At 65.1% G+C, this 56,425-nt stretch carries 54 protein-coding genes and 1 riboswitch (2 of these 55 running past the window's edge); of the genes, 18 read left to right on the plus strand and 36 right to left on the minus strand.

All coding sequences use genetic code 11. From position 1 onward, the window contains the following. Together F4U95_RS10130 and F4U95_RS10135 are read left to right on the plus strand one after the other, a co-directional pair. Nucleotides 1-196 carry the 3' portion of a type II toxin-antitoxin system Phd/YefM family antitoxin gene (locus F4U95_RS10130; protein WP_093013651.1) on the plus strand. It extends 53 nt beyond the left edge of the window, so the window shows 196 of its 249 coding nt (coding positions 54-249); its start codon lies beyond the left edge, outside the window; the stop codon is at nt 194-196. Beyond that, complete coding sequence (locus tag F4U95_RS10135; RefSeq protein WP_150425577.1) at nt 193-582, plus strand: type II toxin-antitoxin system VapC family toxin; 390 nt, start codon at nt 193-195, stop codon at nt 580-582. The genes F4U95_RS10130 and F4U95_RS10135 overlap by 4 nt, the downstream gene beginning before the upstream one ends. On the opposite strand, the gene nadA is transcribed toward F4U95_RS10135, so the two are convergent. From nadA to F4U95_RS10150, 3 genes are read right to left on the minus strand one after another with little or no spacing between them, the layout of a single operon-like run. Then, a complete protein-coding gene (gene nadA, locus F4U95_RS10140; RefSeq protein WP_150425578.1) occupies nt 579-1,568 on the minus strand; it encodes a quinolinate synthase NadA in 990 nt (329 codons plus the stop codon). The two genes, F4U95_RS10135 and nadA, sit on opposite strands and share 4 nt — an antisense overlap. A gap of 45 nt (nt 1,569-1,613) precedes the next feature. Beyond that, entirely contained in the window at nt 1,614-2,333 is a 720-nt protein-coding gene (locus tag F4U95_RS10145) for a DUF4230 domain-containing protein (protein WP_425505054.1), read from the minus strand. After that, entirely contained in the window at nt 2,330-3,208 is an 879-nt protein-coding gene (locus F4U95_RS10150) for an MBL fold metallo-hydrolase (protein WP_150425580.1), read from the minus strand. The genes F4U95_RS10145 and F4U95_RS10150 overlap by 4 nt, the downstream gene beginning before the upstream one ends. A 334-nt stretch (nt 3,209-3,542) precedes the next feature. Between F4U95_RS10150 and F4U95_RS10155 the strand changes: the two genes are divergently transcribed. Next, entirely contained in the window at nt 3,543-4,433 is an 891-nt protein-coding gene (locus F4U95_RS10155; RefSeq protein WP_150425581.1) for a tyrosine recombinase XerC, read from the plus strand. A gap of 62 nt (nt 4,434-4,495) precedes the next feature. Continuing rightward, nucleotides 4,496-4,795 carry a hypothetical protein gene (locus F4U95_RS10160; protein WP_246171552.1) on the plus strand — a complete coding sequence of 100 codons (300 nt, stop codon included), beginning with the start codon at nt 4,496-4,498 and terminating at the stop codon, nt 4,793-4,795. Here F4U95_RS10160 and F4U95_RS10165 read toward each other — a convergent pair. The 4 genes from F4U95_RS10165 to rsmI form a co-directional block, all read right to left on the minus strand. After that, nucleotides 4,792-5,391, minus strand: coding sequence for a DedA family protein (locus tag F4U95_RS10165; protein WP_120250819.1), 600 nt, complete (start codon nt 5,389-5,391; stop codon nt 4,792-4,794). The two genes, F4U95_RS10160 and F4U95_RS10165, sit on opposite strands and share 4 nt — an antisense overlap. Before the next feature lie 141 nt (nt 5,392-5,532). Beyond that, entirely contained in the window at nt 5,533-6,507 is a 975-nt protein-coding gene (gene gshB / locus F4U95_RS10170) for a glutathione synthase (protein WP_150425582.1), read from the minus strand. A gap of 121 nt (nt 6,508-6,628) precedes the next feature. After that, nucleotides 6,629-6,982 carry a YraN family protein gene (locus tag F4U95_RS10175; protein ID WP_150425583.1) on the minus strand — a complete coding sequence of 118 codons (354 nt, stop codon included), beginning with the start codon at nt 6,980-6,982 and terminating at the stop codon, nt 6,629-6,631. Then, nucleotides 6,979-7,836, minus strand: coding sequence for a 16S rRNA (cytidine(1402)-2'-O)-methyltransferase (gene rsmI, locus F4U95_RS10180; protein ID WP_120250822.1), 858 nt, complete (start codon nt 7,834-7,836; stop codon nt 6,979-6,981). Before rsmI ends, F4U95_RS10175 begins: the two co-directional genes overlap by 4 nt. Before the next feature lie 11 nt (nt 7,837-7,847). Here rsmI and F4U95_RS10185 point away from each other — a divergent pair, with 11 nt between their 5' ends. After that, nucleotides 7,848-9,053 carry a penicillin-binding protein activator gene (locus F4U95_RS10185; RefSeq protein ID WP_425505052.1) on the plus strand — a complete coding sequence of 402 codons (1,206 nt, stop codon included), beginning with the start codon at nt 7,848-7,850 and terminating at the stop codon, nt 9,051-9,053. Nucleotides 9,054-9,082: 29 nt separating this feature from the next. On the opposite strand, the gene F4U95_RS10190 is transcribed toward F4U95_RS10185, so the two are convergent. Both F4U95_RS10190 and F4U95_RS10195 read right to left on the minus strand, forming a co-directional pair. Beyond that, a complete protein-coding gene (locus F4U95_RS10190; protein WP_150425585.1) occupies nt 9,083-9,859 on the minus strand; it encodes an ABC transporter ATP-binding protein in 777 nt (258 codons plus the stop codon). Beyond that, the gene (locus F4U95_RS10195; protein WP_120250825.1) at nt 9,853-10,851 is read right to left on the minus strand and encodes a FecCD family ABC transporter permease; all 999 of its coding nucleotides are present in this window, start codon (nt 10,849-10,851) and stop codon (nt 9,853-9,855) included. Before F4U95_RS10195 ends, F4U95_RS10190 begins: the two co-directional genes overlap by 7 nt. A 38-nt stretch (nt 10,852-10,889) precedes the next feature. Between F4U95_RS10195 and F4U95_RS10200 the strand changes: the two genes are divergently transcribed. After that, nucleotides 10,890-11,693 (plus strand): ABC transporter substrate-binding protein, encoded by an 804-nt coding sequence (locus F4U95_RS10200; RefSeq protein WP_150425648.1) that lies wholly within the window; start codon nt 10,890-10,892, stop codon nt 11,691-11,693. A 16-nt stretch (nt 11,694-11,709) separates the two neighbouring features. Here the strand turns inward: F4U95_RS10200 and F4U95_RS10205 are convergent, their stop codons facing one another. The 7 genes from F4U95_RS10205 to F4U95_RS10235 form a co-directional block, all read right to left on the minus strand. Continuing rightward, nucleotides 11,710-13,569 carry a TonB-dependent receptor plug domain-containing protein gene (locus tag F4U95_RS10205; RefSeq protein ID WP_150425586.1) on the minus strand — a complete coding sequence of 620 codons (1,860 nt, stop codon included), beginning with the start codon at nt 13,567-13,569 and terminating at the stop codon, nt 11,710-11,712. 170 nt (nt 13,570-13,739) lie between these two features. Continuing rightward, nucleotides 13,740-13,953, minus strand: a riboswitch (cobalamin riboswitch). Between the two features lie 62 nt (nt 13,954-14,015). Then, nucleotides 14,016-14,819 carry a formate dehydrogenase accessory sulfurtransferase FdhD gene (fdhD, locus tag F4U95_RS10210; protein WP_150425587.1) on the minus strand — a complete coding sequence of 268 codons (804 nt, stop codon included), beginning with the start codon at nt 14,817-14,819 and terminating at the stop codon, nt 14,016-14,018. A gap of 31 nt (nt 14,820-14,850) precedes the next feature. After that, on the minus strand, nt 14,851-15,156 hold the full coding sequence (locus F4U95_RS10215; protein WP_211363973.1) for a formate dehydrogenase subunit delta: 306 nt from the start codon (nt 15,154-15,156) through the stop codon (nt 14,851-14,853). Between the two features lie 8 nt (nt 15,157-15,164). Further along, nucleotides 15,165-18,011, minus strand: coding sequence for a formate dehydrogenase subunit alpha (gene fdhF / locus F4U95_RS10220; protein WP_150425588.1), 2,847 nt, complete (start codon nt 18,009-18,011; stop codon nt 15,165-15,167). Next, nucleotides 18,008-19,627, minus strand: a complete 1,620-nt coding sequence (locus F4U95_RS10225; RefSeq protein WP_150425589.1) for a formate dehydrogenase beta subunit — start codon at nt 19,625-19,627, stop codon at nt 18,008-18,010. The genes fdhF and F4U95_RS10225 overlap by 4 nt, the downstream gene beginning before the upstream one ends. After that, complete coding sequence (locus F4U95_RS10230) at nt 19,624-20,076, minus strand: NAD(P)H-dependent oxidoreductase subunit E (RefSeq protein WP_150425650.1); 453 nt, start codon at nt 20,074-20,076, stop codon at nt 19,624-19,626. Before F4U95_RS10230 ends, F4U95_RS10225 begins: the two co-directional genes overlap by 4 nt. Before the next feature lie 95 nt (nt 20,077-20,171). Next, entirely contained in the window at nt 20,172-21,074 is a 903-nt protein-coding gene (locus tag F4U95_RS10235; protein WP_150425590.1) for a LysR family transcriptional regulator, read from the minus strand. 47 nt (nt 21,075-21,121) lie between these two features. On the opposite strand from F4U95_RS10235, the gene mobA reads away from it, so the two are divergent. Then, nucleotides 21,122-21,661 (plus strand): molybdenum cofactor guanylyltransferase, encoded by a 540-nt coding sequence (gene mobA, locus F4U95_RS10240; protein WP_246171553.1) that lies wholly within the window; start codon nt 21,122-21,124, stop codon nt 21,659-21,661. A gap of 21 nt (nt 21,662-21,682) precedes the next feature. Here mobA and cobA read toward each other — a convergent pair whose 3' ends face one another. From cobA to F4U95_RS10280, 8 genes are all read right to left on the minus strand, one after another. Next, on the minus strand, nt 21,683-22,465 hold the full coding sequence (gene cobA, locus F4U95_RS10245; RefSeq protein WP_150425592.1) for a uroporphyrinogen-III C-methyltransferase: 783 nt from the start codon (nt 22,463-22,465) through the stop codon (nt 21,683-21,685). After that, nucleotides 22,452-25,061 carry a nitrate reductase gene (locus F4U95_RS10250; protein ID WP_150425593.1) on the minus strand — a complete coding sequence of 870 codons (2,610 nt, stop codon included), beginning with the start codon at nt 25,059-25,061 and terminating at the stop codon, nt 22,452-22,454. Before F4U95_RS10250 ends, cobA begins: the two co-directional genes overlap by 14 nt. Nucleotides 25,062-25,200: 139 nt before the next feature. After that, complete coding sequence (nirD, locus tag F4U95_RS10255; protein ID WP_150425594.1) at nt 25,201-25,536, minus strand: nitrite reductase small subunit NirD; 336 nt, start codon at nt 25,534-25,536, stop codon at nt 25,201-25,203. 5 nt (nt 25,537-25,541) lie between these two features. Further along, nucleotides 25,542-28,067, minus strand: a complete 2,526-nt coding sequence (gene nirB / locus F4U95_RS10260; RefSeq protein ID WP_150425595.1) for a nitrite reductase large subunit NirB — start codon at nt 28,065-28,067, stop codon at nt 25,542-25,544. A gap of 206 nt (nt 28,068-28,273) precedes the next feature. Then, nucleotides 28,274-29,482: a hypothetical protein gene (locus F4U95_RS10265; protein ID WP_150425596.1), complete on the minus strand. Its 1,209-nt coding sequence runs from the start codon at nt 29,480-29,482 to the stop codon at nt 28,274-28,276. A gap of 189 nt (nt 29,483-29,671) precedes the next feature. Beyond that, on the minus strand, nt 29,672-30,919 hold the full coding sequence (locus F4U95_RS10270) for a nitrate/nitrite transporter (protein ID WP_150425597.1): 1,248 nt from the start codon (nt 30,917-30,919) through the stop codon (nt 29,672-29,674). Nucleotides 30,920-31,261: 342 nt separating this feature from the next. Beyond that, nucleotides 31,262-32,476, minus strand: coding sequence for a CmpA/NrtA family ABC transporter substrate-binding protein (locus tag F4U95_RS10275; protein ID WP_150425598.1), 1,215 nt, complete (start codon nt 32,474-32,476; stop codon nt 31,262-31,264). Next, a complete protein-coding gene (locus F4U95_RS10280; protein ID WP_120250839.1) occupies nt 32,473-33,054 on the minus strand; it encodes an ANTAR domain-containing response regulator in 582 nt (193 codons plus the stop codon). Before F4U95_RS10280 ends, F4U95_RS10275 begins: the two co-directional genes overlap by 4 nt. Nucleotides 33,055-33,485: 431 nt before the next feature. Between F4U95_RS10280 and F4U95_RS10285 the strand changes: the two genes are divergently transcribed. Next, nucleotides 33,486-35,063: an ABC-F family ATP-binding cassette domain-containing protein gene (locus F4U95_RS10285; protein WP_150425599.1), complete on the plus strand. Its 1,578-nt coding sequence runs from the start codon at nt 33,486-33,488 to the stop codon at nt 35,061-35,063. On the opposite strand, the gene F4U95_RS10290 is transcribed toward F4U95_RS10285, so the two are convergent. Genes F4U95_RS10290 through F4U95_RS10300 form a run of 3 tightly spaced genes read right to left on the minus strand, consistent with a single transcriptional unit; the run spans nt 35,060 to nt 39,273 of the window. After that, the gene (locus tag F4U95_RS10290; RefSeq protein ID WP_150425600.1) at nt 35,060-36,589 is read right to left on the minus strand and encodes a DHA2 family efflux MFS transporter permease subunit; all 1,530 of its coding nucleotides are present in this window, start codon (nt 36,587-36,589) and stop codon (nt 35,060-35,062) included. The two genes, F4U95_RS10285 and F4U95_RS10290, sit on opposite strands and share 4 nt — an antisense overlap. Nucleotides 36,590-36,602: 13 nt before the next feature. Beyond that, a complete protein-coding gene (locus F4U95_RS10295; RefSeq protein WP_150425601.1) occupies nt 36,603-37,766 on the minus strand; it encodes an EmrA/EmrK family multidrug efflux transporter periplasmic adaptor subunit in 1,164 nt (387 codons plus the stop codon). Further along, nucleotides 37,759-39,273: an efflux transporter outer membrane subunit gene (locus F4U95_RS10300; RefSeq protein WP_150425602.1), complete on the minus strand. Its 1,515-nt coding sequence runs from the start codon at nt 39,271-39,273 to the stop codon at nt 37,759-37,761. The genes F4U95_RS10295 and F4U95_RS10300 overlap by 8 nt, the downstream gene beginning before the upstream one ends. A gap of 89 nt (nt 39,274-39,362) precedes the next feature. Between F4U95_RS10300 and F4U95_RS10305 the strand changes: the two genes are divergently transcribed. Continuing rightward, the gene (locus F4U95_RS10305; protein WP_150411908.1) at nt 39,363-40,007 is read left to right on the plus strand and encodes a TetR/AcrR family transcriptional regulator; all 645 of its coding nucleotides are present in this window, start codon (nt 39,363-39,365) and stop codon (nt 40,005-40,007) included. An 88-nt stretch (nt 40,008-40,095) separates the two neighbouring features. Further along, on the plus strand, nt 40,096-40,716 hold the full coding sequence (locus F4U95_RS10310; RefSeq protein WP_150425603.1) for a response regulator transcription factor: 621 nt from the start codon (nt 40,096-40,098) through the stop codon (nt 40,714-40,716). Here the strand turns inward: F4U95_RS10310 and F4U95_RS10315 are convergent. Genes F4U95_RS10315 through argH form a run of 4 tightly spaced genes read right to left on the minus strand, consistent with a single transcriptional unit; the run spans nt 40,713 to nt 44,368 of the window. After that, nucleotides 40,713-41,462, minus strand: a complete 750-nt coding sequence (locus F4U95_RS10315; protein ID WP_150425604.1) for a precorrin-2 dehydrogenase/sirohydrochlorin ferrochelatase family protein — start codon at nt 41,460-41,462, stop codon at nt 40,713-40,715. The genes F4U95_RS10310 and F4U95_RS10315 overlap by 4 nt on opposite strands. After that, entirely contained in the window at nt 41,462-42,727 is a 1,266-nt protein-coding gene (gene lysA / locus F4U95_RS10320; RefSeq protein WP_150425605.1) for a diaminopimelate decarboxylase, read from the minus strand. Before lysA ends, F4U95_RS10315 begins: the two co-directional genes overlap by 1 nt. A gap of 16 nt (nt 42,728-42,743) precedes the next feature. Continuing rightward, nucleotides 42,744-43,001 carry a hypothetical protein gene (locus F4U95_RS10325; RefSeq protein ID WP_120250848.1) on the minus strand — a complete coding sequence of 86 codons (258 nt, stop codon included), beginning with the start codon at nt 42,999-43,001 and terminating at the stop codon, nt 42,744-42,746. Next, nucleotides 42,998-44,368, minus strand: coding sequence for an argininosuccinate lyase (gene argH / locus F4U95_RS10330; RefSeq protein WP_120250849.1), 1,371 nt, complete (start codon nt 44,366-44,368; stop codon nt 42,998-43,000). Before argH ends, F4U95_RS10325 begins: the two co-directional genes overlap by 4 nt. Nucleotides 44,369-44,411: 43 nt before the next feature. Between argH and F4U95_RS10335 the strand changes: the two genes are divergently transcribed. From F4U95_RS10335 to F4U95_RS10370, 8 genes are all read left to right on the plus strand, one after another. Continuing rightward, a complete protein-coding gene (locus F4U95_RS10335; RefSeq protein WP_150425606.1) occupies nt 44,412-45,005 on the plus strand; it encodes a TlpA family protein disulfide reductase in 594 nt (197 codons plus the stop codon). Between the two features lie 251 nt (nt 45,006-45,256). Beyond that, nucleotides 45,257-47,893: a TonB-dependent receptor plug domain-containing protein gene (locus F4U95_RS10340; protein ID WP_150425607.1), complete on the plus strand. Its 2,637-nt coding sequence runs from the start codon at nt 45,257-45,259 to the stop codon at nt 47,891-47,893. Nucleotides 47,894-47,958: 65 nt separating this feature from the next. Then, entirely contained in the window at nt 47,959-48,456 is a 498-nt protein-coding gene (locus F4U95_RS10345) for a RidA family protein (protein WP_150425608.1), read from the plus strand. A 117-nt stretch (nt 48,457-48,573) separates the two neighbouring features. After that, nucleotides 48,574-50,160 (plus strand): flavin monoamine oxidase family protein, encoded by a 1,587-nt coding sequence (locus F4U95_RS10350; RefSeq protein ID WP_150425609.1) that lies wholly within the window; start codon nt 48,574-48,576, stop codon nt 50,158-50,160. After that, nucleotides 50,160-50,558 carry a c-type cytochrome gene (locus tag F4U95_RS10355; protein ID WP_120250853.1) on the plus strand — a complete coding sequence of 133 codons (399 nt, stop codon included), beginning with the start codon at nt 50,160-50,162 and terminating at the stop codon, nt 50,556-50,558. The genes F4U95_RS10350 and F4U95_RS10355 overlap by 1 nt, the downstream gene beginning before the upstream one ends. After that, nucleotides 50,555-51,685 carry an aminotransferase class I/II-fold pyridoxal phosphate-dependent enzyme gene (locus F4U95_RS10360; RefSeq protein ID WP_150425610.1) on the plus strand — a complete coding sequence of 377 codons (1,131 nt, stop codon included), beginning with the start codon at nt 50,555-50,557 and terminating at the stop codon, nt 51,683-51,685. Before F4U95_RS10355 ends, F4U95_RS10360 begins: the two co-directional genes overlap by 4 nt. Beyond that, a complete protein-coding gene (locus F4U95_RS10365; protein WP_150425611.1) occupies nt 51,682-52,941 on the plus strand; it encodes an aminotransferase class V-fold PLP-dependent enzyme in 1,260 nt (419 codons plus the stop codon). The genes F4U95_RS10360 and F4U95_RS10365 overlap by 4 nt, the downstream gene beginning before the upstream one ends. A gap of 18 nt (nt 52,942-52,959) precedes the next feature. Beyond that, nucleotides 52,960-53,391, plus strand: coding sequence for a RidA family protein (locus tag F4U95_RS10370; RefSeq protein WP_150425612.1), 432 nt, complete (start codon nt 52,960-52,962; stop codon nt 53,389-53,391). A gap of 157 nt (nt 53,392-53,548) precedes the next feature. Here the strand turns inward: F4U95_RS10370 and F4U95_RS24905 are convergent, their stop codons facing one another. The 5 genes from F4U95_RS24905 to F4U95_RS10395 all read right to left on the minus strand — a co-directional run. Beyond that, on the minus strand, nt 53,549-54,043 hold the full coding sequence (locus F4U95_RS24905) for a hypothetical protein (RefSeq protein ID WP_150425613.1): 495 nt from the start codon (nt 54,041-54,043) through the stop codon (nt 53,549-53,551). Between the two features lie 42 nt (nt 54,044-54,085). Continuing rightward, a complete protein-coding gene (locus tag F4U95_RS10380) occupies nt 54,086-54,280 on the minus strand; it encodes a Trm112 family protein (RefSeq protein ID WP_150425614.1) in 195 nt (64 codons plus the stop codon). Further along, nucleotides 54,277-54,891, minus strand: coding sequence for an LON peptidase substrate-binding domain-containing protein (locus tag F4U95_RS10385; protein WP_150425651.1), 615 nt, complete (start codon nt 54,889-54,891; stop codon nt 54,277-54,279). Before F4U95_RS10385 ends, F4U95_RS10380 begins: the two co-directional genes overlap by 4 nt. 5 nt (nt 54,892-54,896) lie before the next feature. Further along, nucleotides 54,897-55,808 (minus strand): tetratricopeptide repeat protein, encoded by a 912-nt coding sequence (locus F4U95_RS10390; protein WP_150425615.1) that lies wholly within the window; start codon nt 55,806-55,808, stop codon nt 54,897-54,899. A 98-nt stretch (nt 55,809-55,906) separates the two neighbouring features. Further along, nucleotides 55,907-56,425, minus strand: the 3' portion of a protein-coding gene (locus F4U95_RS10395; protein WP_246171554.1) for a MipA/OmpV family protein. It continues 306 nt past the right edge of the window; the window shows 519 of its 825 coding nt (coding positions 307-825); its start codon lies off the right edge, out of view; the stop codon is at nt 55,907-55,909.

Here is a 56,425-nt window from a genome sequence, read left to right on the forward strand (position 1 = left end):
GAACCGTGCGCATGCAGGCGAGGAAATCATTCTGGCAAAGGCTGGCAAACCTTATGCAAAGCTGGTGCCCATCGTCGAAGAACGACCGCAACGGCGGCCGGGACGTTTCGAGGGACAGTTTGTGGTCGATGATAGCGCATTTTTCGATCCCCTTCCGGAGGAAGAGCTTCGTCTTTGGGAAGGACGTGACGATTGAGATGCCTGCTGGATACGCATGGCCTCATCTGGTGGTGGGCACGCTATCCAAAATTACTGGGCACCAGCGCCTATGCTGCTCTCAATGATCCGCTGAACGATATTTTTGTCAGCGCGGCAACAGGGTGGGAGGTTGCTACGAAGAACCGCACTCATGGCATCGATCTTCCCGTTAAAGTCGAAGACTTCGAGGCTGCCGTGGCCGATGAGGGCTTCATAACGTTGGACGTGACCATGAGTCATGCCGTCCATGCGGGGAATTATGACCTACCCCACCGCGACCCGTTCGACCGCCTGCTTGCCGCGCAAGCAGAACTGGAAGGCCTGACACTACTCACCTGCGACAAGGCCTTCCGCGACTTTCCCTGTAAAGTCCTCTGGGATTAGGGCCGCGTGCCCACATCGCCCTGCCCCACCGTGCCGCTGGCCATTTCCAGCATCCGGTCGAGACTCTTCTTCGCCTGCAACCGCAGCGTCTCGTCCATCTCGATGCGCGGCTGCAAGTCGCGGAGCGACAGATACAGCTTCTCCATCGTGTTGAGCGCCATATAGGGGCAGATGTTGCAGTTGCAGTTGCCGTCCGCACCGGGCGCCCCGATGAAATTCTTGTCCGGCACGGACTTCTGCATCTGGTGGATGATATGCGGTTCGGTCGCCACGATCAGCGTGTCGCCGGGCATCGTCTTGGCAAAGTCCAGGATGCCGCTGGTCGACCCGACATAATCGGCATGATCGACGATATAGGGCGGACATTCGGGGTGCGCGGCGATCGGCGCGTCGGGGTGGACGGCCTTCAGCTTCAGCAACTCCGTCTCGCTGAACGCCTCATGCACGATGCACACGCCCGGCCACAACAGCATGTCGCGGCCCAGTTTGCGCTTGAGGTACCCGCCCAGATGCTTGTCGGGGCCGAAGATGATCTTCTGATCCTTGGGGATCTGCGCCAAAATCTTTTCAGCGGACGAGGATGTCACGATGATGTCGGACAGCGCCTTCACCTCGGCCGAACAGTTGATGTAGCTGAGCGCAATATGATCGGGATGCGCCTCGCGAAACGCCTTGAACTGGGCCGGCGGGCAGCTGTCTTCCAGACTGCAACCGGCGTCCATGTCCGGCAGCACGACGATCTTCTCCGGCGACAATATCTTGGCCGTTTCCGCCATGAAGCGCACGCCGCAGAAGGCGATGACATCCGCATCCGTCTCCGCCGCCTTGCGCGACAGTTCCAGGCTATCGCCGACGAAATCGGACAGATCCTGAATTTCGGGTGATTGATAATAATGGCCAAGGATCACGGCATTGCGCTCCTTGCGCAGCCGTTCGATTTCAGCGCGCAGGTCGGTGCCCTGCGGAATCCCGGTGAAAGCGTTCATACCCTGTAACTCCTGCGTCCCTGCAAAGCGGGCTTACCGCGCGCCCTAGCGGGCCTGTCTCCGGTTTGCCAGTACCTCGTTGATCGGCGTGGTGACGTCCCACCGCTCGCGACTATCCGCCTTGCGCTCCGACGGGAAGGTCACGATCACCCGCGCATCGCCAAAACCCATCGCGGCCAGCGGCGCACCCATCAGCTTGGCCGTCGCATTGCGTCCATATTCGCGCGCCTGTGCCATGCGTTCGGGCGACCGGGCGGAGGCTTCCGCCCGCGCCTGCGCATGGGCGGACGCCTTGCGGCTCAATGCCTCGCCCGCCTCGCGCGTGACGAACATGCCGCTGATGCGCACCAAAGTCCGGCGCGCTTCGTCCACATTGGCCTTGTCCGGCTTCACGTCCGGCGCGTTCACAATCAGTGTCCGGCTCTTTGCGTCCCATTCCAAGTCACGCGCCGTCAGGCCCGACAGGTCGATGAAATAATCGACCGAATAGGGCATCTTCACCACCTGATCGGATTTCAGCCAGCCAAAGCCGCGCACGTCCTGCGCCGTACTCTGGACCACGCCGTTCAGCCGCGACACGCGCAGGTCGCTGGTACCGGCGATCTTCTCGGCGATGATCTTCGTCACCGTCGACCCGTCATCCTCGACCGTAACGACATAGTCGCGATTATAGCGCTGCCAGCCGACCAACATCGCCGCCCCCACGAACAGGATCAGCAATGCAACGCCGGTCGGCCCGGCATAGCGTTTCAATGCGCCTCTCAACGCATCTGCCATCGACCGTCCCCGGTGGGTTCGGCCAGTCCCCGACCGCCCAGGTCGATCAGATGCGCCAGCACCGATCGTCCGGCGGCGCCATGCAGGCGCGGATCGACGCCCTTGTACATCTCCGCCACCATGTCCGGGATGGCGCTGTCGCCATTGCGTTCGAGGAAGCGCAATATCTGCCCCTCCCGCTGCTTGCGATGCCCCATCATCCCGCGCACCAACCGCTGCGGATTCTCGATCGGCTCGCCATGGGCGGGGTAGTAGACGACATCATCGCGGCCCAGCAGCAATTGCATGGACCGCATATAATCGGTCATGTCGCCATCGGGCGGCGAAATGACGCTGGTGGACCAGCCCATCACATGATCGCCGCTGAACAGCGCCTTTTCTTCCAGTAGGGCAAAGCATAGATGATTGGACGTATGGCCCGGCGTCGCCACCGCCGCCAACGTCCATCCCGGACCACTCACCTCATCGCCATCGGCCAGCACTTGGGTTGGCCGATAATCGGCGTCGAACGCCGCATCGGCGCGCGGCCCGTCATCGTCCAGCGTCAGTGGCGCGCAGCCGATCACCGGCGCGCCGGTCAGGTCGCTCAGCGGCCGCGCGGCGGGGCTATGGTCGCGATGGGTATGGGTGCATAATATCGTCACCACCGGCCGCCCCGCAATCGCGGCGGTCAGCGCCGCCAGATGATCGGCATCGTCCGGCCCCGGATCGATCACCGCCACCGCCTGCGCGCCGACTATATAGGTCTGCGTGCCCGTATAGGTGAAAGGCGACGGATTGGGCGCCAGCACGCGATGAACCAGAGGGCTGAGCGCCATCATGACGCCGGTCGGCAGGTCGGCCGGATCGAAGGGAGGTGCCATGCCCACCCATGTGCCCATTTACGCGCGGATTTCAAGGGTGACGGATATGTCGACAGGCCCTCTCACCGTCACCCAAGCGAAAGCTGGGGTCGCAGGCGACGAGGCGCTAGGCGGCCTGAGATCCCAGCCTTCGCCGGGATGACGGTGAAAAACATAGACCTTCCGTTAGCCATCCCGCCCACCTGTCCTACTCCGCCGCCCTCTGATATGCTCGCTTCATGCCGATCCCGCACGCCTCTTCACCATCGCTTGCCTCGCAACAATATGTCCAACGCCTGTTCCAAAATGTCGCACTTAGCGGGAAATGTGCGAAGTTAAGCGGGGCTTTTCCAACATGAGCGCCGCCCTCCCTGAACGCTGGCGCCAGCATCTCGCGCTTGATCGGCGCCGTTCCACCCACACCGTGCGCGCCTATGTCGCCACGGCCGAACGGCTGATCGCCTTCCTTGCGGAGCATAGGGGCGAGGCTATCACCCCGGCGCTACTCGCCAGCCTCGATCAGGCCGACCTGCGCGCCTTCCTGTCCAGCCGCCGCGCCGACGGCATCGGCAACCTGTCCGCCGCGCGCGAACTGTCCGCCGTGCGCGGTTTCCTGAATTTCGTCGGCGGCGACGATGCCCGCGTGCCGCATCTCAAAGGTCCGCGGGTCAAGCGCGGCCTGCCCCGCCCCGTCTCCCCCGACGAAGCGATCGCGCTGGCGCAGGATATCGCCGAAACCGCCCGCGACGGCTGGATCGGCGCGCGCGACTGGGCGGTGCTGTTGCTGCTCTATGGCGCGGGCCTGCGCATCGGGGAGGCGATGGGCCTGAATGGCGACATCCTGCCGCTCGCCGACACGCTGCGCGTCACCGGCAAGCGGAACAAGACCCGCATTGTCCCGCTGCTGCCGCAGGTGCGCGACGCGATCACCGCCTATCTCGATCTCTGCCCTTACCCGCCGGCCCGAGACGAGCCTTTGTTCCGGGGTGCGCGCGGCGGGCCACTGTCCCCCGCGCTGATCCGCCGCGCAGTGCAGGGCGCGCGCGGGCGCCTCGGCCTGTCGGACCGCACCACGCCGCATGCGCTACGCCATAGTTTCGCGACCCATCTGCTCGGCCGCGGCGCGGACCTGCGCTCCCTTCAGGAACTGCTCGGCCATGCCAGCCTGTCCTCGACGCAAATCTACACGCAGGTCGATGCCGCCCATCTGCTCGACATCTATCGCAACGCCCACCCGCGCGCCTGACATCGCCTTATATCGGCCGCAATCGCAGGACAGCTTGCACGCTCCTTGGCCCTGAGGGGACTATGATGATGCTGCGTCTGATATTGGCCCTGCAAAGCGTCGGCGCCGCCGACATTCCCGCCGATTTCGACCTGAACAAGGTGAAGCCCTCACCTGACGCCAACGCCATCGTCGTCACCGCGCGCCGCCAGAGCCAGCGGGTCGATAACGAGCCTGTCCCATTGAATAGCGAACCGCCACTCGGCCGCGCGGAAATGGGGCTGTTCGGCAAGGTGAAGGGCAATGTCCGCGCCGAAAGCCAAAGCTTCAGCAACGGCACCACCTCTCAACGGGTGATGGTGGGGGTGAAGATCCCCTTCTAGCCTTTGGGCCGCCAGGTCGCGAGCCGCCACAGATAGAGCAGCACCGCCCCGACGACGCAAGCGGTCGCCGCCGGCCCGACATAATGGTCGATATTGCGGAAATTCTGCCCCAGCACATAGCCGGCATAGGCCAGGATGACGTTCCAGATCAGCGCCCCGCCGGTGGTCCACAACAGGAAACGGACATGCCCCATGCGGAACAGCCCGGCCGGCAGCGATATCATCGTGCGGAACGCCGGCATGAAGCGAAACACGAAGACGACGATCTGGCCATATTTGCCGAACAGCCGGTCCAGCGCCTCGACATCGCGCCATTCCAGCGTCGCCCAGCGGCCATAGCGATCGACCAATGGCTTCAACCGGGCAAAGCCCAGCATATGGCCGACCAGATACCAGAAATAATTGCCGATGGTGGTGCCGATGGTGCCGGCCAGCAGCAGCCATTCCATCGCCATCCGCCCCTGGCCGACGCGAATGCCACCAATGCCCATGATCAGTTCGGACGGGATCGGCGGAAAGACATTTTCCAGGATCATCAGAAAGAAGATCCCCCAATATCCACCCGCGTCGATCAGGCGGAGCACCCAGTCGGTCATATCCCTAAACCCGTTCGTGCTGAGTAGAGGCTGAGCCTGTCGAAGCCTCGTATCGAAGCGTCACGCAAAAAATCCTTCGATACGCCATTTCGACAGGCTCAATGGCTACTCAGGACGAACGGTTGAACGGGGTTCATGGCCTCACGCCGCCGCCCGCGCTGCCAATCGCGCGTCGATCGCATCCCAGATCAGCCCGCCCGTATCCGTGCCGTCGAACGCGTCGATCGACACGATGCCGGTCGGCGAGGTCACGTTGATTTCGGTCAGCCATTCACCGCCGATCACGTCGATCCCCACGAACAACAGGCCGCGCGCCTTGAGCTCCGGGCCAAGCGCCGCGCAGATTTCGCGCTCCTTATCGGTCAATTCGGTCTTCGCCGCCGATCCGCCCACGGCCAGATTCGACCGGATCTCACCCTTGCCCGGAATGCGGTTGACCGCGCCCGCGACCTCTCCGTCGATCAGCACGATCCGCTTGTCGCCTTCCGCGACGCCGGGGATGAAGGCCTGCACCATGAAGGGTTCGACCCATGACGCGTTGAACAGTTCCACCAGCGACGACAGGTTCGCGCCGTTGCTGCCGACATGGAACACCGCCACGCCGCCATTGCCGTACAAAGGCTTCACCACGATCTCACCATGCTCGGCCAGAAACGTCTTCACCTGAGCCAGGTCGCGGGTGATCATCGTGGGGGGCATGAAGCGGGCATAATCCAGCACGAACAGCTTTTCGGGCGCGTTGCGGACGCTGGCGGGATCGTTCACCACCAAAGTCTCATCCTGCACCCGCTCCAGCAAATGGGTGGCGGTGATGTAGCTGAGATCGAAGGGCGGGTCTTGCCGCATCCACACGACATCGACGTCGCGGCCCAGATCCAGCAGTTCCGGCTCGCCGAACGCGAAATGGTCGCCCTGCACCTTCTGCACCTTTACCGGCCGCGCCTGCGCCAGCACCCGGCCGTCGCGGAAGGTCAGGTCCGGCGCCAGATAATGATAGAGCCTGTGCCCCCGCGCCTGCGCCGCCAGCATGATATGGAAGGTCGAATCGCCCCCGATCTTGATCCCCTCCATGGGGTCCATCTGCATCGCGACGGTCAGGGGGTTGAGTTGGGTCATCTAAAAGCCTTCCGCTAACAACGGCCGTTCGCTTCGAGCGTAGTCGAGAAGTGGCCAGAACTGCGCTTCCGGTTTCTCGACTTCGCTCGAAACGAACGGGATTGATTGATGGGGCATATGTTCACCCCCCATGCCAGACATTGGCCAGATGGCGCGGCGCGCGGCCCGGCGCAAGGAGGATGACGTCGATTCGCATATCATCGCCCGGTTTCGCCAGATCATGCCACAATATTTCCGCCGCCGCCGCGACCCGCGCCAACCTGCGTTCGTCGATCGCCAGGTCCAGTTCCGCCGCACTCCCCCGAGCCTTCACCTCGACGAAGGCGATCATGCTGCCCCGTCGCGCGACCAGATCCACCTCGCCCGCCGGGGTCCGCATGCGGCGGCCCACAATCTGCCAGCCCCTCAGGCGCAGCCACCAAGCGGCGATGCGTTCGGCCTGTCGCCCGCGCTTCTCCGCCTGCTGTTTGCTCATTCCTCGGCTTCCGCGGCCTTCAATTCCGTCGCCCGGTCGTAGAGCGTCCGCCGGTCCAGCCCCAGCTTCTTGGCCACCTCACCCGCCGCCTTCGATACCGGCAACCGCGTCAGCGCCTCCAGCAAGGCCGCATCTGCATCCTCCGCGCTCGCCGGCGGCGCTTCTCCGGGCGGGCCGACGGTCACGACGATTTCCCCCTTGGGCGGCGCATCGGCGTAACGGGCGGACAGTTCGGTCAACGTCCCCGTCGCCGTCTCTTCGAACGTCTTGCTGATTTCCCGGCTGACCGCCGCATCCCGGTCGCCCAGATGCGCGGCCATCGACGCCAGACTGTCCGACAGGCGCGGCCCGCTTTCGTAAAAGACCAAGGTGGCCCGCAGCGCCGCCACCTCGTCCAGCGCGTCGCCCCGTGCCTTCGCCTTGCTCGGCAAAAACCCCATGAACAGGAAACGATCGGTCGGCAGCCCCGACAGCGTCAGCGCCGCGATCGCCGCGCTGGGGCCGGGCAGGGTCGTGATCCTGCGCCCCGCCGCCCGCGCGTCGCGCACCAGCTTATACCCCGGATCGGAAATCAGCGGCGTCCCCGCATCCGACAGCAAGGCGACCGATTCGTGGCCCATCCGCTCCACCAGTCGCTGCCGCACATTTTCCGCGCTATGATCATGATAGGGGACCATCGGCCGGTCCGACCCGGCATGGCGCAGCAGACGCGCGCTCACCCGTGTATCTTCCACGGCGACCACATCGGCCAGCCGCAGGACTTCCGCCCCGCGCGGCGTAAGGTCACCAAGGTTGCCGATTGGCCCCGCCACGATATAAAGCCCGGGTTCAAGCCCTGAAGGTTCAGTTTCCATAAGGACGCCAGATGACAGAGACGGATGCCCCCCGGCAAGCAAACATGTTCGCCGCCGCAAAAAGGGGCGCACGGATCGCCTTCATGGGGGCGGCGCTGTTTCTGGCCGCCTGTCAGTCGATCGTGCCCAAGGGGCCGGGGCCAGTCGCGCCCACTGGCCCCACCCAGCCGACCGGCCCCGAAGTGGTGCAGGGCCTGCCGACCGACACCGCGCGTCATCGCGTCGCGCTGCTGGTGCCGATGACCGGCACCAATGCGGGCGTGGGCCAGTCGATCGCCAACGCCACCACGCTGGCGCTGCTGGATACCAAGACCGACCGGGTACGCATCACCACCTATGACACCGCGCTGGGCGCCGCAGCCGCCGTCAACAAGGCGCTGGCCGACGGCAACCGCCTGATCCTTGGCCCCCTGCTGGCGGAGGATGCCCGCATCATCGGGCCGATCGCCGCGCGCGCCAATGTGCCGGTCGTCAGCTTCTCCAACGACGCCAGCATCGCGGGCAGCGGCGTCTATGTGCTGGGCTACAACACCGCCCAGTCGATCGACCGCGTCGTCGATTATGCCAAGGACAAGGGCCTGACCCGCTTCGGCGCGCTGGTGCCCCGTGGCGTTTATGGCGAACGGGCCGGCAACGCCATGCTGCGCGCGGTCGAGCAGGCCGGCGGCACCGTCGTGTCGATGCAGACCTTCGACCGATCGCCCGCCTCCATCACTGCCGCGGTGAAGAAGCTCCAGGCATCATCCAGCTATGACGCGCTGCTCATCGCCGACAGCGGCCGGGTCGCGTTGCAGGTCGCGCCGATCGTGCGCAAGAATGGCGGCGCCACCGCGCGCCTGCTGGGCACGGAACTCTGGAACACCGACACCGCGCTGGCCGCAAGCCCTGTGCTGCGTGGCGCTTGGTTCGCCAGCGTGTCCGACACGCTCTATCGCCAGCTCGCCAACAAATATCGCGCCCGCTACGGCAGCGCGCCTTTCCGCCTGTCGTCGCTCGGCTATGATTCGGTGCTGCTGACCGTCCGCATCGCGCAGGATTGGAAGCCCGGTTCCCCCTTCCCGGCGGCGCGTCTGCGCGATGCCGGCGGCTTTTCCGGCATCGATGGCGCCTTCCGCTTCAACCGCGCGGGCGTTGCCGAACGCGCGCTGGAGGTCGGCGAAGTCGGCGCCGGCGCCATCACAGTGATCGACCCCGCACCGCGCGGCTTCGGCGAGTAAAGACGATCCTCCCCCGCAAGGGGGAGGATTTAGCGGACCCGCCCCATCGGCAGGATCAGCGGCACATCCCCGTCCCGCTCGATCCGGGCGGTCACGCCATAGACGCGCGCCAATATGTCGGGCGTCAGCACATCCATCGGCGTGCCGTCCGCGACCAGCGCACCATCCTCCATCAGCAGCAGCCGGTCGCAATAGCGCGCCGCCATGCTGAGGTCGTGCAGCACCGTCACCACCAATGCCCCGCCCCGCGCCTCGGTCCGCAGCAGGTCCATCACGTCGATCTGATGTCCGGGGTCGAGCGCGGCCAGCGGCTCGTCCGCGATCAGCGCCCGCGCGCCCACGGCCAATGCCCGCGCCAGCAGCACCCGCGCCCGCTCACCCCCTGACAATTCGGTCGCGACCCGGCCCTTCAAATGTAGCACATCGGCCCGCGCCATCGCCGCCTCGATCACCGCCTCGTCATCTGCCGACAGGCGCGACAGCGGGCCCAGATGCGGCAACCGCCCCAGCGCCACCAGCCGCTCGACACCCAGCGGCCAGTGCAGCGTCTGACCCTGCGGCAGATAAGCGACCGATTTCGCCACGCTCTGCCGATCCAGCCTGGCCACGTCGCGCCCATCGATCAACACTTGCCCGGCTTCCGGCTTCACCAGCCCCAGCAGCGCGCGGATCAATGTAGACTTGCCTGCGCCATTGGGGCCGATCACGCCGACCAACGTCCCCGGCACCATCGTCACGCCGACATTCCGAACCGCCGCATGGCGCCCCAGCCGAACCGACAGCCCTTCCGCAACGATCGTCACCATAGCCGCCGCTCCCGCATCAGATGGACAAGAAAGACCGGTACGCCCAGCAACGCCGTCACCACGCCCAGCTTCAGTTCGTTGGTCGACGGGATCAGCCGCACGCCGATATCCGCCAGCGTCAGCAGCGCCGCCCCGCCCAGCAGCGAGGGCAGCAGCACAGCCGATGGCGACCGGTCGGTCAGCGGCCGGACCAGATGCGGCACGATCAGGCCGATAAAGCCGATCGAACCGGACACCGCCACAGCGCCGCCCACGCCGATCGCCACGCCCAGCATCATGCGCAGCCGCGCCGCCGACAGGTTGACGCCCAGCGCCTGCGCGCCTTCCTCCCCCAATGTCAGCGCGTCCAGCGTCCGCCCGTCGGCCAGCAGCAATGCCGCGCCGACGATGACGCAGGGCAGCGCGATCCAGACATGGTCATAGCTGCGATTTTCCAGGCTCCCCAACAGCCAGCTCATGATTTCCATCGCGGCGAAGGGGTTGGGCGACAGGTTGAGCGCCAGGCTGATCCCCGCCCCCGCCAGCGTCGATACGGCGATGCCGGCCAGGATCAGCGTCAGCGGGCTTTCCGCCGATCCCGACAGCAGGAACAGCGTCAGGATCGCGATCGCCCCGCCAAGGATGGCCAGCAACGGCAATGCCAGCGGATGCAGTTCGGACAGGCCGAAATAGAGCGCACAGACCGCGCCCAGAGCCGCCGAATTGGATGCGCCCAGCACGGATGGTTCGGCCAGCGGATTGCGCAGATAGCCCTGCAACGCCGCGCCCGCCACGCCCAGCATCGCGCCGACCAGCAGGCCCAGCAGCATGCGCGGCAGGCGCAGGTCCAATATGATGGTGCGGGCGATCATGTCGCCGCCACCGGTCAGTACAGCCCAGATGCGCGTCGGGCTGATCGTCACCGCGCCCAGAAATATGGAGGCGAAGGCCGCGCCGACGACGATCAGCGCCAGGCCGGGGATCAACAGGGGATGATAGCGGCCTGCGCTCATGGCTTGCCTCCTTGCCTGTGCTTGTTAAGGCGGTGGGGATGATCGGCCGAATGATCCTTGCGGCGACCGCCCTGTTCGCGCTCAGCGGCGCGGCTGCGCCTCCACGTCGGATCGTATCGCTCAATGTCTGCGCCGACCAATATCTGCTCGCACTGGCCGATCGGGGTCAGATCGCCGCGCTCAGCAGCAACGCCCGCGACCCCACCTTGTCGGCGGCGGCGGAGAAGGCGCGCGGGTTTCGCATCCTGCGCCGCCCGTTGGAAGAAGTGCTGGCGATCCAGCCCGACCTGATTTTGGGCTATCCGATCGGCGAAGACCGGGTGGCCGGCGCCCCGCCGGGCGACTGGCGCACGCTGGGCCTCGCCAGCGCGGAAAGCTATGGCGCGATCCTCGACCAGATCCGTCAGGTCGCGCGCGCCATCGGCCATGCCGACCGGGGCGAAGCGCTGATCGCCGGCATGAACCGCGATCTTGCCACCCTGCCCCATATTGGCCGGGATAAGGTCGCGGCCTATTATCAGCGGCGCGGCTATATGACCGGCACCGGCACGTTGATCGACGATCTCATGCATCGCGTTGGCCTCACCAATCTCGCCAGCCGGCTCGGCAAGCCGATGCTGGCGCAGATATCGCTGGAGGAAATGGTCGCCGCTCGCCCCGACTGGCTGATCGTGGAAAGCGCGACCGACCGGGTGGTCGATCAGGGCACGGAAATGCTGCACCATCCCGCGCTGCGCACCATCCCGCGCATCAGCCTGCCGCAAAGCTGGACCGTGTGCGGCGGCCCGGCCTATGTGCAGGCGGCAAGGGCCATCACGGCGCGCCTGAACGCGCCGCGCTGACCCCAGCCAAAAGCCCTCAGAAGCGGACACGCACGCCGCCATAGGCAGCGCGGCCATAGGTGCCGTAACCATAGGCCGTCTGGTAATTCTCATCGGTCAGATTGTCGACGCGACCATAGACTTCCAGATGCTCGCCCACGGGGAAGGAGGCCCTGATGCCGGCCAGCGCATAGCCATCCAGACGGCGCGTGTTCGCCGCATTGTCGAAACTGTCGCCGACCATCGTGACGGTCGCGCCGGTCGACAGGCCGAAGGGCCAGACATAGTCGGCCGACACGCTCACCGCATTGGCGGCGCGGCGGGCCAGACGATTACCATAGGTGGCCGATCCGACCGACCGGTCGCGCGCATCTACATAGGAGTAGCTGCCCGTCACGGTCAGCGCGTCCACCGGCTTCAAGGCGATCGATGCTTCCACGCCCTTGGCGCGGGTGCGGTCCAGATTGGCGTAGCCACCAAAGGGCGGAAGCGAGACGTCATAATTGATCTGGTTGCGGGTATCGCGCTGGAACGCCGTGACCGACAACACCGCGCGGCCACCATCCAGCCGCTGGTCGAAGCCGACATCATAGCTTTTCGACCGTTCCGGGGTCAGCGCCCTGTTGCCGCTAAACGTGTCGTACAACTGATAGAGCGACGGCGCCTTGAACCCCTCGCCATAGCTCAGCCGTACATTTGTCGCGCCGCCATTGGGCGAATAATTGGCGTTGGCGCCAAAGGTGGTCGCGCCGCCGAACTGGCTATGATCGTCATGACGCAGGCCGCCGGTGACGGCCAGGCCCGTGAAGGGCTTCACGATCGCCAGCGCATAGACGCTGTCGATGTTGATCTTCGCGCTCGTCGTGCTGAAGGCGTCGTAATAATCATAGTCCGGCCGCTCATGCTCGTAACCGAAGACCAGCTTGGCCTGATCGACCGGGGCATAGACGCCTTCATATTCGAAGCGCAGGTTGGTGCCGCTATAGCCATAATCGACATCCGCGCCGCGCGCCGAATAATAGTCGCGATCGTTGCGCATCCAGGTGACGGCCGCCCGATTGGTCAGCTTGCCGTCCAGCAGCGCAAGGTTGATGCCGGCATAGCCGACATATTGGTCGGTAATGGCGACTTCGGGCGTATCGGCCAATATATAGGCCGGCGCCGGGAAGCCATCTACGTCCAGATCGGCATGGATATAATAGCCGCGCAGGTCGAGGCTCAGGCTGTCCGAAAAGGCCAGCTTCAATCGTGCATTGGCGGCGATATTCTCGCTGCCGTCGCGCTCTGTGCCGTTGGCGGCCGACGAAATGCCATCGGTGCGGAAATAGGCAGCGCCCACGCCGCCCGACGCGATACCGGCGGTACCGGATATGTCGGCCTTCGCACTGAACGTGTCGCTATAGCCATATTCGGCCGAAGCGTTGGCGCCGAAGCCTTCGGCCGGCACGCCGGTCATGATATTGACCACGCCGCCGATCGCCTGGCTGCCATGCACCACCGAGTTGGAACCGCGCAGCACCTCGATCCGGCGGATATTGCCGGTCAGCAGCGGGCCGAAATCATAGCCGTCGCCAATGCCGCTGGGGTCGTTCACCTTCACCCCGTCGATCAGCACCAGCGTCTGCGTCGTTTCCGCACCGCGCAGCGACACGCCGGTCTGCGCGCCGACGGTGCCGTTGCGGTTGAAACGCACGCCCGGCGTCGTCGCCAGCAGGTCCACCACGTCGATCGCCTGCCGCGTTTTGATCGTGTCCGCGTCGATGACCGTGATCGCCTGACCGACCTCATCGCGCGACTGTTCGATGCCCGCGGCGGTCACGACGATATCGTCGTCCGCCTGCGCAAAGGCCGGATTGGCAGCAACCAGAGCCACCAGCGAAAGTCCATATTTCAACATTGTCATTGCCCCTAAAGCGTCGGTGCGACGTCGGCAGGGGCGTCCGCCCGAAAGCGGTCGGGCCTTTGGGGGGATGACGCCATATCCCGTCCGCAGCCCGATGCGGCCCCGGCCGCATGGCGTCGCTCGACGGAAAACCACCGTGCCCCGACCATCCCCTGGACCAAAGCAAGAGCGACCAAGCGCCGGCCGGTCTCCTGGCTCGCGGGTCACGGCACGATGCACGCCTTCCCGGATTGCTCCAGTGGCTGCCCTTTTTTGGGGGCCAGTGCATCGCGCTATCCGCTCACAGTTGCAGGGACAGCCGTGGATTAAGGCGCTTGTGACGCCCGCACCACATTCCCGATTAACCCGTTTCCGGGCACCGGCGCGATCATGTTGCAGGAAAGACATGCCTCCCCCACACCGCGCGCCATAAGGGAAAGCCGGGACGCTGCCAAGCGGTCCTATGTTTGGCGGATGTCGCTGTGGCCCCGCAGCAACAGGGCGTCGGACCGCGCCAACACGACCAGCGACAATCCCGCCGCCTCGGCCCGCTCCGCCGCCAGCCGGGTTGGGGCAGATATGGTGACCAGTAGGGGGCAATCGGCCAGCACCGCCTTCTCCACCAGTTCATAGGAACAGCGCGACGACAGCAGCGCAAAGCCGCCGTCCCAGTCCGCCTCCATCCGCGCCATCGCACCGATCAGCTTATCGAACGCATTATGCCGCCCGACATCCTCCCGCGCCAGCCGGATCGCGCCGTCCGCCCCGACCCAGGCCGCCGCATGGGCCGCACCGGTCGCGGCGTTGAGTGGCTGATGATCGCGCAAATCCTCTAGTGCGCGAAAGATGGCATCCCGATCCGCCCGCGACGTCGTCGTCACGCGCGGCAAAGGCCGGATCGCCTGCTCCAGATTCTCGATCCCGCACATGCCGCAGGAGGAATCGGACGCGCGATGCCGCACCCGATCCAGCAATCCATCGGTGCGATGCGGCGGCAATGTCGCGCGGGCGACGATCCCCGCGCCTGTATCATGCACATCCACGTCCAGCAGTGCATCGTCCCGGCTCACCAGCCGCTCGGCCAGGCTGAACCCCTGCACCAGATCGCCGATATCGCTCGGCGTCGCCATCAACACCGCATAGCCCGCGCCATTATATTCGATCGCTACCGGCACTTCTTGCGCCAATGGCCGCTCGACCGCCCGCGTTGCGCCGTCGGGGGTCAGGCGATCGAATGTCAGGGGGCTGGCGGCGGCATCATCCATGATCACGGCCTAGCGGTGGACGGGCCGCCGCTCAACCGGCGTCGCAATGGCCGGCCTCATCCACGGCATTGAACTGCGCCGCATCGACATCGGGCGCCGGCCGGCCCTGCGCCATTCGGGCCACCGCGGCGGCTACCGTCGGCGAAAGCCGTTCGGGCTGATCCTGCGCGATGGCGACGATCTGCGCCTTCATCCGCGGATCCCAGAAGCGGGTCAGATGTTCGGCCAGCGCTTCCGTCGCCTTCGCTTCGCCCATCATTGCCATGTTGCGGGCGATCTGGTGCGCCATATAGACCAGCCTGTCCGTGGTGGACATGACATGCGTATCGTCGCTCATATGCCCGCCTATTCCGCCGCTTCCAGCGGGGCGATGCGGCGGCTGGTCCGGGCCTGCTCCGCATAATCCTGCTGCCAGTCGCTCGGCCCGTTGGACGCCATCACCTGCACCGCCGTCACCTTATATTCGGGGCAATTGGTGGCCCAGTCCGAATAGTCGGTGGTGATGACATTGGCCTGCGTCTCGGGATGATGGAAGGTCGTATAGACCACCCCCGGCGCGACCCGCTCGGTAATCAGCGCGCGCAAGGTCGTCTCCCCCGCCCGGCTGCGCAGCGTCACCCAGTCGCCATCCTTCAGGCCGCGATTGTCGGCGTCGCTCGGATGGATCTCCAGCCGGTCCTCGGGATGCCAGGCGGTATTGGCCGTACGCCGGGTCTGCGCCCCGACATTATAGTGGGACAATATGCGCCCGGTCGTCAGCAACAGCGGGAAGCGCGGCCCGGTCTTCTCGTCGGTCGGCACATAGTCGGTGACGACGAATTTGCCCTTCCCCCGCACGAAGCCGTCGATATGCATGGTCGGCGTTCCGTCCGGCGCGGCGTCATTGGCCGGCCATTGCAGCGATCCTTCCGCCTCCAGCCGGTCATAATGCACGCCGGCAAAGGTTGGGGTGAGCGCCGCAATCTCATCCATGATCTGCGCGGGATGGTCGTAGGTCCAAGCCAGCCCCATGGCATTCGCCACCAATTGCACGATCTCCCAATCGGCGTAGCCATTGAGCGGCGCCATCACCTTGCGCACGCGCTGGATGCGCCGTTCGGCATTGGTGAAGGTGCCGTCCTTCTCCAGAAAGGTCGATCCGGGCAGGAAGATATGCGCATAATTGGCGGTTTCGTTCAGGAACAGATCCTGCACCACCACGCACTCCATCGCCGCCAGCCCCGCCGCGACATGATGGGTATTGGGGTCGGACTGGAGAATATCCTCGCCCTGCACGAACAGGCCCTTGAACGTGCCGTCGGTCGCCGCGTCCAGCATGTTGGGAATGCGCAACCCCGGCTCGGCGTCCAGCGTCACGCCCCATGTTCGTTCGAACAGGCTGCGCGTCGCATCGTCCGACACATGGCGATAGCCGCTGAACTCATGCGGGAAGCTGCCCATGTCGCACGCCCCCTGCACATTATTCTGCCCCCGCAGCGGGTTCACGCCCACGCCTTCACGCCCGACATTGCCGGTCGCCATGGCGAGATTGGCGATGGCCATAACGGTCGAACTGCCCTGCGAATGTTCGGTGACGCCCAGCCCATAATAGATCGCGCCATTGCCTCCGGTCGCATAGAGCCGCGCGGCCGCCCGAACATCCTGCGCCTTCACGCCGGTCAGCGGTTCGATCGCTTCGGGCGAACGCGCCGCCTCCGACACGAACTCCGCCCAGTCCATGAACTCGTCCCAATCGCACCGCTCGCGGATGAAGGCTTCGTCATAGAGTTTCTCGGTCACGACCACATGGGCGATCGCGGTCAGCATCGCGACATTGGTGCCGGGCCGTAAGGGGAGATGATGCTCCGCCGAGATATGGGGCGATTGCACCAGATCGGTACGGCGCGGATCGATGACGATCAGCTTCGCGCCCTGCCGCAACCGCTTCTTCATGCGCGACGCAAACACCGGATGCCCATCGGTCGGATTGGCGCCGATGACCAGAATCACGTCGGCCTGCATGACGCTATCGAAATCCTGCGTCCCTGCCGACGTGCCGAAAGTCTGGCTCAACCCATAGCCGGTCGGCGAATGGCACACCCGCGCGCAGGTATCGACATTATTGTTGCCGAACCCCTGGCGGATCAATTTTTGAACCAGAAAGGTTTCTTCGTTGGTGCAACGGCTCGACGTGATGCCGCCGATGCTGCGCGTGCCATATTTGCCCTGGATGCGGCGAAACTCGCTCGCGGTATAGGCGATCGCCTCCTCCCAAGACACTTCGCGCCACGGCTCGCTCACCGACGCGCGGATCATGGGGTTGAGAATCCGGTCCTGATGCTGGGCATAGCCCCAGGCGAAGCGGCCTTTGACGCAGCTATGGCCGCGATTGGCCTTGCCGTCCTTCCACGGCACCATCCGCACCAGCTCTTCCCCCCGCATTTCCGCGCGGAAGGTGCAACCCACGCCGCAATAGGCGCAGGTGGTGACGACGGCGCGATCGGGCGTGCCGATCTCCACTACCGCCTTCTCGATCAGCGACGCGGTCGGGCAAGCCTGCACGCACGCTCCGCAGGACACACATTCCGACCCCAGAAAATCCTCGCCCTGCGATGGCGACACCTTGGAGTCGAACCCCTTGCCCTCAATGGTCAGCGCGAACGTGCCCTGCACCTCTTCGCATGCCCGCACGCAGCGCGAACAGACGATGCATTTGCTGGGATCGAAATCGAAATAGGGGTTCGACTGATCCTTCGCCTGCCCCATATTGGTCGCGCCATCATAGCCATAGCGCACGTCGCGCAGGCCCACCGCCCCGGCCTGATCCTGCAATTCGCAATCGCCATTCGCGCCGCAGGTCAGGCAATCGAGCGGATGATCGGAAATATAGAGTTCCATCACCCCGCGCCGCAGCTGCTTCAGCCGGTCGGTCTGGGTGCGCACCACCATGCCTTCGGCAACCGGGGTGGTGCAGGATGCGGGATAACCGTTGCGCCCCTCCACCTCGACCAGGCACAGCCGGCACGATCCGAAACTCTCGACATTGTCGGTCGCGCATAATTTGGGGATGGAGCCGCCCAGCAGCGATGCGGCGCGCATGATGCTGGTGCCTTCGGGCAGGGTTACGCTCTGCCCGTCGATGGTCAGGGTGACGCTGTTGCCGGTCGCGATCGCGGGCGGCGTGCCATGGTCGGTTTCGCGGGCGTAGGTCATTCCGCGGCCTCCTTGATGGGCGCAGGCGCGCCGAAATCCTCGGGAAAATAATCGAGCGCGCTCAGCACCGGATAGGGGGTGAAGCCCCCCAGCGCACAGAGCGAGCCATATTTCATCGTATCGGCCAAATCGCGCAGCAACGTGGTCTGGGCTTCGATCGAAACATCGATCCGGGATGGGTCGCGCGAATAAAGCGCTCGATTCAGATACCCCTCCCCCGTTCGTGCTGAGCCTGTCGAAGGGCGCGCACGTGCTTCGACAGGCTCAGCACGAACGGAACTCGCGCTTTCTCGCGCGCCAATGATCCGGTCCATAATCTCTACCCCGCGCGTCGATCCGATCCGGCAGGGCGTGCATTTGCCGCAGCTTTCCGCCGCGCAAAATTCCATCGCGAAGCGCGCCATATGCGCCATGTCGACACTGTCGTCGAACACGGTGATGCCCGCATGACCGATCAGCCCGCCTGCCTGCGCGAATGCCTCATAATCGAACGGCAGATGAAACATGCTCGGCGGGAAATAGGCGCCCAACGGCCCGCCCACCTGCACTGCCCGCACCGGTCGTCTATTCGCCGTCCCGCCGCCGATATCGTTCACCAGCTCGCCCAGCGTGATGCCGAAACCGATCTCGTACAGCCCGCCATGTCGCACATTGCCCGCCAGTTGCACCGGCATTGTCCCGCGCGACCGGCCGAACCCGACCGCCGCATAAGCCTCCGCCCCCTCAGACAATATGAACGGCACGGCGGCCAGCGACAGCACATTATTGATGACGGTCGGCTGACCGAACAGCCCCTTGAGCGCCGGCAGGGGCGGCTTGGCCCGCACCTGTCCGCGCTTGCCCTCGATCGAATCGAGCAGCGCCGTCTCCTCCCCGCAGACATAAGCGCCCGCCCCCTCGCGCACCTCCAGCACGAAGGGCGCTACGATGTGCGCCGACGCCTCGATCGCCGCGCGCATGGTCGCGATGCCGTAGGGATATTCGGAGCGGATATAGATATAACCACGGCCCGCGCCCACGGCATGCGCCGCGATCGCCATGCCCTCGATCAGGCAATAGGGATCGCCCTCCATCAACATCCGGTCGGCGAAGGTGCCGCTGTCGCCCTCGTCGGCGTTGCAGACGATATATTTGTCGCCCGCCGGCGCGTCCAAAACGGTCTGCCACTTGATGCCCGTAGGGAATCCCGCCCCGCCGCGCCCGCGCAGACCCGACGCCTTGACCGCATCGACGACCTTTTGCGGCGCCTGCGTCCGCGCCACGTCCAGACCGATCCAGCCACCCAATGCCGCATAATCATCCAGGCTCAGCGGATCGATCACCCCGCACCGCGCGAAGGTGAACCGCTGTTGCCCGGCAAAGAAGGGCAAATCCTCCACCTTGCCGAGCCGCGCCGCATGGCTGCCATCCAGCACCGCCGCCACATCGTCCGGCCCGACCGGCCCGAAGCCGATCCGTCCGTCCTCCGTTTCTACTTCGACCAGCGGCTCGATACTGAACAGCCCGCGCGATCCGGTGCGCACCACTGCGCACCCGGCATCGGCAAAGGCGCGCGCCACCTCGTCCGCGCCCAGCGCCACCGACGCCATGTCCCGGCTGATGAAAACCCGCCTCATGCCGCCACCTCCAGCGCGATCCGCTCCAGCGCGGCGGCATCGATTCGCGCCACTGGCCGCCCATCGACCAGCGCATTGGGACCGACCGCACACAGGCCCAGGCAATAGACCGGCTCCAGCGCCACCTGCCCGTCCGCCCGCACCGCACCCATCGCCACGCCCAGCCGCTGTGCCGCCGCCTGCTCGATCGCCGCGCCACCCCGCGCCTGACAGCTTTCCGCCCGGCACAGCTTCACGACATGGCGGCCCGGCGGCGTCCGGCGAAAATCATGGTAGAAGGTGATGACACCATGCACATCCGCGCGACTGAGGTTTAGCGCCTTGGCGATCGCGGGCACCCACGCATCGTCGATATAGCCACCCTCTTCCTGCATCGCGTGCAGCAGCGGCAATAATCCGTCGCGCGTCGTGCCATGGCGCGCGGTCCAGGCGCCGATAAACTCTTCCATCATACCCTGCCTTTTGGCTCATTTTGCGCATGATCCTGCGCGCGAGCCATCAGCGGGTCAAATCGAAGTCCGATATGTTTGATAGAGAATGACTATCATATAATCCGAAAGCCGGACGGCAGCCGCAGTTCGCGCGCCACGCCCAGCACGGCCTGCGCCAACGGCCCCATCGGCGCGCTGTCCGACACGATCACGCCGACCCGGCTTCCTTCGTCCGTTGCCGGCATGGCATGCGTCCGTGCCCAGGCCAGCCCGTCGAGCAGATTGGCATGGCTGTTCGGGATGATCGAACAAAGCCGCCCCTGCTGCACCAGCCCCAGCAGTGCGACATAACTGTCCGCGGTGACCAACGGCCGCAGCGCCAGCCCTCGCTCCGACAGGCGCGCATCCAGAATGCGTCGGTTCTGCATCCCCTGATGCAACAGGCAAAGCGGCAACCGCGCCAGATCGGCCCAATCCAGCGGGTCGGGGATCGCCACGCCATCCACCGCGCTCACCAGCATCGTGCGCTCGACATAGAGCGGCACCGACAGCGCATGGGCAGGCGGTTCGAAATCCAGATAGGTCAGGCCCGCATCCAGCTCGAATGCCGCCAGTTCCCGCTCTATCTGCCGCGACGTCAGCGCCCGGATCGACATGTTGAGGCCCGGATGCCGTGCCAGCATCGCCGCGACCAGACAGCCGATCGCCGGCATCGCCGCCGGGATCGCGCCCAATCGCAATTCCCCCTTCAACGGCCCGCGCGCCGTCTCCGCCGCCTGCCCCAGCGCCTCGGCCGCCGCGACCAATTGCCGCGCCCAGGGCAGGATCGCCTCCCCCTCCGCCGTCAGCCCGCCATATTTGCGGTCGCGCAGGATCAACCTTTTGCCCAGCTGCGCCTCCAGCGTGGCGATGCCGGCGGACAGCGTCGGCTGCGACACGTTGCAATGCGCCGCCGCCCGCGCAAAATGGCCCTCGCGCTCCAGCGCCAGAAAATATTCGACAAGGCGGGTCTGCATTCTCCCACCTTATGCCTTATAGAGCATGGCTATCAAGGGAGGCGTGGTTGCACGAAGGACCGATTTTGGGGGCGGTACTGGCCGGCGGTCGGGCCAGCCGCTTTGGCAGCGACAAGGCGATGGCCCTTTTCGACGGGGTCACGCTGCTCGATCATGCGCGGGCCGGGCTGACGCCCCATGTTGCGCAGGTCGTGATTTGCGGCCGCAACGGCGGGCTGGCTGATCGCCCCGCTCCCGACATGGGGCCGTTGGGCGGCCTCAACGCCGCGCTCCACCATGCGATCGGCCACGGTTTCGTCGGCGTCCTCACCACCGGATGCGACATGCCGCTTTATCCAGCAGCCCTGCCCGCCGCGCTGATCGGCGATGACGCCGCCATCCTGCACGGCCAGCCATTGCTCGGCTGGTGGCCCGCCACGCTGGCGCTCGAACTGGACGCGCATCTGGGCGAAGAGAATAGCCGCTCCATCTACGGCTGGCTGGCCCGCATCGGCGCGCGCGTGGTGGAGGTGCCGGGCCTGATCCTGCCCAACATCAACCGGCCGGAGGATCTGGCGAACATCGCCGCCCGTCCCCGTTCGGGCTGAACTTGTCGAAGCCGTTATTTATCAGGCCTCGATCATCGCACCCACCGCTACGTCCGCCAATGCAGGCGTCCCCGCCACCGCCTCCCCGATCAGCAGCAGGGTCGGATCTTCATCGCTGATCGTCTGCACCAGAAAGGCCAGCGCCGACAGCTTCCCCCGGATCAGCCGCTCGCTGGGCAGCGAAACATTGACCGCCACCATCACCGGCGTCTCTGGATCGCGCCCCGCCGCAATCAGCCATCGCGCAATCTCCCCCGCCGCCGCGCGTCCCATATAGATGCCGAGCGTCCCGCCCGGCCGCGCGATCGCCTCCCAATCCAGCGTCAGCGGCTCGCCTGCCTTTAGATGCGCCGTCACCAAAGTCAGCCCGCGCGCCACACCGCGCAACGTCAGCGAGGCGCCACCGCTCGCCGCCGCCGCGCTGGCGGTGGTGATGCCGGGGCAGATGCGAAAGCGCACGCCCTTACTCGCCAGATGCGCCGTCTCCTCGGCAGACCGGCCGAATATCGACGGATCGCCCCCCTTCAACCGCACGATGCGCTTGCCCGCCTTCGCCGCCGCCAGCAGCAGGTCGTTGATGCTATCCTGCGCTTTCGAATGCCGTCCCGATCGCTTGCCCACGCTGACTCGCTCGACGCCCTCTGCGATCATATCCAGCACGCCCGGCCCGACCAGCGCGTCGTAAAAGACGATGTCCGCCGCCCCGATCAGCTTCTCCGCCTTGCGCGTCAGCAGGTCGGGATCGCCCGGCCCTGCGCCCACCAGCCAGACTTCACCGGGTGCAATCAGATCATTCGGCTGCATGGAGCGTCTCCTGCGATATTTGCATAAGGATGTTGGCGATTGCCGGCCGGCACGATCCGCAATTGGTGCCGGCGCCTAGCGCCTTGCCGATGGCCGGCACATCGACCAGTTGCTGGTCGCGGATCGCCGCGACGATCTGGTTGAGGCCGATGTCGAAACAGACGCAGATGGTCGCGCCCTTGTCCGGCTGGCTACCCGGCCCCCGCGCGGCCAGCACGGTCGCGCCCACGCCCTCCGCCGACAACTGGCCGATCAGCCAGTCGCGCGACGGCAGCAAACCGGTACGCGTGACGATCAATATCCCCGCCAGCCTGCCCTCCTGGATGATCGCCACCCGCCGCGTGCCGCGCGTCCGGTCGATCGCCTCGACCCGGTCGCCCTTGGGCAGGCAGGCGTCCAGCCGCGCCGCATCGCCATTGCCCGCCACCTCATAGAGCGCGCCGCCTGGCACCGTCACCTTGGTCGCCCACAGGCAGGGCAGCCGCACCGCATCCTGCCCGCGCAGGATCAGAAAGCCCTTCCATTCGGTCGCAACCCGTTCGATGCTGGCCGGGGTGGATTTGAACCCCGGCTGGCCCGAATGGGGATCCACCAGTGGACGGGGCAGCAGGCCGGTGCGCCCGCCGCTCGATATCTGGTCGGTCCAGTGGATCGGGGTAAAAATCTCGCCCGGCCGTTGCCCTTCGCTATAGGCGACGCGAAAGATGCTGTGCCCCTGCGCCGTCTGGACGCGGGCCAGATCGCGGTCGGCGATACCCAGCGCCTGCGCATCGCGCGGATGGATTTCCACCAACGGCTCCTCGCGATGCCGCGCCAGCTTGGGGGCGAGGCCCGTGCGCGTCATCGTATGCCACTGGTCGCGATAGCGCCCGGTATTGAGCGTCAGCGGCCAGTCCTTGAGCGGCGCCTGCACGTCCATCTGGCGGGTCAGCACGAGCCGCGCCTTGCCATCGGGCGTCGAAAAGCCGCCGGCAAAAGGCGCATCGCCACCCCAGCGAAACGGCGCCATCGCCTCATAGGCCTCATTACCGATCGCGGCCTGCGCCCGCAGGTTCAATACCCGCGCCCCGTCATTCTGGTACGCGGTCAGGCGTGCATGCTCGCGCCAGATATCGGCCGGCCGCTCATAGGCGAAGGCGTTGCGCCAGCCCATCCGCCGCGCAACCTGCGTCACGATCCACCAGTCCGGCTTCGCCTCTCCGGGCAGTGCCATGAAGGGGCGCTGCCGGCTGATCGTACGATCGGAGTTGGTGACGGTCCCATCCTTCTCGCCCCAGCCGGCGGCGGGCAGGCGAACATGGGCATGGGTGCTGCTGTCGGTATCGGCGATGATGTCCGACACGACCAGGAAGGGGATCGACTCCAGCGCCTCGCGCACCCGGCCCGCATCGGGGAGCGACACCGCGGGATTGGTCGCCATCACCCACAGCGCTTTGATCCGCCCTTCGTTGATCGCGCGAAACAGGTCGACCGCCTTCAACCCCGGCTTGGTCGCCATCGTCGGCGCGGCCCAGAAACGGCCGACGCGCGCGACATTGTCCGGCGCGAAATCCATATGCGCCGCCAACGTGGAGGCCAGGCCGCCCACCTCCCGCCCGCCCATGGCGTTGGGCTGGCCCGTGATCGAAAAAGGCGCTGCGCCCGGCTTGCCGAAACGGCCGGTGGCAAGATGGACGTTGATGATTGCATTGACCTGATCGGTGCCGCGGATCGACTGGTTGATGCCCTGGCTGAACATCGTAATGGTGCGCGGGGTCGCGGCGAACAGCTCGAAAAACTGCTTCAGCAGCGCCGGCTCGATGTCGCAGGTCGCGGCCGTGGTCCACAGATCATGACCGGTGCGGATATGCTCCCAGAACCCTTCGGGCGCGGTCACATGATCGGCCATGAAGGCAGGATCGGCGATTCCCTGCGCCTCACACCAGGCCAGAAGCCCGTTCATCAATGCGACGTCAGTGCCCGGTTTTACGGCCAGATGCAGGTCGGCGCCTTCGCAGGTTTCGGTGCGGCGGGGATCGATGACGACCAGCTTCGTACCGCGCGCCGCCCGCGCCGCCTGTATGCGCTGGTAAACGATCGGGTGGCACCAGGCGGTGTTGGAGCCGACCAGTACGATCAGGTCCGCCCGATCCAGATCCCCATAGCTGGCGGGCACCACATCCTCACCAAATGCCCGGTTATGACCCGCCACCGCGCTCGACATGCACAGGCGACTGTTGGTGTCGATATTCGCCGACCCGATAAAGCCCTTCATCAGTTTGTTGGCGACATAATAATCCTCGGTCAGCAACTGGCCGGAGACGTAGAAGGCCACGCTGTCCGGGCCGTAACGGTCGATCGTCTCGCGAAACCGCCTCGCGACCAGATCCAGCGCCTTGTCCCAACTGGCGCGCTTGCTGCCGATCATCGGATGCAGCAGCCGCCCCGTCAGCCCGACCGTCTCGCCCAGATGCGTGCCCTTGGAACAGAGGCGCCCGCCATTGGCCGGATGCGCCTCGTCCCCCTTGATCACGACCGAGCGCGGCCCGGTCGGCGTGGCCGCTATGCCGCAACCAACACCGCAATAAGCACAGGTGGTGCGGATAGAGCTAGTCATAGCCCCTCCCTTTCAAGGGAGGGGTTGGGGTGGGTGCGAGCGAAGCGGGCCTGCAACATCACCGGTGCAAGCGCCGCTGACGCGGCACACCCACCCCCGTCCCCTCCCTTGAAAGGGAGGGGAGAAAGAAATCGCTCCCTCACGCCGCCACCTGCATCACGGCCGGCCGGGCGATCAAAATCCGCTCGCCCTCCATCCGCACCGCGATGGTCGGGGTACAGCCCTCATCATTACCCTGCGCTTCACCCGTCCTGAGCGCGATATTCCAATTATGCAGCGGACAGGCGACGCTATGGCCATGGACGATGCCCTGGCTCAGCGGTCCCTTCTTGTGCGGACATTCGTTGACCAGCGCGAAGACATGATCGTCGCCGGTGCGGAACACCGCGATTTCCTTTTCCCCCTCGATTTGTACCGTGCGGGCGCCGCGCTGGGGAATGTCGGCCAACGTGCCGATGTCGATCCATGTCGTCATAAGATTCACTCCGCAGCGATGGCAATGGGGGCGAGCGGCTGGTGCAGTTCGGCATGCTGGCCAGCGGCGCGCTCGGCCCACGGGTCGTCCTGAGAGAAGCTTTGCGCATAAAGGAAGCGCGCCCTCAGCGCCTCGCGCCCCGCCTCATCCTCCACGATCCGCTGCTTGATATAGTCGACGCCGATCCGCTCGATCCAAGGCGCGGTGCGCTCCAGATAGCGGGCTTCCTCGCGATAGAGCTGGGTGAAGGCGGCGCAATAATCCATCGCCTCCTGCTCGGTCGCGACCTTGCACAGGAAATCGGTGGCGCGGACATGGATACCGCCATTGCCGCCGACATGCAGTTCATAGCCGGAATCGACGCACACCACGCCAAAATCCTTGATCGTCGCCTCCGCGCAATTGCGGGGGCAGCCCGACACGGCGATCTTGAACTTGTGGGGCATCCACGATCCCCAGGTCATCCGCTCGATCTTGACGCCAAGGCCGGTCGAATCCTGCGTGCCGAAACGGCACCATTCGCTACCCACGCAGGTCTTCACCGTGCGCAGCGACTTGCCATAGGCATGACCCGACACCATGCCCGCGGCATTGAGGTCGGCCCAGACGGCGGGCAGGTCTTCCTTCTTGATGCCAAAGATATCGAGACGCTGCCCGCCCGTCACCTTCACCATCGGCGCGTTGAACTTCTCGACCACGTCGGCGATGGCGCGCAATTCGCGCGGGTTGGTCAGGCCACCCCACATGCGCGGCACGACCGAATAGGTGCCGTCCTTCTGGATATTGGCGTGCATCCGTTCGTTGACGAAACGGCTCTGCTGATCGTCCTGATAGTCTCCCGGCAGCGCGCAGAGCAGATAATAATTGAGCGCTGGGCGGCAGGAGGAGCAACCGTCCGGCGTCGACCAGTGCAGCAACTGCATGACCTCGGGGATGGAACGCATATTCTGCGCCACGATTTCCCGCCGCACATCATCATGGGTGAAGCTGGTGCATTTGCATAGCGTCTTCGGCCCGGATTTGACGTCGTCGCCCAGCACCACCGCCAACAGATTTTCGACAATGCCGGTGCAACTGCCGCAGCTGGCGGATGCCTTGCAGGTGGAACGGACGGCATCCAGGCTGCCATTGCCCGCCTCGATACAGGCGACGACCTGACCCTTGCTGACGCCGTTGCAGCCGCAAATCTCGGCATCGTCCGAGAGCGCCGCAACGGCCGCCTTAGGGTCCAGCGCGCCCCCTCCTTGGGCGAAGGCTTGTCCGAAGATCAGCAGATCGCGCATGTCCGCGACATTTTCCTCGCGCTTCAGCAGGTCGAAATACCAGCCGCCATCGACGGTATCGCCATAGAGCACCGCCCCAACGACGCGATCGTCCTTCACGACGACCCGCTTATAGACCCCGCGCGAAGCGTCACGCAGGACGATATCCTCGCACCCTTCGCCACCCGAAAAATCACCGGCGGAAAAGACGTCCAGCCCCGCGACCTTCAGCTTGGTCGACGTCACCGACCCTTTATACCCGCTATGCTGGTCGGTCAGCCCATCGGCCAGGCTGCGGCACATATCCCACAGCGGCGCGACCAGGCCATAGACATTGCCGTCATGCTCGACGCACTCACCGACCGCCAGCACATCGGCGTCGCTCGTCACCATATGGTCGTCGACCCTGATACCGCGATTGACCTCCAGCCCCGCTTCGCGCGCCAGCGCCGTCGCGGGACGGATGCCCACAGCCATCACGACGAGGCTGGCCGGAATCTCGGTGCCGTCCTTCAGGCGGACACCTTCGACCTTGCCGTCACCATAGATGCTTTCGGTATTGGCGCCGGTCAGGATGGTCTGACCCCGGCCCTCCAGTGCGCTCTTCAGCAGCCAGCCCGCCGCCTCGTCCAGTTGCCGCTCCATCAGCGTGTCCATCAGGTGGATGACCGTCACCTTCATGCCGCGCAGGGTCAGCCCATGCGCCGCCTCCAGCCCCAGCAGACCGCCACCGATCACCACCGCAGCGCCGCCGCCCAAAGCCTTACCAGCTTCGGCCGCCGCCAGCATCGTGTCGACATCCTTCATGTCGCGAAAGCTGATGACGCCCTGCAGATCCTTGCCCGGCACCGGAATGATGAACGGGTCGGAACCGGTCGCGATCAACAGCTTGTCATAATGGACGCTGCGGCCGCTCTGCGCCGTCACCCTCTTGGCCGCCCGGTCGATCGCCGTCACCGGATCGCCCGCGATCAGCTCGATGCCGTTGTCGTCATACCAGGCGCGGTCGTTGATGACGATCTGCTCGAACGTCTTCTCGCCCGCCAGCACCGGGGACAACATGATCCGGTTATAATTCACATAAGGCTCGGCCCCGAAGATGGTGACGCGATAGCGCCCCCCATCCCGCGCCAGCAGTTCCTCGACCGCGCGGCACCCGGCCATACCGTTGCCCACGACCACCAGATGCTCCCGCACATCGTCGGCCGGCACGCGGATATCGTCCCCGCTATCCACCGCCGGCTCGATTGTTCCGATCTGAAATTCCATCCCCGACACTCCAGAAACCAAAAAAGCCGCCATCCTCACCCCCGGTGAGAACCGAGAGTCAGGATGGCGGCTTTGCCATCATATAGTGCCTTGCCGGTTCTACCCTGAACCGCCGCGGCATGTGTGTGGGGACATCCTTGTCCCTTGCAGTGCAGCATATGGGGAATCGCCTGCATGCTCAAGCGATTCCTCTCATGCTTTTTCAATCAGATGGACCAGTCCGCCTGCACCCAGATCTTGTCCGTATCACTCGCCATCGCCTTCGCATCATAATGGGCGTAGCGCAGCGACAGCGCGGTCTTCCCTGCCTTCGCGGATGCCAGAAGGTCGAGCTCGTCGCCATAATGCTGGTCCAGCCGATCGCTCTCGAACCGATGCCATGTCGCCGCCAGCGTCACGCCGGTCAGCGGCCCCATCTGCTTCCAGCCATAGCCGCCCCCGACATAGAGATCGCGGATGCCATTGGCCGGCGTGGTGAGGAATTTGTCCGCCCAGCCCTGAAATTTGAAATTGGTGCCGAGTGGCGTCTGGAAGCTGGTGAAAGCGGCACCGCTACTGGCGCCCAGCACCTCATAGCCACCGTTCAGCTTCCATCCGCGCACATCCAGCGTCGCGTCCGCCAGCCAGTAATCCGCGCCATAATCATTGGGATTGCGATGATAATCGGACTGGCGGGCATAGCTGAGCTGATAGCTGATCTTCGCTACCGTCGACAAAGGGCGCGCTCCCGCCAGCCGCACCCCATAGGTCTGGCTCGACAGGCGAAACGCCTGCACCGCCGCCTCATCCTGATCCACCAGATAGGCAAAGCCGGTCAGCGTGCCGACGGGCGTCACATAGGACAGGTTCGCCAGGATAGTGTCCCCGCTCACCGCTTGCTGGCGCGCGCCCTTGCCCTGAAAACCCCAGATCGTCCGTGCGCTCCACGCATAGGCAACATCCAGCTTCAGTCCCTTGGCCGGCGTCAGTTCCGCCCGCACCGCGTCGAACGTCTGCGCGTTGTCGCGAAAGGCGACATTGCCCACGAACCGCTCGTCATCCAGCACGATTTTCTGCCGCCCGCCGGTCAGCGTCAGCGCCTTGGTCCTATATTGCAGCTGGGCGATGTAGAGCGCGATATTCTGCGGATCGGCGATGATCGGCCGCGTGGCCGCGCCATTCAGCCCGTCATAATAGTGATCGATGATGGCCAGCGTCCCCTGTCCCACGATTGTTGCCGACAGGGCGCCGCTGCCGGCCGTCAGCCCGGCGCGAGCGCGCACGGTCAGCGCGTCGGCCTTCTCCTGCGCCAACCCATCCTGATCGACATGCTCATAGCGCAACCGCGCTTCGGCAATCGGCTTCAGGCTGATGGTCTGGGCATAAGCCGGCCCTGCGACGGCCAGCACGGCCGCCGATGCGAATAGTATCTTCATGAAAAATCGTCCCCCCTCGGACGAATTGGAGCATCGAGCTCAGAATAAAAATCCGTTCGCCCTGAGCCTGTCGAAGGGCTGCTCTTTCTTCATGCCGTCATGGAAAGATGGGACTTGGAAAGGCTCAGCCCAAACGCCATGGATATGGATTGGGGCGACGGTCCATGCCGCCGCCCTCCTCTCCAACCCTCAGATGCGCGCGCCGCTGGTCCAGGTCGCCCTCCATTTGGCCTTCACTGCTGTCAGGCCCGCCAGCGCGACCAGCGCAAGACCCGCGAAGATCAGGAAGCCCGGCGCAAAGCTGCCGGTCATCTGCTTGGCCAGCCCCAGCGAACTGGCGAGGTAGAAGCCGCCAATACCACCGGCCATGCCGACCAGCCCCGTCATCACGCCGATTTCCGCCTGAAACCGCTGCGGCACCAACTGGAACACCGAGCCGTTGCCCGTCCCCAGCGCCAGCATCGCCAGCACGAAGAAGCCCAGCGCCCCAACCAGCGTCGTCGCATAGGCCACGCCCGCCAGCGCCAGCGCCGCCACGACCAGCACCATGGTCAGCGTCTTCGCGCCACCGATCTTGTCGGCCAGCGCGCCACCCATCGGCCGCACCAGCGACCCGGCAAACACGCAGCCGGCGGTGCAATAGCCCGCGATGATCGGGGTCAGGCCGAACTGGTCGGTGAAATAGATGGGCAGGCTGGCGGCCAGACCCACGAACCCGCCGAAGGTGACGGCATATAGCCCCATCAGCCACCAGGCATCGCCCTGCTTTAACGGCTGAAAATAATCCATCATCTTCTTGGGCGCGGGTGCGTTGGGCGCATCCTTGGCCATGATCATATAGATGACGAACACGATGCTCAGCGGAATACAGGCCAGACCCAGCACCGCATTCCAGCCGAACAGCTTGGCCAGCATCGGCGCGAACAGCGACGCCAATACCGTGCCGCTATTGCCCATGCCGGCCAGCCCCATCGCCTTGCCCTGATGCTCGGCCGGATACCAGCGGCTCGCCAGCGGCAGCGCGATCGCGAAGCTGGCGCCGGCAAAACCCAATATCACGCCCAGCGCCAGCGTCCCGCCAAAGCTGTTGACCCCCATCGCCCAGGCCGTGAACAGCCCGGCAATCACGATGATCTGACTGATCGCGCCCGACCGCTTCGGCCCGATCCGATCGACCAGCAACCCGTTGACCACGCGCAGCAGCGCGCCCGCCAGCGTCGGCGTCGCGACCATCAGCCCCTTTTCGGCCGGGGTCAGCATCAGTGTCTTGGCAATCATCGGGGCCAGCGGCCCCAGCAGCACCCAAACCATGAAGGCGAGGTCGAAATAGAGGAAGGCGGCGATCAAGGTCGGCATATGGCCGGCCTTCCAGAAGCTGGTCGCGGGCGCGGCCATTTCGGCCTCCTGTCCTTCGCGATCCCAATAAGCGGTTGCCATGCTACGTCCCCCAATAGATGGAAAATGGACACGAAAAAAGCCGCAGGCCGGACGTTACCTAGTTGGTAAGTCCGGTCAGCGGCTTTGCTGCGAAATGTGGTGAGGACGGCCATCCCACCCTTGGGACGGCACATCCGGATCAGCGCGCTTCGATGCGCGACTCCATGATCATCCTGCAAGATGCGTCATGTTGCAAGGCACAAAATAGGGCGGCGACTTACCACAGCCCCCGTCATCCCAGCGCAGGCTGGGATCTCTCTGCCTTTTCAATTCTGTAGATCAGAAGAAGAGCGGCGCCAGCCTTCGCTGGCATGACGAAAAACTGACTCGATCAGCCATTTCTCACCGCGTCGGCGCAAACCCAGCCAGATAATCCTCTATCCTGTCAGGGTCGAACACCCGCCCGTCGAAGAAGCGATCCGGCCCCAGCGTCAGTTCGCCCCGGCGCGATCCCACCGCCAGCGGCAGGTCCATCGCCCCTTCCAGCTTCATGCTCGCACCCGGCATGGCGACGTCACTGTCCGCCAGCGCCCGGCGATAGACATCCGGGCGGAACACCCCGCCCGCCTTCGCCACGCTCGCCGCGTCATGCTCGACCATGCCCCAACGCACCAGCTGCGAGTAGATCCACAACGCCTGGCTGCGCCATGGGAAGGACGTCGCCTCACGACTGAACAGCATGAAATCGGGATTGGCGATCGGCGCCTCCCCCGCCCGCGCCACGATCTGCCCATTCAGCGCCCGGCCGATCAGCTCGGCCGGCTGGTCGACATAGCGTGGATCGGCCAGCAGATCGGCCAGCGCCCCATGATGGGCCGGATCGTCGCACCAGGCCGCCGCCCGCGCCAGCGCGCGCAGCAACCGATCGACCGTTTCGGGATTTTCCTCCAGCCAGCTTTCACGGAAGGCCAGAACCTTCTCCACGCCGCGTCGCCAGATCCGCTCGCCGATCGCCACCGTCTCGGCCAGCCCCGCCTCGACCGCCGCGCTGCCCCAGGGTTCGCCCGCAATGAAGCCGTCAATCTCGCCCGCGCGCATCGCTTCGACCGTCAGCGACGGCGGCAGCACGCGCAGCACCACATCCTTGTCCGGGTCCACGCCCGCACTCGCCAGCCAATAACGCAGCATCAGACTATGGCTGGAAAAACGATGCACCACGCCGATGATCGGCTTGCGCCGCCACAGCCCGATCGCGGCGGCAAAATCATGTGCGGTGCCCAGCGGATCGGCCAGCCGCGCCGCAACGTCCGGCTCCAGCGCCTTGGCGAAATCGCTCGCCATCACCAGCATATTGCCGTTGACGCCCAGCTTATAGGGCGCGGCCAGAGCGGCCGGCTGCTGGCTCAGCCCCAAAGTGACCGCTACCGCCAATGGCGCCAGCATCTGCGCGGCATGCACCTGCCCATAAACCAGCCGGTCGCGCAACGTCGCCCAGCTGGTCGTGCGGATAAGGTCCAGCCGCAGCCCCTCTTCCTCGGCAAAGCCCCGTTCCTGCGCCGCCACCAGCACGGCCGCATCGGTCAGCGGCAGGAAGGCGATCTTCAATGGCGTCGTCATAGCCCTCCTCCCAGCAAATCGCTGGCGGTGATCAACGCCTGCGCCACCTCCACGATCTTCTTGCCCTGGTTCATCGCGCTCGACCGCAACAGCGCATAGGCATCCTGCTCGCTCAGCGACCGCTGGTTCATCAGGATCGACTTGGCCCGGTCGATGATCTTGCGGTCGGACAGCGCGGTGCGCGCCTCGTCCAGTTCGCCCTGTATCTTGGCAAAGGCGTTGAAGCGCCGCACCGCCAGTTCCAGCACCGGCTTCACCCGCTCCTTGCGCAGGCCATCGACGACATAGGCGGACACGCCGGCATCGATCGCCGCGCCGATCATGCTGTCGTCGGATTGATCCACGAACATCGCGATCGGCTTGGCCAAAGCGCGGCTGACGATCAGCATCTCCTCCAGCGTATCGCGGCTCGGGCTGCCCAGGTCCATCAGCACCACGTCGGGCGCCATCCGCTCCAGCCGCGCGACGAACGCACCGCGCGGGGGCACGATATGGATATCGTCATAGCCCGCCTCGCGCAGCCCTTCCTCCAGGACGGTCGCACGCAACCCGCTGTCATCGATGATGACGATTCGCATCTACCCTTGCCTCTTTTGCCCCGTGAGTGGCGCCAATGCTGCGCCGCGTCAATCGGGAGGCGCCTTGCGGGGGCTGATGGGCGCGTTTAGGTGGGAAGCGGAACGTCCTTATCCCTCTCCCCTTGGGGGAGAGGGCTGCGCAGACTTGGCAGCTTGCTGCCTAGTTGTAGCTGGGTGAGGGGAAAGCAACCTCGCGGCAGTACGCCAATCTTGCGCCAATCCCCCTCATCAAACTTCGCCTAACCGCTACGCGGTAAGGCTTCATATCCTTCTCCCTCCAAGGGAGAAGGAACGTCTCAGATGCTTGCAACTTGCCTCTCATCCCTCACCTGCCTACGATACACCTTCGCCTGAACCGACAAGGATCGCCGCCATGGACATCGCCCTGACCGCAAAGCCCAATTGCTATGCCTTCAGGAAAGTTATCGTCCATGCCTGCCATCACCCTCTCGAAACTCAGCTGGTCCGCGCCTGACGGAACGTCCGTCCTTGCCGGCCTCGACTTCCGCTTCGCCTCTGAACGCATCGGCCTGATCGGGCGCAACGGCGTCGGCAAATCGACCCTGATTGCCCTGATTGCAGGCGAAATCCGCCCCACAAATGGTGACATCCGGGTCGAAGGCAGCATCGCCACGCTGCGCCAGACGTTGGAGCCGACGCCCGGCCACACGCTCGCCGACCTGTTCGACGCCCGCGACGCCCTGAGCCTGCTCGACAAGGCCGAGGTGGGCGACGCGACCATGGACGAACTGGACGCCTGCGACTGGACGCTGCCCAGTCGCCTGGCCGATGCATTGGCGGAGGTCGGGCTGACCGCAGACCCGCTGACGCTTCTCGCCAACCTGTCCGGCGGCCAACGCACCCGCGCGGCCCTGGCGGCGGCGATCTTCGCACGGCCCGATTGGCTTTTGCTGGACGAGCCGACCAATCATCTGGACGCTGACGGCCGCGACGCGCTCGCTACCCTGCTCCATCGCTGGCGCGGTGGCGCGATCATCGTCAGCCACGACCGCACCCTGCTGGATCAAATGGACGCGATCGCCGAACTCACCAGCCTCGGCATCGCCCGCCATGGCGGCAACTGGTCCCGTTGGCGCGCCCGCAAGGATATCGAACTGGCTGCCGCCCAACATACACTCGATCATGCCGAGCGGCAGGCGTCCGACCTTTCCCGCAAGGCCCAGGTCGCGACCGAGCGGCAGCAGCGCCGCGATGGCGCAGGTGCGCGGCAGGCGGCAAAAGGCGGCATGCCCCGCATCCTGCTGGGGAAACGCAAACAGCAGGCCGAACAATCGAGCGGCGACGCCGCCCGCCGCGCTCAGCAGCAGGGCCGCGAAGCGCAGGCCGCCATCGCCGATGCCCGCGCGCAGATCGAAATACTCGCCCCGCTCACCGTCGCCCTCCCCTCGGCCCATGTGCCGCCGGGCCGCATCTTGCTGACACTGGACGGGGTGACGGCCGGCCATGATCCGGCCCATCCCCCGCTGCGCGACCTCAGCCTGACCGTCGCCGGTCCGGAACGCATCGCCATCACCGGCCCCAACGGCGCGGGCAAATCCACGCTGCTGCATCTGATCGCTGGCCAGATCGAACCCCTGACGGGCCAGGCCCATCGCCCCGTCGCCTGCGCGCTGCTCGATCAGCATGCCAGCCTGCTCGATCCCCATGCCAGCATCGCCGACAATTTCGCCCGCCTGCACCCCGGCGCGACCCGCAACGCCATCCACGCGGCGCTCGCCCGCTTTCGCTTCCGCGCGGATCTGGCGCTGCAACGGGTGGAGAGCTTGAGCGGCGGCCAGCGGCTACGCGCCGCGCTCGCCTGCGTGCTGGGCGGCGAAAATCTGCCGCCACTGCTGCTGCTGGATGAGCCGACCAACCATCTCGACCTCGATTCCATCGCAGCTGTCGAACAGGGCCTGGCCGCCTATGACGGCGCACTGCTGGTGGTCAGCCACGATCCCGCCTTCCTCGACGCGATCGGCATCACCCGCCGGATCAGCCTGCCTTAGTGCGCCGACGACGTATCGACATTGGCGCGCGGCTTGGGCGCGATCCACACGATCACGGCGGCTGCGAACAGGATGAGCGCCGACAGGAAGAATACATGATCGACCGCCATGACGATCGCCTCCTGCTCCACGATATTGGAAATGGTCTGCCGCGCCTGCTCGGCGGAAAAGCCCATGCTCGACAGCATCGACTGGGTCTGGTCGGGTTGCAGCACATTCGCCATGTCGCTGCGCGACACGCGCTGGCTGTCGCCCCAACTCGTCAGCACCAGCGACGTGGCGATCGCGGTCGCCATGGTGCGCACGAAATTCTGGAGGCCCGCGGCCGATGCCGTCTCCTCCGGCCGCACCGACCCCAACGTCAGTGTCGTCAGCGGAATGAAGAAGAAGGGCAGCGCAAAGCCCTGCACGAATTGCGGAATGGCCATGGTGTAGAAATCGACACCGCTCGTCCAGTGCGCGCGCCACAGCGACATGATCCCGATCCACGCCACCGCGCCCGAAATCATCAGCCGCACATCGACACGCGATAGCAGGAAGCCCGCCAGCGGCGCGGTGAACAAAGCCGCCATCGCCGTCAGCGCGGTGATGATGCCGGCCCAGGTCGCGGTATAGCCCATCGACATCTGCAACCATTGCGGGATGACGACGATGCTCGCGAAATAGGAACCGAAACAGAGCGACATGGTGAACAGGCCGGAACTGAAGCCGACATGGCGGAAGATGCGCAGATCCACCACCGGATGCTCCTCCGTCAGTTCCCAGATGACGAAGGCGACAAAACCGATGATCGCCATCAGCGCCAGCGCCAGGATCAACGGGTCGGCGAACCAGTCATGATCGCGACCGATATCCAGCATCACCTGCAAACAGCCGATCCAGAACACCAGCAGGAACAGGCCGACCTTGTCGATCGGCACATTGGCCGTCTCCGTCTCCACCGGCTTCAGCAACGCCTGCGCCGCCAATATGCACACCACCGCGATCGGCAGGTTGATGAAGAAGATCCAGTGCCAGCTCCAATTGTCGCTGATATAGCCACCGACGATCGGCCCCAATGCCGGCCCCATCAGGGTGGTCATCGCCCACATGCCCATGGCCCGCCCGCGCGTTTCGGGCGGGAAGATGCGCATCAGCAACGTCTGCGACATGGGCATGATCGGCCCGCCGCAAATGCCTTGGCCGATCCGGCAGGCAACCAGCATCCCCAGCGTGGAGGACAGGCCGCACAGAACGGAAAACAGGCCAAAGCCGATCATCGCCCAGGTAAACATGCGCACCACGCCGAAACGCTGCGCCAGCCATCCGGTCAGCGGCACGCAGATCGCCTCCGCCACGGCATAGGATGTGATGATCCAGGTGCCCTGATCGGGCGAGATGCCAAGGTTGCCGGCGATATGCGGCACGGACACGTTGGCGATCGTCAGGTCGAGCACGACCATCAGATTGCTCATCGCCAGCACCAGGCCCGCCAGCGTCCGGCTGCGCGGGGAGAGCCGCGAAAAAATATCGTCGTCGCCGCTCATAACCCGCGCGTCCTTATTTGTCGGAAAGGTCGATCTCGACATCCATGGACAGGCCCACGCGCAACGGATGCGCCGCCAGTTCCTTGGGGTCGAGCGCAATGCGCAGCGGCAGGCGCTGCACCACCTTGATCCAGTTGCCGGTCGCATTCTGCGCCGGGATCAGCGACATGGACGCACCCGTGCCGCCCGAAAAACCGACGACCTTGCCATGATAGACGACGTCGCTGCCATAAAGGTCGGACGTCACCGTGGCGGGCATGCCGACCTTCACGTCGCGCAACTGGCGTTCCTTGAAGTTCGCATCGACATAGACCTGGGTCAGCGGCACGATGCTCATGATCGGGCTGCCCTGCGCCACGCGCTGGCCGACCTGCACCTGCCGCTTGCTGATGACGCCGTCGATCGGCGCACGGATGACGGAGCGATCGAGGTTCAGCTTCGCCGTATCCAGCTTGGCCTGCGCCGCCATCACCGCCGGGTCCGTGTCGATCGTCGATCCACGCACCAGCGCGTCGTTGGCGGCCAGCTGGCCGCTCGCCGCGCCACGCGTCGCCTGCGCCGTCTGCACGCCGGCACGCGCCAGCTCCAGTGCCGCGCGGGCGGATACATAGGCCTTGCGCGCGCTGGTCACTTCGTCGCCCGACACCGCGCCGTCACCCACCAGCGCCTCGCGCCGTTGCAGGTCGATCCGCGCCTTGTCGAAATCGGCCTGCGCGCTCGTCAGCTGCGCGCGCGCCTGCACGATGTCCGCGCCACGCGCATCCACCTGCGCCGCCAGCGACGTGCTGGTTGCGCTGGTCTGGCGGAACTTGCGCTTGGCTTCGGCCAGATCCGCTTGCGCCTGCGCCACCGCGATCTTCGCGTCGGTCGGGTCCAGCTTCACCAATATGTCGCCGCGCTTCACGGCCTGCGTATCGCTGACCAGAACCTCGGTCGCCTGCGCCGACAACAGCGGCGTGACCTGCGCCATTTCGGCGTTCACATAGGCATTGTCGGTCGCGACATGATTGCGTCCGACCAGCAGATACCAGCCGGCCCACAACACGCCGCCCACGACGACGATCAGGCCCAGCCGGATCAGCCATGTCTTGCGCGCCGACTGGCGGGCATCCTGCTGCGCATCATTGTCCGGCGCGCCATTGTCCGGTGCTGGGGTTTCGGGCGTGGCATCAGCCATTGGGACGATCCTTGGACTGGAAGTCGCTGGCGGCAAAACCGCCGCCCAGCGCACGGATGAGGGCAATATCGGTGGAGAAGGCACTTGCCTCCAGCCCGGCGAGCGACTGGCGCGCGCCCAGCAATTGATCCTCGACATTCAGCACGTCGAGATAGGTGGACAGGCCACCCTTGTAGCGTTTCTGCGCAATGCCATAGGCATCCTGCGACGCGGCGACCGCCGCGCGCGCATCGACCAGCCGCTGGTCCAGCGTCTTGCGCGTGGTCACCGCATCGGCGACCTCTTGATAGGCGGCCAGCACGGTCTTGTCATAGGATGCGACCGCCTCGTCATAGGTCGCCCGCGCGCCGCGATACTGGCCCTGCAACGCCCCGCCGTGGAAGATCGGCAGGCTGATCGCCGGGCCGACATTGCCGAACAGAGATCCCTTATCGAACAGGCTGTCGATGAAGGGTTTGCGCGTACCGGTGGCCGATGTGCCGTTGAAGACAGTGTCATAGCCCAGCGACTGGAAACCGACCAAGGCGGACAGGCGAAGCGCCGGGAAGAAATCGGCGCGCGCCACCTTGATCCGCTTGGCCGCCGCTTCGGCGCGGGCCAGCGCGGCGGCGATATCGGGGCGACGGGCGATCAGATTGGTGGTGACGTCGGCAGGCAGGCCCAGCGGCGCCAGCGCGCCGACCTTGGGCCGGCTGATCGACAGGCCACGATCCGGCCCGGCGCCGATCAGCGCCGCGATCTGATGCTGGCGCAGCTCGATCGCCATATTGGCGGCCGCCAGTTGCGCCCGGGCCGACGACACGGTGGCGTCTGCCTGGCGCACGCTGCCGCGCGTATCCAGCCCGTTGCGCTGACGGTCGGCGGCCAGCTTCTGGCTCGCCATGCGGATGTCCAGCGTCTGCTGCGCGATATCCGCCTCATCATGCAGCCGCGCCAGATCGGCATAGGCGTCGGCAATGCCGGTGGTCAGCGCGAGCCGCGCCTGCTGCGCATCGATCTGCGCCGCGCGCGTTTCCGACGTGGCGGCGGCCAGTGCCGCCTTGTTCTTGCCCCACAGGTCGAGGTCGAAGCCTAGGTCCAGCGCGGCGCGCCCGGTGCCTAGCCAGCCTTGCGGCACGAACGCCTTGGGCATGCCCATATTATAGCTTTGCTTGGTCGCGGCGCCGCTCGCCTCCAGATCGACCGACGGCAACAGCGCGGCGCCCGCCTGCTGCGCCATGCCGGCCGCCTTGCGGAACCGCGCGCTGGCCGCCGCGACGTCAGGCGACGATCGCAATCCTTCCGCCATCAGCTGATCCAGCTGCGGATCGCCATAGGACGTCCACCAGCCATCGCCCGGCCAGGCGACCGGCGCGGCCGCCAGGCTGCGCTCCGCCGCCACGCTGGCGGGTGCGCGCAGTTCGGGCTTGGCACCCAGATCGGGGACTGCGGCGCAGGCGGCCAGCAGCATAAGGGAAGAGGCCATACCGCCGACACGGGCGACTTTGGCAATGCGACTCACGGGCATATCTAACCGTACCATCCAGTATGAATATCGCCATTGCGCCTCGCGCTTGGCCTTGTCAACATAAATAGCGTACTCTATGGTACGATTTGATGACACAGCCTGCCTGCCCTCTTACACCCAGCAAAAGGGAAATCCGCCGCATGGATCGCCGCGACGCGATCCTGACCGTGGCGCAGGGCTATTTCCTCAAACATGGCTTTGCCGGCACCACCATGTCGGGCATCGCTGCCGAGCTTGGCGGGTCGAAAGGCACGTTGTGGAACCACTTCCCGTCGAAAGAAGAATTGTTCGCCGCCGTGCTCGACCGAGTGGCCCGCGCCTATCGCGCGCGCCTGTCGCAATTGCTCGATCCGGAAGGGCCGCTGGAGGAGACGCTCAGGACCGTCTGCTTCAGCCTGATCCAGAAGGTAACGTCGACGGAGGCCGGCGCGCTGCATCGGCTCATCATATCGGAAAGCCGCCGTTTTCCCGAACTCGGCCAGATATTCTACGATCTGGCGCCGCAAAATACCCGTCTGCTGCTGGCGGACTTCCTGCAAGGCGCGATGGAGCGGGGCCAGATTCGCAAGGGCGACCCGATCGACGCCGCCCGCGCATTGCTGTCTCTTTCGCTGTCCGGATGCCACCAGCAGATGCTGATCGGCCGGATCGAATATCCCGCCCCCAACGAGATCGCTGCCGACGCGGCCTTCGCCGTCGACATCTTCCTGCGCGCCTACGCCGTCCCGGCCTGATCGCCGCTGCGTTAACCATTTCTTCGGGCGCGCTTCCTATCCTGCACCACCATGGCCGGTGCGTATCGGCTGGCGAAAGTGGGACGACATGGCACTCTTCAAGCGCAACCGCATCCGTCACGCCGAACTGGACAGGCTCAACGAGTCGCGCCCGCAACGCCGGCTGCGCCTGCTGCTGGTCGATGAAAATCCGACCGCGCGCGCCGTCGCCGCCCGCCGCCTGTCGCACCTCAACTATGATGTGGTGCTGGCCGAAAACGGCTTCATCGCCCTCAACCTGCTCGTCACCCGTCCGGTCGATATCATCCTGATCGACACCAGCCTGACGATGCTGCCCGCCGTCGCCCTGATGCAGAAGATCCGCGCCGCCAATCTGGCCGGCAATGCCTGTTTCGTGATGATCGCCGGTCGCCTCGACAGCCAGTCCATCGTCGAGGCGCTGGATGCCGGCGCCGACGATCAGGTCGTCAAGCCTTTCGACTTCGATGTGCTGGATGCGCGCCTGCGCCATTTGTGCCAGCGCGCCGAGCAGGTCGGGGCGCTCGCCCGCCACAATGCCGAGCTGGACGCCCGCATCGCCCGTCGCGCGGTGGAACTGGGCGAAACCCGCGAAGCGCTGCGCGAAATGCAGATCGACCGCGCCCGCCTCGTCTCCTCGATTCAGGCGCTACATGACGAGGTCGAACGGCTACAGGCGGCGCAAGGTTAAATCCCGACCCAGACGGTCAGCCCTTCGCTCTTTTCCGTCGGAAGCCCCTCCGCCACGATCCGCACCGCATCCACCCGCGCCCGATCCAGGATCGCCGCCGGCACATCCACCGCATGATAGACCCGATCCGCCTGCGCCAGCATCCGCGCGTCGCGCAGCGTCAGGTCATCCGGATCGTCCGATCGCAGCCGCAGGACATAAAGTTCGCCGACCATCGCATCCGGCGCTTCCGACAACCAGAAGTCCACATCAGGATCAAACCCCAGCGGGTCGATCGCCCCGCCCGGCGCCAGCGCCTTGCCGATGGCCTGCCGCCGCTGCGCCGAATCGGGCCATAGCCGCCGCAATGCGCCCCGCGCCGCAAACAGCGCCCGCGCCAGATCGCCCAGATGGGTCGGCAACAACGCTTCCAGCCGCTGCCGCAGTGCCGCCGCCAGCCCCGCCGACGCCCCGCCTGTGCCGATGGCGATCAGCACCGGATCGCGATCCACGATCGCCGGCAGGGTGAAGTCGCACAGCGCCGGCCGGTCGGTCGCATTGACCAGTAGGCCGCGCGCCTTCAATCGCGCCACGGTCGCCTCGTCGCCATCCGCCACGATCGCGATCCGCGCATCCGCATCCTCTTCGCGCACGACGATCGCGCCGGCCCGCTCCAGCAGGCGGCGCTTGGCCTCGGCGGCCTCGCCTTGCCCGGTCAGGATGACCGGCCGGCCCGTCAACGCCAGGAAGACGGGCAGGCTCTGCATCAGTTGCCGACCCAGTCGGGGATGATGTCCGCCGCGATCAGCGCTTCGAGCGGCGGCCGCTCGCGCACCACCGCCCATTTGTCGCCCGACACCAGCACTTCGGGCGTCAGCGGCCGGCTGTTATAGGTACCCGCCATGGTCGCGCCATAGGCGCCCGCCGTCATGAAGGCGACCAGATCGCCCGCCTGCACCACATCCATGTCGCGGTGCATGGCGAAGGTATCGCCCGTCTCGCACACCGGCCCCACGACATTGGCGGTTTCGCGCACACCGGCCGGCTTCACCGCCCGGATATCATGCCAGGCATCATACAGGCTCGGCCGCATCAGGTCGTTCATCGCCGCATCGACGATCACGAAAGGCGCCTGCGCGCCCTGCTTCACCCGCACCACGCGCGACAGCAGCGCACCCGCATTGCCCACGATCACCCGGCCCGGCTCGAACATCAGGCGCACCGGCCAACCCTGCGTCACCCGGCACACCATCGCGCCATAGTCGGCGGGGCTGGGCGGCAAAGGCTGCGAAGGATCATAAGGCACGCCCAGGCCACCGCCCAGATCGGCGGTACGAATGTCATGCCCCGCCGCGCGCAACGCCTCGATCAGCACGCCGACCTTGGTGAACGCCGCCTCCAGCGGTGCCAGATCGGTGAGCTGGCTGCCGATATGCACGGCCACGCCCTGCACATCCAGACCCGCCAGGTCGCGCGCGGCATCATAGCTTTCCAGCGCCCGGTCATAGGGAATGCCGAACTTGTTTTCCGACTTGCCGGTCGAAATCTTGGCATGGGTGCCGGCGTCCACATCGGGGTTGATGCGATAGGCAACCGGCGCACGCTTGCCCATGGACAGCGCGACCTGCGACAGCATTTCCGCTTCCGGCTCGCTTTCCAGATTGAACTGGTAAATGCCCTTGTCCAGCGCCAGCCGCATTTCCTCGGCCGTCTTGCCGACGCCGGAAAAGACGATGCGATCGGCCGGGATGCCCGCCGCGATCGCGCGCAGCAATTCGCCGCCCGACACCACATCCGCGCCCAGCCCCAGCTTCGCCAACGTCGCCAGCACCGCGCCATTGGGATTGGCCTTCACCGCAAAGGCGATCAGCGGATTGTCGAGCGCGCTCAGCCCTTCGCGGAACACGCCGACATGGCGCTCCAGCGTCGCGGTCGAATAGACATAGACAGGCGTACCGACCGCATCGGCGATCGCGTCCAGCGGCACCTGCTCCACCTGCATGGCGCCGTTCACATAATCAAAATGGTCCAAAGTCGCTATTCCTGGCTTATTGCGGCTGCTTTTCAGGCGGCAGGTCGAACGGATCGTCACCGCGCTTGCGGGACTGGGTCAGCAATTCCACGTTACGCTCCGGCCGTGCCTGAATGGACGGCTGCATCAGTTGCGCAGCAGTCGGCGCGGTCGCGGCGCCCACCGGCACGGCGGGCAGGCTCTGGCCCTTGACCGGTTTCAATGGCTGACGCCCGCCACAGGCGGTCAGCGCCACCGCCATCAACCCCAGTCCGACCAGCGCCTGCGTCTTCATGATCCCAATTCCTTCTTCGCGTCGGCGATCCGCGCCCGCACCTGGGCAGGCGCCGTACCGCCATGGCTTTGCCGGCTGGCGACCGAAGCGTCCACCGTCAGCACCGCATAGATGCGATCGTCGATCCGCGCGTCGATGTCCTTCAGCGTCTCCAGCGGCAACTGGTCCAGCGGCACCGCCGCCGCTTCCGCCGCCGCCACCGCGCGCCCGGTGATATGATGCGCCTCGCGGAATGGGATGCCGCCTTCGCGCACCAGCCAGTCGGCCAGGTCCGTCGCGGTGGCAAAGCCGCTTTCGGCCAGCCCGCGCATCCGGTCGGTCCGGAACGTCACCGTCTCGATCATGCCGGTCATCGCCGCGATCGACAGGCCCAGCAGGTCGTGCGCCTCGAACACCGGCGGCTTGTCGTCCTGCATATCCTTGGAATAAGCGAGCGGCAGGCCCTTCATCGTCACGCACAAAGCGGTCATGCAGCCCATGATCCGCCCGGCATGGCCGCGCACCAGTTCGGCGGCATCGGGATTGCGCTTCTGCGGCATGATGGAGCTGCCGGTCGAATAGGCGTCGGGCAATTTCACGAAGCCGAAGGGCTGGCTGGCCCAGATGATGAACTCTTCCGCCAGCCGCGACAGATGCAAAGACGCCTGCGTCGCCGCCATCAGATAATCGAGCGCGAAGTCGCGGTCGCTGACGCTGTCCAGGCTGTTGTCGGTCGGCTTGGCAAAGCCCAGAGCCGCCGCCGTCATATGGCGATCGGTCGGAAATCCGGTCCCGGCCAGCGCCGCCGCGCCCAGCGGGCATTCATCCGCCCGCGCTCGCGCGTCGGCAAAACGGCTGCGGTCCCGCCGCACCATTTCATAATAAGCCATCAGATGATGCCCCAGCGTCACCGGCTGCGCGGACTGGAGATGGGTGAAGCCCGGCATCACCGCATCGGCATTGTCTTCCGCCCGCGCCACCAGCGCGCGCTGAAGGCCGAGCAGCCCGGCCTCGACCTCGTCGATGGCATCGCGCACCCACAGGCGAAAATCGGTCGCCACCTGATCGTTGCGGCTGCGCGCGGTGTGCAGGCGCCCGGCCGCCGGGCCGATCAGCTCGGCCAGCCGCGACTCGGTGACCATGTGGATGTCTTCCAGGTCCAGATCGACCGGCACGCCATGGGCTTCATATTCGGCCGCGATCGTGTCGAGTCCCGCGGAAATCGCATCGGCATCCTGCTGCGAAACGATGCCCTGCTTGGCCAGCATCGCGACATGCGCCTTGGACCCTGCGATATCCTGTTTCCACAATCGCTTGTCGAAGGGGATGGAGGCATTTATCTCACGCATGATAGAAGCCGGGCCGGCGGCGAACCGGCCGCCCCACATGCTGTTGGAGCCCTTCCCAGTGATCTCTTCTTCACGCGCGCTAATGATACTGCTCCTGCCTGCCGCTCTGGCGGCCTGCGATAGGCAATCGCCGCCAAAGGAGCAAGCCAATGCCGCCATCAGTGGCGAGGTTGCGACCTCATCGGAAGAAGTGAAGGGCATAGGGACGAAGGACGGCACGTTCGACTACCGGCTCGACCGCAGCAAGGCGGGCACCCCTGCCCCCGATTTCGCCTTTCTCGACCCCGATGGCGGCAAAAAGACGCTGAAGGATTTCGCCGGCAAGCCGCTGATCGTCAATCTCTGGGCGACCTGGTGCGCGCCCTGCATCGCGGAAATGCCGACGCTGGACCGGATTGCCGCGACCTATGGTCCCAAGGGGCTGACCGTCCTCACCATCTCGCAGGATAATCAGGGGCTAAAGGCCGCCAAGCCCTTCTTCGAAAAACATCCGCTGCCCCATCTCAAGGGCTGGGCCGATCCGGAAAACCATCTGGGCTTCCATTATGCCACCGGCCTCCTCCCCACCACCGTCATCTATGACGCGCAGGGCAAGGAAATGGTGCGCGTGATCGGCGCGATGGATTGGGAAGGCGCTGAGGCGAAGGCGCTGATCGACGCCGCGATAAAATCCTGAATGGCGCAGAGACAGTAAGACGAACGAAGATCAAAAACCCGCCATGCCAGGCGATTGCAAAATGGCATGGCGCGTAAATATAATCATCAGTTGCACCATTTGGTACACAGCCAATATGCTGATCGGCTATTTATAGGAAACAATAGAGAAATATTGCGTTTTTAATTCATTTTTTTGCGGTGCAGTAGAGGATTTCACCAACCCGTCCGTCGTCCCCCTTGTCATCTATAATGCATAAACAGGGGGCATGAATGACACGACTGTCCGCACTCAAGCTTTCACTTATCCTCGCATCGTCCTGGTCCGCTTGTGCGCTTGCACAAGAAGCGCCGCAGGAACCGCAGGCCGATCAGGGTGGCGACATCATCGTCACGGGCACGCGCGCCGTTGGCATTTCCGCTGCCGAGTCCGCCGCACCGGTCCAGGTGCTGGGCGAAGAAGCCATCAGCCATGTCGGCCAGCCGAACCTCAACCAGGTTCTCACGCAAATGGTGCCGGGCTTCACCGCCCAGACGCAGGGTACCGATCTTTCCAGCTTCTCGCTGTCGGCCCGTCTTCGCGGCCTCAGCCCCAACCACACGCTGGTCCTGGTCAATGGCAAGCGCCGCCACGGCAACGCCATTCTTCAGGTGATTTCCGGCGCGTTCCAGGGTTCGGCCGCACCCAGCATCGACGTCATCCCGCCCGACGCCATCTCGCGCGTCGAAGTGCTGCAGGAAGGCGCAGCGGCCGTCTACGGCACGGATGCGATCGCGGGCGTCCTCAACTTCATCCTCAAGGATAATAATGAAGGCGGGTCGTTCAAGGTTACCGGCGGTCAATATTATGACAGCGAAGGCGAACTTTTCTCCGCTTCGGGCAATGTCGGCTTCAAACTGGGCGAGGACGGCTATTTCAACCTGACCCTGTTCCATCGCCGCCAGGATTATACCACCGTCGGCAAGGGCCAGGTGCTCGTCACCAAGCAGGACGGCACGCTTCAGCCCAACGCACCGGCACAATGGTCCAACCTCGCCGGCGACGCGCTGTCGGGCATCAACGGTGGCCAGCCCAAGACCAACCTCAACGTCGCTTTCTACAATATGGGCTATGATTTCGGCGGCGTCGAACTCTACAGCTTCGGCGACTATAGCCGCCGCGAAGGCTGGGCCAAGCAGGGCTACCGCCATCCCAAGCGCATCTGCTACGAAGCCGGCAACACCGGCGGCAACGTGACGGCTGCGGCCTACAATCCCAACATCTGTTACGGCAATACCGGCGTGGTCGGCATGGTGCCGCTGCAGCATGTGATCGAAAATGAATATAGCGTCACCGTCGGCGCCAAGGGCGAATTCGGCGGCGGCTGGAACTACGACGTCAGCGGCACCTATGGTTCGCAGAAGGACGACATCTGGACCGAAGCCTCGGCCCATCGCGAAATCTGGCAGGAAAGCTACCAGAACCAGCTGCGCGGCGTCGGCGTCGCCAACACGCCCAGCAGCGCCTATGACGGCGGGTTCAAACTGGCCCAGACCACGCTGACCACCGACATCCGCAAGGAATTCGAAGCGGGTCTGGCCAGTCCGATCACGCTCGCCTTCGGTGGTGAATATCGCAAGGACGAATATGAAATCATCGCCGGTGATTCCATCTCGACCTACAAGACCGGCGTTCAGTCCTTCCCCGGTTACAAGGCGAGCGACGCAGGCAAGTTCGATCGCAGTTCCAAGGCAGGCTATATCAACCTGATCGCCAAGCCGACCGACGGCTGGAGCGTCGACCTTGCGGGCCGGTACGAAGATTATACCGATTTCGGCGATACGCTGATCGGCAAGATCACCACCCGCTACGACTTCTCGGATGCCTTCGCCATCCGTGGCACCGCCAGCACGGGCTTCCGTGCGCCGACGCTGCAGGAACAGAAATATTCGACCATCAACGTCGGCCCGACCAGCGCCGTCGCACAGTTGCCCGCCGGCACCCCTGCCGCCGCGTTGCTGGGCTTCGGTCCGCTCGGACCGGAAAAGTCGAAGAATTTCTCGGCCGGCTTCGTGGTTCGCCCGGTCAACAAGCTGGCGATCACGGTCGATGGCTATCTGATCAAGATCAAGGATCGCATCACCGGCACCGCCGCACGCAACGCCGTCCTCAACGGCGTAGCACAGCCCGGCGGCGCGGATATCCTGAACGCCCTGAGCGCTGCGGGTATCGTGCTGGACAGCGCGCTGTTCACCAGCGGCACCATCGGCGTGCAGAGCTTCACCAACGGTGTCGACACCCGCACCTGGGGTATCGACTTCTCGGCCAGCTATCCGGTCGCGCTGGACTTCGGTTCCTTGAACCTGTCGCTGACCGCCAACTATAACAAGACGAAGATCACCAACAACAAGCTGGGCTATCCGCTGTTCAACGCAGCATCGGAAAGCAATATCGAACGTGCCAACCCGGACTATAAGGTCGTCGCCAACGCGCTGTTCAAGAGCGGTCGCTTCGGCCTCAACCTGCGCGAAACCTTCTATGGCAAGACCAGCGTGCTGGTGCGTCCGGCCTTCACCTCCTCCGCTGCCGGGTCGGTCATCATCCCGGATGGCGGTTTCCTGATCGCCGACGGTGCGGTGGTCAACGGCGTGAACGCCAACCAGCTCTACTTCAACGGCGTGGCCAAGGCAGCGGCGATCACCGACCTGGAAGTGAATTACGACTTCACCGACAATGTCACCTTCTCGCTGGGCGCCAACAATCTGTTCAACAAGAAGCCGGAAATCCCCAAGCTGCTCAAGGGCGTGGTCGTTCCGACCGGCGTATCGCCCTACGAAAACGGCTCCGGCTCCTACAGCGCCTCCTATGGCCACAGCGCCTACAGCACTTCGGGCGGCTACTACTACGCCCGCATCGACTTCAAATTCTGATCGAAGTCACAGGCAAGGGCCGGTCCGGCAAGGACCGGCCCTTCGCACTTACAGAGGGGATTGTCATGAAAGCAGCGATTACCGCTTTTCTTCTGGCCGCCATGGCCACCGGATCGGCCGTGGGATCGGCTTCGGCCGCCACCGTCGAACATAAGCAGGCGCCCGGCGCCATGATCGCCAGCGCTGCGATCGTGCCGCCCGGCAGCACCTTCTACTATCTCTCCGGCGCCACCGCCGCGCCGATCAATCCCGCCGACACCGACAGCGCGGACGCTTATGGCGATACCGAAGCGCAGGCCCTGTCCATCTTCACCAAGATGAAGGCGCAACTGGCCGAAATGGGCCTGACCATGGGCGACATGGTGAAGCTCACCGTCTTCCTCGTCGGTGATCCCAAGAATGGCGGCAAGATGGACCGCGACGGCCTGACCCGCGCCTATAAGAAATTCTTCGGTACCGCCGACCAGCCCAACCTGCCGACCCGCTCCGCCTTCCAGATCTCAGCGCTCGCACGGCCGCAGCAATTGATCGAGATAGAGGGCATCGCGGCCAAGGCGCCCTGAGCCGTTCGGGTCGCACCACGGACAAGAGATTCGACATAAGGCAGGGGATATAACGGCAGGGAATTGGGGGCGAGACCCCTGCCGCACCACACTCGCCCGTCCAGACGGGAAGCCAGCATGACAGATTCTACAGCACCCAGCCGCCGTGACCTTTTGACCATGATCGGCAAGGTCGGTGGCGCCGCGGCCATGTATCAGGCGATGACCGCGCTGGGTCACGCCGCCGAAACCCAGTTCAGCGGGCCTCCGGTGCTGAGCGGCGCGAAGCCGGGTGCCTCGGTCGTCATCCTGGGCGCGGGCCTTGCCGGCATGGCAGCCGCCTTTGAGCTGCAAAAGGCGGGCTATTCGGTCAAGATCCTGGAATTTCAAGATCGCCCCGGCGGCCGCAACTATTCGCTGCGCGGTGGCGATACATTCACCGAAAGCGACGGCACGGTGCAGAAGGTGCAGTTCGCGGCCGGCAACTACATCAATCCCGGTCCCTGGCGCATCCCGCACCATCACAAGGCGCTGCTCCATTATTGCCGTCAGTTCGGCGTCGCGCTGGAGCCCTTCATCCAGCTCAACCATAATGGCTTCATCCATTCGACCGAGGCCTTCGGCGGCAAGCCGATGCGCTACAAGGAGGTCGCGACCGACTTTAAGGGCCACACGTCCGAACTGCTGGCCAAGGCGATCAGTGCCAAGGCGCTGGACGACAAGCTGACCGCGCAAGATCAGGAAAAGCTGATGGAGGCGCTGCGCGGCTGGGGCGTGCTGGACAAGAATCTGGCCTATACCAGCAGCCTCAAAGTATCCGCCCAACGCGGCTATGATCAGGCGCCCGGTGGTGGCCGCAACGGCGCACCCACCCCCTCGCAGATCGCCAAGCTGCAGGATGTGCTCGACCCGCAGGTCTGGACCGCCATGTCCTTCTATTTCAGCTATGTCATGCAAACGACCATGTTCCAGCCGGTCGGCGGCATGGACATGATCGGCAAGGCCTTCGCCAGGAAGATCGGCAAGATCGTCACCTATAACGCCAAGGCCACGAAGGTCGCCCAATCGGACAAGGGCGTGACCGTCAGCTACAAAGATGTCGCCACCGGCCAGATGCACGATGTCAGCGCCGACTGGTGCGTCTGCACCATCCCGCTGTCGATCATCAGCCAGGTCGATATGCAGGTATCCCCGGCACTGAAAGCCGCGATGAAGGCCGTGCCCTATGGCGGCCATGTAAAGATCGGCATGGAATTCAAGCGTCGCTTCTGGGAAGAAGACGACAATATCTATGGCGGTCACAGCTTCACCGACCAGACCATTACCCAGCTATCCTACCCCAATGACAAGATGTTCGGGCAAGGGCCAGCCGTGCTGCTGGGTGCCTTCGCCCGCGACCTGGCCGGCTTCCAGCTGGCCAGCATGACGCCGCAACAGCGTATCGAAACCGCATTGAAACAGGGCGAAGTCTTCCATCCCCAATATCGCAAGGAATATCTGAACGGCGTGTCCGTGCCCTGGAGCCGCGTGCCCTGGATCCTGGGCTGCACCTCCGCCTGGAGCGATGAGAACCGCAAGGCGCATTATAAAAATCTCGTCACGCTCGATAACCGGGTGGTTCTGGCCGGCGAACATGCCAGCTATTATGGCGGCTGGATGGAAGGGTCGATCCTGTCGGGTATCGACGCCATCACCCAGATTCACGAACGAGCGCAGGCCGCCTGATGCGTGGCCCCCTGCTGCGCCTGGCCGCGCTCACTGCGCTGGCCGCCGCGCCCGCCATGGCGGATTCGCCCGGCGGCCGCCCGGTCAAGATCGCCCTGCCGGATGGCGAGCAGGTCTATAATCAGATCTGCGCCGCCTGCCATCTGGACAAGGCGCAGGGTTCGCCCGACGGCACCGTTCCGGCGCTGGCCCATAATGCCAAGCTGGCCGACGCCAATTATCCGATCACCGTGGTCATGAAGGGTCAGGGCGGCATGCCCTGGTTCTCCGAAATGCTCACCCCGGCGCAGGTCGCATCGGTCGTCGGCTATGTCCGCACCCATTTCGACAACAGCTATCCCGAACCCGTCAGCGAAATCGATGTGAAGCGCATCGCCGCACAGGGAAGCGAAGAATGACCGGCGCCAGCCTTTCCCGCCGCATGCTCATGCGTGGCGCGATCGCCGCTGCTGGTGCGGCCAGCGCCGCCCCCGCCCTTGCCCAGCGCGGGCGAAAGGTCGCCCTGCCCGACGATCCAGCCGCCATGGTGGCGACGCTGACCGACGCGGTCTATATCAACAGCAACGAAAATCCGCTCGGCCCCTGCTCCGCCGCATTGGAAGCATTGAGCGGCCTCGACAGGCTGTCCAGCCGCTATGGCATGGCCTTCGCCGCGCAGCTGGAACGGCTGCTCGCCCGGCAGAATGGCCTGAAGCCGGAGGAGGTGCAGGTCCATCCCGGCTCCTTCATGACGCTGCGTTCAGTGGCCCTGACCTATTCGTCGCAGGACCGGCCGATCGCCTTTTTCGAACCGACGTTCGACAGCGGATTCGTGGGCAAGGGGAACAAGGTCGTCACCGGCGCCGTCCCAATCCCATTGTCGGGCGATTTCCGCGGCGACCTGCGCCAGATGCTCGCCGCCGCGCCCAATGCCGGCGTCTATTATATCTGCAATCCCAACAATCCGACCGGCCTCGTCACGCCCCGCGCCGACATCGAATGGCTGCTCGCCAACAAACCTGCCGGATCGGTGCTGCTGATCGACGAAGCCTATATCCATTTCAGCGACGCACCATCCTGCCTCGATCTGGTGGCGAAGGGCGCGGACGTGCTGGTCGCGCGGACCTTCTCGAAAATCTATGGGCTGGCCGGCCTGCGCTGCGGCCTCATCGCCGGACGGCAGGATCTGCTCGACGGCATGGCCGATTATGGCGTCAACATCACGCCCATGCCCGCCGTCGTCGCGGCCGAAGCCAGCCTGCTCGACCCCAAATTGCTGCCGGATCGCAAGGCCTATAACAAGGCGGTGCGCGACGATCTCTTCGCCTGGCTCGACCGGCGCGGCATCCGCTATCTGCCGAGCGAAGGCAGCTTCGCGATGATCCATGTCGGTCGCCCCGGCGCGGCGGTGACGGCGGCGCTCGCCGCGCAGAACATCTTCATCGGCGGCCCGCGCAAACATATGGACGACTGGGTCCGCGTCTCCTTCGGCACCCCGGCGGAAATGCAGGCGTTCAAGATCGCCTTCGCCAAGGTCATGGCATGACACTGTCCCGTCGGCAGGCGCTGGGCGCAGCGATCGCCGTTCCGCTGGCGACGCAGGGCACCCGCGCGGCCAGCACCACGCCCAGCCTGCCGGACAAGCGCAGTTTCGCGCCCACCCCCATAGCCTATCTCGACAATGCCTCCACCCACCCGATCAGCCTGGGCGCGCGCGCGGCGATGGACGCCTATGTCGCCGCCCGCACGCTCGATCCCGCCGCCGCCGCGCGCAAGCCCGTCGATCGCGCCGCCACCCTCGCCAAATTCGCCCGACTGGTGAATGCCGATCCGGACGAAGTCACCTGGGTCCAATCCACCACCATGGGCGAACAGGCGATCCTGCGCGCACTCGGCTTTCCGCACAGCAAGGGCCGCGTCGTCACCGACACGCTCCATTTCTACGCCGGTTTCCCCATGTATCAGGAGCTGGCGAAACAGGGCGTGGACGTCGCCTGGGTGCAGGCCCGCGACGGCCGCATCCATATGGAGGATATGGCCAAGGCCATCACGCCCGGTACGAAACTGGTCAGCCTCTCGCTCGTCTCGACCTATAATGGCTTCCAGTATGACCTGAAGGCCGTGTGCGATCTGGCCCATGCCGCCGGTGCGCTGGTCTATGCCGACATCATCCATGCGGCCGGCGCCGTGCCCGTAGACCTTCACGGCAGCGCCGTCGATTTCGCCGCCTGCGCCACCTATAAATGGCTGATGGGCGATTTCGGGCTGGGCTTCCTTTACGCCCGACGCGGCGTGCTGGACAATCTGCCGCTAGCGGACTTCGGCTATTATGGTTTCGCCGCGCCCGACGCGCCGCCCGGCATCACCCTGTCGCCGCCGGAAACCCACATCTATCCCATGGACCCGCCCGGCACCGCACCGGTCAGCTACAGCGTCCGCCCCGGAACGCTCGGCCATTTCGGCACCGGTACCTATGCCCAATCGGTTATCCCGGCGATCGACCATGGCCTCGACTATATCGGCGCGCTCGGCGTCCCGGCGATCCAGACCCACGCCCAAAGCCTGATTGCCCCGCTACGCGACGGCATAAAGGCCAAGGGCTACACCATCATCACCCCTCCCGGCACACCGGCCCCGATCCTGACCGCCCTGCACCCCCAGGCCAAGACCCGTCTGAGCGAGCCTATGGCCAAGGCACAGGTGCGCATTTCACTCCACGACCATCATTTCCGCATCGCCCCGTCGGTCTTCAACGATATGGGTGATGTGGACCGCCTGCTCGCCGCGCTCCCGCGCGCCTGATCCTGTACGGAGAGACTTATGAAGCGCCTTCTCGCCACTGCCCTGTTGCTGGCCGCCACACCCGCTTTCGCCCAGCCCGCTGCGGCGCCGCAGCCTTTGCCGGCAAAGCTGCCCTTCTCCCCTTCGATACGCGTGGGCGATATCCTGTTCATGTCGGGCCAGATCGGCCAGGTGCCCGAAGGCATGGACAAGCATAAGGAAGGGTTCGACGCAGCCGTCCGGGGCGCGATGGATTCGATCGGCAAGATCCTGAAGGACAATGGCCTCGACTATGGCAGCGCCGTCAAATGCACGGTGATGCTGGACGACATGGCAGACTGGCCGCGCTTCAACGCCGCCTATCTCCCCTATTTCGAAGGCAAGCGCCTCCCCACCCGCAGCGCTTTCGGCGCGGACGGACTGGCGCTCGGCGCCCCGCTCGAAGTGGAATGTATCGCCGCCTTCAAATAAACGCTGCGCTTTACACAGTCGTCACCCCGGACTTGATCCGGGGTCCCGCTGCCTTGGTTTCAGTCGATCCAAGGAAACAGAAGCCAGATCAAGCCTGCTCCGAGCCTGCCGAAGGTTCACAGCATGACAATAGGCCGCGGCAGCGGGAAATATTCGTCTATATCTGCCGCTTGGCGTTGAAAGGCGGAACGATCTTGCAACGATAGGACCGCGTTTCGTCGATCAGGCCGGCATGCAATTGCGTCGATAGGATCAGCGTCGTCCGATCCAGCCGCTCGACCCGGCGCGTATCGCTCAATATGCTGCTGATCATCCCGCCGCCCTGCTTGACCAGCGTGATGGTCGCATCGTCCTGCGCGGCGATCTTGTTCCAGTCGCCACCGGCGTCGCGCCAGCGCCCGCCGGTAAAGTCGATCACGATCTCCCTCACCGACCGGTCATCGGCGGTACAGGACAGGCCCCTGCTGTCCGACACGGTTGGGGCGATCGCGGGCGGTGCAGCGGCGGGCGGTGCAGCGGCGGGCGGTGCAGCGGCGGGCGGTGCAGCGGCAGGCGGCGCAGCGACGGCTGGCGGCGCGGACGGCGCCGTGGCGGCCATCATAGCCGGCGCGGCGAATATCATCAACATCGACAAGGCCAGTCTCTCAACCATGGCCCGATGATATCAGACCCGCAGGCCAAGCGATAGCACCGGTCAAATCGGCGCGGCTTCCCGCACCACCAGCACCGGCACGCCATCGCGCACCGGAAAGGCCAGCCCCGCCGCGTCGGACAACAACGCCCCCCGCGCCGCGTCCCAGCGCAGCGGCGTGCGCGTGACCGGGCAGACCAGCTTGTTCAGCAGCCAAGGGTCGATGGGCGCGCCATCGTTCACGGCAACATCGCTCATTGCATCGTCGCGCTACCATCGCGCTCTATCCGGCCGACGATCTGCATCAACTGGATGATCCGGTCCGCCCGCTCGGACAAGCTATCGGCCTCCAGCAATGTCTGCTTGGCCGCCGGATCGAACGGCACGATCTGCGCGATGCCGTTGACCAGCGCCGTATCGTCCAGCCGCGACACCGCCGTCCAATCCACCACATAACCTAGCGAATCGGCGAAACGGCGCGATTCCTGTTCCAGCGCCGCCCGCTCGACCGCGTGCAGCACCTCGTCTTCCTGTGGCGCCTGCTCGACATCCGCCTCGATCTGGCGGAACTGAGTGGATACCGTCAATTCCCGCACCACGCGGAACCGGGCAAGGCCCGTCAGCACGATGTTGAACCGCCCGTCGTCCAACGCCTCGATCTGGCTGACATGGCCCAGGCATCCGACATCGAACAAGGTCGGCACCGGACCGACCCCGCGCGGCTGGATCATCCCGATCCGCCGATCGCGCGCCATGACGTCATGAATCAACGCCCGATACCGCGGCTCGAAAATATGCAGCGGCAGGTCCATGCCCGGCAACAGCAGTGCGCCGGACAGAGGAAAGATGGAGACGCGGGCGACGGGCATGCGCGTTACGAAAACAGGATCTGCGACAGCTTGCGCCGCTGCGCCGACACCCACGGATCTTCCAGACCCACGGCATCGAATATGGTCAGCAATTGCGCCCGCGCCGCACCGTCATTCCACGCCCGGTCGCGCCGCACGATCTCCAGCAGCGCTTCGGCCGCGCCGTCGCGATCGCCATTGGCCATCAAGCCGCCGGCCAGCTCGAACCGCGCCTCATGATCGTCGCCATCGGCGTCCACTCGCGCCTGCACGCCCGACAGGTCGGCCACCGGCTTGACGTCGCGCGCCAGTGCGATCGCGGCACGCGCCTGGTCGATCGCGACATTCTTCGCGACATCGGCGGGCAGCGCGGCCAGCACCGCTTCCGCCTCGTCCAGCTGGCCCAGCGCCACCAGCGCCCGCGCCAGGCCGGACACCACCTCGACATTGTCGGGCACCATCTCGGCCAGCTGACCGAATACCGACAAGGCGCGCTTGGCATCGCCGGCCGCCAGCACTTCCTCACCCATGGCGATCAGCGGTGCGATTTCCTGCAACTGCGCCTTCTCATCGGATTCGATCGGCAATTGCGACAGCAGCTGATCCAGATATTGCTTCAACTGCCCTTCGGTGCGCGCCTGGCTCAGGTCGGCGACCGGCTGGCCCTGGAACACTGCATAGACGGTCGGGATCGACTGCACCCGGAACTGGCTGGCGATAAAGCCATTTTCGTCGACATTGACCTTGACCAGCTTCACGCCCTTGGGCGCATATTCGGCGCACACCTTCTCGATCACCGGGGTCAGTTGCTTGCACGGCCCGCACCATTCGGCCCAGAAATCGACGATCACCAGGCTCGTGCGCGAAGGCTCGACCACATCCTGGCGAAACGCCTCCACGGCCGCCTTGTCAGCCTCGCTCAATCCCAGGGTCGCCACGCTTATAATCTCCTGCCAATGCGGTCATTCACCGCCGTCATACCGCGCCTTATGTGGGGCGTCACCCCTTGCGGACAAGACGAAAGGGCAGGAAAGCGTCAGAAGGTGTAGCCGATACCCAGTGCGCCGACGAACTGGTTGCGCGATCCGGCGTCCGCGACGATCGGCGAATCCGCATATTTGCCCAGAACACGGGAATAACCGGCCACGCCGAATATCGCCCAACCCTTGCGCAGATCACCCGACAGCGCCTTGCCGGCGGAAAGGTTGACGTTCAGCCGCTTGAAGCCCGATCCGCCAGCGCGGTTATAGACGTCCAGCCCGCTAGCCAGGCTCTCCTGCGGCGTGATGTCGAAATAATAGCGGCCATATTTCTTGCCGACATATTCCGCCGACACCGAAGCGCCCACGAACGTCGTCAGCGACAAGGGCGTGAAATATTCGATCGTGGGCGTCACGACATAGCTGCCATGCGCGCCCGCGACATCCTTGGTCACCGCCACGCGCGCCGACAGATTGTCATAATCGCTGGTAATCACCCCGGTCTTGCCGACGCCGACGAAGCCGCCGACCTCCACCGCCACGTCGCGCTTGCCCAGCGCGCGCACGGCATCGTC

It is taken from the genome of Sphingobium limneticum (assembly GCF_008710165.1).
GTDB lineage: Bacteria > Pseudomonadota > Alphaproteobacteria > Sphingomonadales > Sphingomonadaceae > Sphingobium > Sphingobium limneticum.

Excerpts from the sequence above, each read along its gene's own strand:
- F4U95_RS10315 (WP_150425604.1), bottom strand. The coding sequence starts at position 41,462 with ATGCAGAGCCTGCCCGTCTTCCTGGCGTTGACGGGCCGGCCGGTCATC.
- fdhF (WP_150425588.1), bottom strand. The coding sequence starts at position 18,011 with ATGACCTACGCCCGCGAAACCGACCATGGCACGCCGCCCGCGATCGCG.
- F4U95_RS10265 (WP_150425596.1), bottom strand. The coding sequence starts at position 29,482 with ATGAAGATACTATTCGCATCGGCGGCCGTGCTGGCCGTCGCAGGGCCG.
- F4U95_RS10185 (WP_425505052.1), top strand. The coding sequence starts at position 7,848 with ATGACAGAGACGGATGCCCCCCGGCAAGCAAACATGTTCGCCGCCGCA.
- F4U95_RS10275 (WP_150425598.1), bottom strand. The coding sequence starts at position 32,476 with ATGACGACGCCATTGAAGATCGCCTTCCTGCCGCTGACCGATGCGGCC.
- cobA (WP_150425592.1), bottom strand. The coding sequence starts at position 22,465 with ATGCAGCCGAATGATCTGATTGCACCCGGTGAAGTCTGGCTGGTGGGC.
- F4U95_RS10380 (WP_150425614.1), bottom strand. The coding sequence starts at position 54,280 with ATGAGCGATGTTGCCGTGAACGATGGCGCGCCCATCGACCCTTGGCTG.
- F4U95_RS10365 (WP_150425611.1), top strand. The coding sequence starts at position 51,682 with ATGACACTGTCCCGTCGGCAGGCGCTGGGCGCAGCGATCGCCGTTCCG.
- F4U95_RS10305 (WP_150411908.1), top strand. The coding sequence starts at position 39,363 with ATGACACAGCCTGCCTGCCCTCTTACACCCAGCAAAAGGGAAATCCGC.
- F4U95_RS10150 (WP_150425580.1), bottom strand. The coding sequence starts at position 3,208 with ATGGCACCTCCCTTCGATCCGGCCGACCTGCCGACCGGCGTCATGATG.
- F4U95_RS10280 (WP_120250839.1), bottom strand. The coding sequence starts at position 33,054 with ATGCGAATCGTCATCATCGATGACAGCGGGTTGCGTGCGACCGTCCTG.
- F4U95_RS24905 (WP_150425613.1), bottom strand. The coding sequence starts at position 54,043 with ATGGTTGAGAGACTGGCCTTGTCGATGTTGATGATATTCGCCGCGCCG.
- F4U95_RS10385 (WP_150425651.1), bottom strand. The coding sequence starts at position 54,891 with ATGCCCGTCGCCCGCGTCTCCATCTTTCCTCTGTCCGGCGCACTGCTG.
- F4U95_RS10175 (WP_150425583.1), bottom strand. The coding sequence starts at position 6,982 with ATGAGCAAACAGCAGGCGGAGAAGCGCGGGCGACAGGCCGAACGCATC.
- nadA (WP_150425578.1), bottom strand. The coding sequence starts at position 1,568 with ATGAACGCTTTCACCGGGATTCCGCAGGGCACCGACCTGCGCGCTGAA.
- F4U95_RS10200 (WP_150425648.1), top strand. The coding sequence starts at position 10,890 with ATGATCGGCCGAATGATCCTTGCGGCGACCGCCCTGTTCGCGCTCAGC.
- F4U95_RS10335 (WP_150425606.1), top strand. The coding sequence starts at position 44,412 with ATGATACTGCTCCTGCCTGCCGCTCTGGCGGCCTGCGATAGGCAATCG.
- F4U95_RS10225 (WP_150425589.1), bottom strand. The coding sequence starts at position 19,627 with ATGAGGCGGGTTTTCATCAGCCGGGACATGGCGTCGGTGGCGCTGGGC.
- F4U95_RS10230 (WP_150425650.1), bottom strand. The coding sequence starts at position 20,076 with ATGGAAGAGTTTATCGGCGCCTGGACCGCGCGCCATGGCACGACGCGC.
- argH (WP_120250849.1), bottom strand. The coding sequence starts at position 44,368 with ATGTGGGGCGGCCGGTTCGCCGCCGGCCCGGCTTCTATCATGCGTGAG.
- F4U95_RS10205 (WP_150425586.1), bottom strand. The coding sequence starts at position 13,569 with ATGTTGAAATATGGACTTTCGCTGGTGGCTCTGGTTGCTGCCAATCCG.
- F4U95_RS10345 (WP_150425608.1), top strand. The coding sequence starts at position 47,959 with ATGAAAGCAGCGATTACCGCTTTTCTTCTGGCCGCCATGGCCACCGGA.
- F4U95_RS10360 (WP_150425610.1), top strand. The coding sequence starts at position 50,555 with ATGACCGGCGCCAGCCTTTCCCGCCGCATGCTCATGCGTGGCGCGATC.
- F4U95_RS10195 (WP_120250825.1), bottom strand. The coding sequence starts at position 10,851 with ATGAGCGCAGGCCGCTATCATCCCCTGTTGATCCCCGGCCTGGCGCTG.
- F4U95_RS10325 (WP_120250848.1), bottom strand. The coding sequence starts at position 43,001 with ATGAAGACGCAGGCGCTGGTCGGACTGGGGTTGATGGCGGTGGCGCTG.
- F4U95_RS10190 (WP_150425585.1), bottom strand. The coding sequence starts at position 9,859 with ATGGTGACGATCGTTGCGGAAGGGCTGTCGGTTCGGCTGGGGCGCCAT.
- F4U95_RS10250 (WP_150425593.1), bottom strand. The coding sequence starts at position 25,061 with ATGACTAGCTCTATCCGCACCACCTGTGCTTATTGCGGTGTTGGTTGC.
- F4U95_RS10235 (WP_150425590.1), bottom strand. The coding sequence starts at position 21,074 with ATGCAGACCCGCCTTGTCGAATATTTTCTGGCGCTGGAGCGCGAGGGC.
- F4U95_RS10350 (WP_150425609.1), top strand. The coding sequence starts at position 48,574 with ATGACAGATTCTACAGCACCCAGCCGCCGTGACCTTTTGACCATGATC.
- F4U95_RS10165 (WP_120250819.1), bottom strand. The coding sequence starts at position 5,391 with ATGACCGACTGGGTGCTCCGCCTGATCGACGCGGGTGGATATTGGGGG.
- F4U95_RS10155 (WP_150425581.1), top strand. The coding sequence starts at position 3,543 with ATGAGCGCCGCCCTCCCTGAACGCTGGCGCCAGCATCTCGCGCTTGAT.
- nirD (WP_150425594.1), bottom strand. The coding sequence starts at position 25,536 with ATGACGACATGGATCGACATCGGCACGTTGGCCGACATTCCCCAGCGC.
- rsmI (WP_120250822.1), bottom strand. The coding sequence starts at position 7,836 with ATGGAAACTGAACCTTCAGGGCTTGAACCCGGGCTTTATATCGTGGCG.
- F4U95_RS10310 (WP_150425603.1), top strand. The coding sequence starts at position 40,096 with ATGGCACTCTTCAAGCGCAACCGCATCCGTCACGCCGAACTGGACAGG.
- F4U95_RS10270 (WP_150425597.1), bottom strand. The coding sequence starts at position 30,919 with ATGGCAACCGCTTATTGGGATCGCGAAGGACAGGAGGCCGAAATGGCC.
- F4U95_RS10355 (WP_120250853.1), top strand. The coding sequence starts at position 50,160 with ATGCGTGGCCCCCTGCTGCGCCTGGCCGCGCTCACTGCGCTGGCCGCC.
- F4U95_RS10285 (WP_150425599.1), top strand. The coding sequence starts at position 33,486 with ATGCCTGCCATCACCCTCTCGAAACTCAGCTGGTCCGCGCCTGACGGA.
- F4U95_RS10340 (WP_150425607.1), top strand. The coding sequence starts at position 45,257 with ATGACACGACTGTCCGCACTCAAGCTTTCACTTATCCTCGCATCGTCC.
- F4U95_RS10215 (WP_211363973.1), bottom strand. The coding sequence starts at position 15,156 with ATGAGCGACGATACGCATGTCATGTCCACCACGGACAGGCTGGTCTAT.
- fdhD (WP_150425587.1), bottom strand. The coding sequence starts at position 14,819 with ATGGATGATGCCGCCGCCAGCCCCCTGACATTCGATCGCCTGACCCCC.
- nirB (WP_150425595.1), bottom strand. The coding sequence starts at position 28,067 with ATGGAATTTCAGATCGGAACAATCGAGCCGGCGGTGGATAGCGGGGAC.
- gshB (WP_150425582.1), bottom strand. The coding sequence starts at position 6,507 with ATGACCCAACTCAACCCCCTGACCGTCGCGATGCAGATGGACCCCATG.
- F4U95_RS10300 (WP_150425602.1), bottom strand. The coding sequence starts at position 39,273 with ATGCCCGTGAGTCGCATTGCCAAAGTCGCCCGTGTCGGCGGTATGGCC.
- F4U95_RS10290 (WP_150425600.1), bottom strand. The coding sequence starts at position 36,589 with ATGAGCGGCGACGACGATATTTTTTCGCGGCTCTCCCCGCGCAGCCGG.
- F4U95_RS10370 (WP_150425612.1), top strand. The coding sequence starts at position 52,960 with ATGAAGCGCCTTCTCGCCACTGCCCTGTTGCTGGCCGCCACACCCGCT.
- F4U95_RS10295 (WP_150425601.1), bottom strand. The coding sequence starts at position 37,766 with ATGGCTGATGCCACGCCCGAAACCCCAGCACCGGACAATGGCGCGCCG.
- F4U95_RS10160 (WP_246171552.1), top strand. The coding sequence starts at position 4,496 with ATGATGATGCTGCGTCTGATATTGGCCCTGCAAAGCGTCGGCGCCGCC.